This window comes from Pseudomonas sp. PS02302 (assembly GCF_029959585.1).
GTDB lineage: Bacteria > Pseudomonadota > Gammaproteobacteria > Pseudomonadales > Pseudomonadaceae > Chryseomonas > Chryseomonas aestiva.
The window spans coordinates 56,795-100,363 of the sequence record NZ_JASCON010000008.1 but is presented as its reverse complement, the minus strand read 5'-3'; the positions used below and the strand labels follow the sequence as shown (position 1 = coordinate 100,363).

Here is a 43,569-nt window from a genome sequence, read left to right as displayed (position 1 = left end):
GACCAGGCCCGCCTGCTGGCCGACGAGGCGGGCCTGGCCGACCCGGACTCCCGGGAGTCCAGCCAGCCACGCTATGTCGATCCGCGCTTGAGGTCGCGGCGGCCGGATCTCTTCGTCGTCACCGCGATCTGCACCCACCTCGGCTGCATTCCCTCCCTGGCGCCAGGCGCGGCAGCGCGGGACGGGGGCTATCTCTGTCCCTGCCATGGCTCCCACTTCGATCTCGCCGGGCGGGTCTTTCGCGACCAGCCGGCACCGTTGAATCTGGCCGTGCCGCCCCATCATTTTCGCGGCGACAATCTGCTGGTAATCGGCAGCGACGGAGAGGGGGCGACATGAGCAACGACGAGCCCGGCTGGCTGGAGCAACGGCTGCCCCTGGGCGCCTTCTGGCGGCGGCATATCGGCGACTACCGGGTGCCGCGCAATCTCAACGTCTTCTACCTGTTCGGCTCGCTGCTGCTCTTCATCCTGGCGCTGCAGGTGCTGACCGGTCTCTGGCTGCTGTTCGGCTACGAGCCGACGGTGAAAGGCGCCTTCGCCTCGGTCCAGCTGTTCATGCGCGAGGTACCCTTCGGCTGGCTGATCCGCTACCTGCACGCGGTGGGCGCCTCGGCGCTGTTCGTCTGTCTCTACCTGCACATGCTGCGCGGCCTGCTCTATGGCTCCTATCGGGCGCCGCGGGAGCTGGTCTGGAGCTTTGGCGTGCTGCTCTATCTGCTCCTGCTGGCCCAGGCCTTCTTTGGCTATCTGCTGCCCTGGGGTCAGCTCTCCTACTGGGGCGCCCAGGTGTCCCTGAGCGCGGTCGAGGCGCTGCCCCTGGTGGGCCCGACCCTGGCCGATCTGCTGCGCGGCGGAGTGGTGCTGTCCGACGCCAGCCTGCGGCGCTTCCAGGCCCTGCATGTGGTCGGGCTGCCGCTGCTGATCCTCACGCTGGTGAGCCTGCACGTCGTCGCCCTGCGCCAGACCGGCTCGAACAACCCCGAGGGTGACGAGCGCGATGTCCGAGGTGCAGCCGGGGTGCCTTTCCACCCCTATCTGACGCTCAATGACCTCTGTGGTCTGGCAGTCTTCCTGCTGGTGTTTCTCGCCGTGGTACTGCTGGCGCCGGACCTGGGCGGGCTGGTGCTGGAGCCGGCCAACCAGCAGCCGGCTGATCCGCTGGTGACCCCTGCGCACATCGCCCCGCCCTGGTACCTGGCGCCCTTCTATGCACTGCTGCGCGCAGTGCCGAGCAAGGCCGGCGGTCTCGGCCTGGCGGCCCTGGCCATCGCCCTGCTGTTCGTGCTGCCCTGGCTGGATCGCAGCGCGGTCCGCTCGGTCCGCCACAAGGCCCGGCCGGCGCGGCTGGGGCTGTACCTGGTCTGCCTGGCCTTTGTCGCCCTGGGAATACTGGGCGTGGTCGCGCTGACCGATGGGCGCCTGTGGCTGGCGCGTCTGGCCGCGGGTGTCTATTTCATCGGCCTGCTAGGCATGCCCTGGTACAGCCGGCTGGGTCGTCCGCGTGCGCCCGCGGAGTCCCGGTCATGAGTCGCGGGCTGCTGCTCGGCCTGCTTTTGCTGTGCAGTGGTCTGGCCATCGGTGCCGAGGGTGATCCCCGGGCCGGGGCCATCAGCTTCGGCCGCTATTGCCTGGCCTGTCATGGCCAGGAGTACCAGCGCTTCGACCGGGTCGCTGCAGATCTCCACCTGGACCTCGCCAGCTGGGCGCCCGGACGCACCGCCAGCGCGCCCATGCTCGGCCTGCTCAAGCCCGAGGACGCCCGGCGTGCCTTCGGCAGCGTGCCGCCGGATCTCACCCTGATCGCCGCGGTGCGCGGCGAGGCCTGGCTGCGTGCCTTCCTGCAGGAATTCTATGTGGCGCCCGGGCGGCCGCTCGGGGTCGACAACCTCAGGGCGCCCGGCACCCGCATGCCCGACGTCCTGGCCGCCCTGCGCGGCCGCCAGATGCGCGACTGCAGCGAAGGGCGCTGCGTGCTGCGTCTCGAGCCGGGCAGTGGTGCCCAGACGCCCGCGCAGTTCGCTCGCACCGTCGACGATCTGGTCGCCTACCTCGGCTATTCGGCGGCACCGGAACGTAGTCTGGCCTGGCGCCTCGCGCCCTGGGTGCTGGGATATCTGCTGCTGTTCGCCGTCCTGGCCTTCTGGCTCAAACGCGAATTCTGGCGCCGATTGCCCGACAGTGAGCGATGAGACGGAGGCTTGTCTGAAAAGTCGCCGAGCGAAGGTGAGGCAAGGCAAAAATCAGCGAGGAAGCGGACCGGGCTCGCGCTCGAGTTTACAAAGGGTAAATGAGCATTCCGAGCTGATTTTTAACGCAGCATCACCGATGCGCAGGCAGTTTTCAGACAAAGCCTAGGTCTCGGGCGGCAAGGTGCGAGATAATCCCGCCTTTGCAGCTTCGCCCCCAACGGGGGAGGGACCCATGGGCGCCATAACCCGCCTGACCTGTTTCCATGATCCCGAGGATCACTATAGCCACCGGATCCGTCTGATCCTGGCGGAGAAGAACGTCGAGTGCGAGCTGATCGCCGTGCGCCGTGGCGAATGCCCGCGGCAGCTGGCCGAGCACAATCCCTATGGCACCGTGCCGACGCTGATGGATCGCGACCTGGTGCTCTATGGCACCGAGGTGCTCATGGAGTATCTCGAGGAGCGCTATCCGCATCCGCCCCTGTTGCCGGGCTATCCGGTCACCCGCGGCCAGTCGCGGCTGCTGATGCACCGCATCGGGCGCGACTGGTGCACCCTGGTGGACGCCATCCTGCAGGCCGCGCCGGGCGTCGACCTCGCCGCTGCGCGCAAGGAATTGCGCGAGAGCCTGACCGGCGTGGCGCCGATCTTCGCGGAAAAACCCTTTTTCCTGAGCGACGACTTTTCCCTGGTGGACTGTTGCCTGCTCCCCCTCCTGTGGCGACTGCCGCGCCTGGGCATCGAATTGCCCCGGGCCGCCAAGCCGTTGCAGGACTACATGGATCGCATGTTCGCGCGCGACAGTTTCCGATCCAGTCTTTCGGTCACCGAGCGTGAGATGCGCTAGAGGAGAACCCCATGAATTCCAGTCGCCCCTACCTGGTCCGCGCGCTCTACGAGTGGATCGTGGACAACGACTGCACGCCCCACCTGCTGGTCAATGCCGACTACGCCGAGGTGCGCGTGCCGCCGGGCTATGCCAACGACGGCCAGATCGTGCTGAACGCTTCGCCCAGTGCCGTGCGTGACCTGCACATGGACAACGAAGCCGTGAGCTTCAACGGTCGCTTCGGCGGCGTGGCCTACAATCTCTATGTCCCGATCGGCGCCATCCTGGCCATCTATGCCCGCGAGAATGGCCAGGGCATGGTCTTCGACAGCGAGCCCACTCCGCCGGATGACCAGGGTCCCGACAACGGCGGCAGCAAGTCCGAGGCGCCCAAGCCGGCACCGGCGCGGCCGAGTCTGAAAGTGGTCAAGTGAGTCCTGACGGCCTGCCGCGGCGTTTCTCTGCGGCAGGCAAGAAAAAGCCCCTGTCGGCGCTGCCGGCAGGGGCTTTTTCGTAAGCCAGGTGAACTCAACGCTTGAGCGAGGCCGGCAGGTGCGGCTGGATCTGCGTCAGCAGGCCACGGAAGCACTTGGGGTTGCCGGCGACGATGTGGCCCTTCTCGAGGAAGTCGTGGCCGCCATTGAAGTCACCGATCAGGCCGCCGGCTTCCTGGACCAGCAGGGCGCCTGCGGCCATGTCCCATTCCGACAGCCCCATTTCCCAGAAGGCGTCGAAACGACCGGCGGCGACATAGGCCAGGTCCAGCGCGGCGGAGCCGGCGCGGCGAATGCCGGCGGTCTGGCCGATCAGGCTGCGGAACATGCCCAGGTAGTTGTCCAGGTGGTCGACGTCATTGGCACGGAAGGGGAAGCCGGTACCCAGCAGGGCGCCTTCCAGGCTGCGCCGATTGGTGACACGGATGCGCCGGCCGTTCAGGGCGGCGCCGCGGCCACGGCTGGCGGTGAATTCTTCCTGGCGCACCGGATCCAGGACCACCGCGTGCTCCAGGCGGCCCTTGTACTTGCAGGCGATGCTCACCGAGAAGTGCGGGACGCCACGGAGGAAGTTGGTGGTGCCGTCCAGCGGATCGACGATCCAGACGTAGTCGGCGCCTTCGCCTTCGCCCGGCAGGTAGCCGGATTCCTCACCGTGGAAACCATGGGTGGGGTAGGCCTTGCGCAGGGTGGCGAGGATGGTCTGCTCGGCGGCCCGGTCGACTTCGGAGACGAAGTCGTTGGCGCCTTTTTCATCGACGGCGATCACGTCCAGGCGCTCAATCGAACGGAAAATCAGTTCACCGGCGCTGCGGGCCGCGCGCAGTGCGATGTTCAGCATGGGCTGCATGGATAAATCACCTGGGTTGTATAAGGAAAGCCGGCAATGATAGCAGACTTCGCGGCGCTGGAAGGGGTATTCGTGGCCAGCGGGCGCGTGTGGGCGTAGTATACGGCGCCGATTTCCCGCGTCCGCTCGAGGATAGCCACGTGCTGAATAACATCCGCGTCGTTCTGGTCAATACCAGCCATCCCGGCAACATCGGCGGTGCCGCCCGGGCAATGAAGAACATGGGTCTGTCGCGCCTCTATCTGGTCGATCCCGAGGACTTTCCCAGCGGCGAGGCCAATGCCCGCGCCTCCGGGGCCAACGACGTGCTCGAGGCCGCCATCGTCGTGGATACCCTGGAAGAGGCCCTGACCGGCTGCAGCCTGGTGCTGGGCACCAGTGCCCGTGATCGCCGCATTCCCTGGCCGCTGCTGGATCCGCGGGAATGCGCCTCTACCTCCCTGGCTCAGGTGGAGCAGGGCGGCGAGGTGGCCCTGGTATTCGGGCGCGAGTATGCCGGCCTGACCAACGAAGAGTTGCAGCGCTGCCACTACCACGTACACATCCCCTCGGATCCGGCGTTCGGCTCGCTCAACCTCGCCGCAGCGGTCCAGGTACTGGTGTACGAGGTACGCATGGCCTGGCTGGCGGCGCAGAACCAGCCGACCAAGATGAACAAGGTCGAGGCCACCGCCATGCTCAACACCCAGCCGGTGACGGTGGAAGAGCTGGAGCTCTACTATGTGCATCTGGAGCAGACCCTGGTGGAGATCGGCTTCCTCGATCCGGCCAAGCCGCGCCACCTGATGAGTCGCTTGCGGCGCCTCTATGGCCGTGCCGGCATCAGCAAGCTGGAGATGAACATCCTGCGTGGCATCCTGACCGAAACCCAGAAGGCCGCCCGCGGCGAATCCCACCCGCGGACTATCCCGCCGATAGATAATGCCTGAGTGATTTGGTTGGTTTTATAGTTGACCTTTTTTGTCGGGAATCCGATAATCGAGGTCATCCGATGCAACCCGCTCGAGTTCGTCATGAGACTGACCACCAAAGGCCGCTATGCCGTAACCGCCATGCTCGACCTGGCGCTGCACGCCCAGCGGGGCCCGGTGTCGCTGGCCGACATTTCCGAGCGGCAGGGCATTTCGCTGTCCTATCTGGAGCAGCTGTTTGCCCGGCTGCGCCGTGGTGCGCTGGTCAACAGCGTACGCGGCCCCGGCGGCGGCTATCAGCTGGCGCGCGACATGGGCGGTATCCATGTGGCCCAGGTGATCGACGCCGTCAATGAATCCGTGGATGCCACCCGCTGCCAGGGCAGTGGGGGCTGTCACCAGGGTGACACCTGCCTGACCCACCACCTCTGGTGCGACCTGAGCGATCAGATCCACACCTTTTTGAGTGGCATCACCCTGGCCGATCTGGTCGCCCGCAACGAGATCCAGCAGGTGGCCAAGCGTCAGGACACCAAGGCCTGTGCCAGCAAGCAATCGCCCTTAGCGGTCGAAAAAATCGAAGCGTCCACCATCGACTGAGCAGAGACGCCCGTCTGATTAGGAGTAACCGATGAAATTGCCGATCTACCTAGACTATTCCGCCACCACGCCCGTCGATCCGCGCGTCGCTCAGAAGATGAGCGAGTGCCTGCTGGTGGACGGCAACTTTGGCAACCCCGCATCGCGCTCCCACCTGTTCGGCTGGAAGGCCGAGGAAGCCGTGGAAAACGCCCGTCGTCAGGTGGCCGAACTGGTCAACGCCGACCCGCGCGAGATCGTCTGGACCTCCGGTGCCACCGAGTCCGACAACCTCGCCATCAAGGGCGCCGCGCACTTCTATCAGAACAAGGGCAAGCACCTGATCACCTCCAAGATCGAGCACAAGGCGGTGTTGGACACCACCCGCCAGCTCGAGCGCGAAGGCTTCGAGGTCACCTATCTCGAGCCGGGCGAAGATGGCCTGATCACCCCCGAGATGATCGAGGCGGCCCTGCGTGAAGACACCACCCTGGTGTCCATCATGCACGTCAACAACGAGATCGGTACCGTCAACGACATCGCCGCCATCGGCGAGCTGACCCGCTCCCGTGGCGTGCTCTTCCACGTCGACGCGGCCCAGTCCACCGGCAAGGTCGAGATCGATCTGGAAAAGCTCAAGGTCGACATGATGTCCTTCTCGGCGCACAAGACCTACGGCCCCAAGGGCATTGGCGCCCTCTACGTCCGCCGCAAGCCGCGCGTGCGTATCGAGGCCCAGACCCATGGTGGCGGCCATGAGCGTGGCATGAGGTCCGGCACCCTGGCGACCCACCAGATCGTCGGCATGGGCGAAGCCTTCCGCATCGCCAAGGAAGAGATGGTCCAGGAAAATGTCCGCATCAAGGCCCTGAGCGATCGCTTCTACCGGCAGTTCGAAGGCCTGGAAGAGGTTTACCTGAACGGTAGCCTGCTCCATCGCGTGCCGCACAACCTGAACCTGAGCTTCAACTACGTCGAAGGCGAGTCGCTGATCATGGCGCTCAAGGACCTGGCGGTCTCGTCCGGTTCGGCCTGTACCTCGGCGTCCCTGGAGCCGTCCTACGTCCTGCGCGCCCTGGGCCGCAACGACGAACTGGCGCACAGCTCCATTCGCTTCACCTTCGGCCGTTTCACCACCGAAGAAGACGTTGACTACGCCGCGAGCAAGGTCACCGAAGCCGTCAACAAGTTGCGCGAATTGTCTCCGCTGTGGGACATGTTCAAAGAAGGCGTAGACCTGAGTCAGGTCGAGTGGCAAGCCCACTGACCCACCCTGATAAGCGAGGATTGAACCATGGCATACAGTGAAAAGGTCATCGACCACTACGAAAATCCGCGCAACGTCGGCAAGTTCGACGCGGCCGATCCCGATGTCGGCACCGGCATGGTCGGCGCCCCGGCCTGCGGCGACGTGATGCGCCTGCAGATCAAGGTCAACGAGCAGGGCATCATCGAAGACGCCAAGTTCAAGACCTACGGTTGCGGCTCCGCCATCGCGTCCAGCTCCCTGGCCACCGAATGGATGAAGGGCAAGAGCATCGAGGAAGCGGCGTCGATCAAGAACAGCATGATCGCCGAAGAGCTGGCTCTGCCGCCGGTCAAGATCCACTGCTCGGTACTCGCCGAAGACGCCATCAAGGCGGCGGTCAGCGACTACAAGCAGAAGAAAGGCCTGCTCTAAGGAGGAACCATGGCGATCAGCATGACCGAGTCCGCCGCCCGTCACGTGCAGCGTTCCCTCGAGGGGCGCGGCAAGGGAGAGGGCATCCGCCTGGGCGTTCGTACCACTGGGTGCTCGGGACTGGCCTACGTGCTCGAGTTCGTCGATGAATTCGCGAACGAGGACCAGGTGTTCGAGAGCCATGGCGTCAAGGTCATCATCGACCCCAAGAGCCTGGTCTACCTGGACGGCACCGAGCTGGATTTCGTGCGTGAAGGCCTCAACGAGGGCTTCAAGTTCAACAATCCCAACGTGCGTGGCGAGTGTGGCTGCGGCGAAAGCTTCAACATCTGAGGCCGGCCATGGGTAAGCCCTGTCACTTCGCGCTGTTCGAGATCAGGCCCGCCTTCGAGATCGATCAGGCGGGTCTGGCCTCGCGTTACCGCGATCTGGCGCGCACGATCCATCCGGATCGGTTCGCCGATGCGCCGGAGCGCGAGCGTCGCCAGGCGCTGGAGCGCTCGGCCGAGCTCAACGAGGCCTATCACGTGCTGCGCGCCCCGTCGCGCCGCGCGCGCTATCTGCTGGAGCTCGAAGGGCACGAGATGCCGCTCGAAGCGACCATCCAGGACACCGACTTCCTCATGCAGCAATTGCAGTGGCGCGAGGAGTTGGAGGACCTGCAGGACGCGGGCGACAGCGCGGGCATCCCCGCCTTTCGCCAGCGGCTCAAGGATGCGCAGCGCGACATCGAGCAGGCCTTCGCCGCGATCTGGCAGGATCCCGCCCAGCGCGAGCCTGCCGAGCGCCTGGTCCGTCGCATGCAGTTTCTCGACAAGCTGGCCAGCGAGATCCGCCAGCTCGAAGAGCGTCTGGACGATTAATCACAGGTGTCGCTCAGGCACCGACAACCATAAGCCGACTAGCCAATGGCTCTATTGCAGATAGCCGAACCCGGAATGGCGCCCAAGCCGCACCAGCGCAAGCTGGCGGTGGGTATCGATCTGGGCACCACCAATTCCCTCGTGGCCGCCGTCCGCAGTGGCGTGGCCGAGACCCTGCCCGATCTGCAGGGCGAGGTGATCCTGCCGTCCGCCGTGCGCTACACCGCCGCTGGCGTGGAAGTGGGGGCGGGCGCCAAGGCCGCCGCCGCCCAGGATCCCTTCAATACCATTCTTTCCGTCAAGCGCCTCATGGGGCGCGGCATCGCCGACGTCAAGCAACTGGGCGAGCAGCTGCCCTATCGCTTCGTTGCCGGTGAATCGGAAATGCCCTTCATCGATACCGCTGCCGGGCGCAAGAGTCCGGTAGAGGTCTCCGCCGACATCCTGCGGGTGTTGCGTGAGCGGGCCGAGGCCACCCTGGGCGGCGAACTGGTCGGCGCGGTCATCACCGTGCCGGCCTATTTCGACGATGCCCAGCGCCAGGCCACCAAGGACGCCGCCCGCTTCGCCGGCCTGAATGTCCTGCGCCTGCTCAACGAGCCTACCGCGGCCGCCGTGGCCTATGGCCTGGACCGGGGCGAAAAGGGCGTGGTCGCCATCTATGACCTGGGCGGCGGCACCTTCGACATCTCCATCCTGCGCCTGACCCGCGGCGTCTTCGAGGTCATGGCCACCGGTGGCGACAGCGCCCTGGGTGGCGACGACTTCGATCACGCCATTGCCGGCTGGATCATCCAGCAGGCCGGGCTGTCCAGCGATCTGGACCCGGGTACCCAGCGGCGCCTGCTGCAGAGCGCCTGCGCCGCCAAGGAAGCCCTGTCCGCCGCCGAGCGTGTCGAGGTCAGTCACGGCGACTGGACGGGCGTGCTGGAGCGCAGCGCCTTCCAGGGGCTCATCGCGCCGCTGGTCGCGCGCAGCCTCAAGGCCTGCCGCCGGGCCCTGCGCGATGCGGAAGTGGAGCCGGCCGACATCGCGGCCGTGGTCATGGTCGGTGGTTCGACCCGCGTGCCCTATGTCCGTGAAGCCGTGGGCGAGCTGTTCGACTGTACCCCGCTCACCGACATCGATCCGGATCGCGTGGTCGCCATCGGTGCCGCCCTGCAGGCCGATTCCCTGGCCGGCAACCGCGCCGGCGAAGAATTGCTGCTGCTGGACGTCATTCCGCTGTCCCTGGGACTCGAGACCATGGGCGGCCTGATGGAAAAGATCATTCCGCGCAACACCACCATTCCGGTGGCGCGAGGTCAGGATTTCACCACCTATCGCGACGGTCAGACCGCCATGCTGGTGCATGTGCTGCAGGGCGAGCGCGAACTGGTCAAGGACGCCCGCTCCCTGGCCCGCTTCGAGTTGCGTGGTTTCCCGCCCATGGTCGCCGGTGCCGCCAAGATCCGCGTCACCTTCCAGGTCGATGCCGACGGCCTGCTCGGCGTCAGCGCCCGCGAGCTGTCCAGTGGCGTGGAAGCCAGTGTCCAGGTCAAGCCGTCCTATGGCCTGACCGATGGCGAGATCGCCAACATGCTGCAGGATTCCTTCCGCCATGCCGGTGACGACATGCAGGCCCGTGCACTGCGCGAGCAGCAGGTCGAGGCCCGGCGGCTGATCGAGGCGGTCACCGCCGCGCTGGCCGTCGATGGCGAGCGCCTGCTGGACGCCGAGGAGCGTCAGGTGATCGAGCTGGAAATCGGCCGGCTGGCCGAGCTGCTGGACGCCACCGACCTCCAGGCGCTCGAAGAGCAGACCAAGCGTCTTTCTCACGTGACCGATGCCTTCGCCGCCCGGCGGATGAACGCCTCGGTCAAGGCGGCCCTGGCGGGTCGCCGTCTCAACGATATCGAGGAGTAGTTCCATCATGCCGCAGATCACCCTGCTGCCCCACGCCGAGCACTGCCCGGAGGGCGCGGTCTTCGAAGCCAGCGAAGGCGAAACCATCATCGCCGCGGCCATGCGCAACGGCATCGACATCGAGCACGCCTGCGAGATGTCCTGTGCCTGCACCACCTGCCACGTGGTCGTCCAGGAAGGCTTCGATTCCCTCGCGCCCTCCGATGAACTCGAAGACGACATGCTGGACAAGGCCTGGGGTCTGGAGATGCGTTCGCGCCTGTCCTGCCAGGCGGTAGTAGGCAGCGAAGACCTGGTGGTGGAGATTCCGCGCTACACCATCAACCAGGTTTCCGAAGGTCACTGAGGACAGCTGCCATGGCACTGAAATGGACCGATGTGCTGGATATCGCCATCGAACTCAACGACACCCATCCCGACGTGGATCCGCGCTACGTGAATTTCGTCAAGTTGCGCAACTGGGTCGTGGAGCTGCCGGAGTTCGACGACGATCCCCAGCGGGGTGGCGAGAAGGTGCTGGAGGCCATCCAGGCCGCCTGGATCGAAGAGTCCGCCTGACGCATCGCCCGTACCGCGCTACGCTTTTCACCGGGACCCGCGTATAATCCGCGGGTTTCGTTTTTGCTCTATTCCCACATTCGGAGTTCACATGTCTGTTCAACGTACCCTGTCGATCATCAAGCCCGATGCCGTATCCAAGAATGTCGTCGGTGAGATCGTCACCCGCTTCGAGAAGGCTGGCCTGCGCGTCGTCGCTGCCAAGATGGTCCAGCTGTCCGAGCGCGAAGCCGGTGGCTTCTACGCCGAACACAAGGAGCGTCCCTTCTTCAAGGATCTGGTCTCCTTCATGACCTCCGGTCCGGTCGTGGTCCAGGTGCTGGAAGGCGACAACGCCATCGCCAAGAACCGTGAGCTGATGGGCGCCACCGATCCCAAGAAGGCCGACGCCGGTACCATCCGCGCCGACTTCGCCGTCTCCATCGACGAGAACGCCGTCCACGGTTCGGACTCCGAAGCGTCCGCCGCTCGCGAGATCTCCTACTTCTTCGCAGCCACCGAAGTCTGCGAGCGCGTCCGCTAAGGATGAGCGCCGGCCAGGGAAGCGGCCAGCCCGCCTTCCTGGCACCGCCCGCGCCCTGCGCGGGTTTCAAACAGATTTCGTCGAGGTGATCCCATGACCACAGCCACCGATAAGGTCAATCTGCTGGGCCTGACCCAGCCGCAACTCGAGTCGTTCTTCGAGTCCATCGGGGAGAAGCGCTTTCGCGCCGGCCAGGTCATGAAGTGGATCCATCACTTCGGCATCGACGACTTCGACGCCATGAGCAACCTAGGCAAGGCGCTCAAGGAAAAGCTCAAGGCCGCCGCGGAAATCCGTGGCCCCGAGATCGTCAGCGAGGACATCTCCCGCGATGGCACCCGCAAGTGGGTGATCCGCGTCGCCTCCGGCAGCTGCGTCGAGACCGTCTACATCCCGCAGAACGGCCGCGGCACCCTGTGCGTGTCGTCCCAGGCCGGTTGCGCGCTGGACTGCAGCTTCTGCTCCACCGGCAAGCAGGGCTTCAACAGCAACCTCACCGCCGCCGAAGTGATCGGCCAGGTGTGGATCGCCAACAAGTCCTTTGGCAGCGTGCCCGCCAAGATCGACCGCGCCATCACCAACGTGGTGATGATGGGCATGGGCGAGCCCCTGCTGAACTTCGACAACGTCGTCGCCGCCATGCGCATCATGATGGATGACCTCGGCTACGGCATCTCCAAGCGCAAGGTCACCCTGTCCACCTCGGGCGTGGTGCCGATGATCGAGGAGCTGGCCAAGCACATCGACGTCTCCCTGGCGCTGTCGCTGCACGCGCCCAACGACGAGCTGCGCAACGAGCTGGTGCCGATCAACCGCAAGTATCCCCTGGCCATGCTGCTTGATGCCTGCCAGAGATACATCCGGCAACTGGGTGAGAAGCGCGTCCTGACCATCGAGTACACCCTGCTCAAGGACGTCAACGACCTGCCCGAGCACGCCTTGCAGATGATCGAGCTGCTGCGCAACGTGCCCTGCAAGATCAACCTGATTCCCTTCAATCCCTTCCCGCACTCCGGCTACGAGCGACCGAGCAAGAACGCCACCCGCCGTTTCCAGGAGCTGCTGACGCAGGCCGGTTTCAACGTCACGGTGCGCACCACCCGCGGTGACGATATCGACGCCGCCTGCGGCCAGCTGGTGGGGCAGGTCATGGACCGCACCCGCCGCAGCCAGCGCTACATCGCCGTTCGTCAGCTCGACGGTGCCGAAACTGTAACGCCGCTCCAGGGCTGAGGGCGCGACCATGGCGATCACGCGCTTTGCGGCTGTCGCGCTCGCCCTGTTGGTCGGTGGTCTCACCGGCTGCGTGACCGAGGGTGATCGCAATCCCATGGATACCCGCCAGGGGCGGATGCAGGCCCGTGATGCCTACATTCAGCTCGGCCTCGGCTATGTCCAGCAGGGCAATACCGAGCAGGCCAAGGTGCCGCTGAAGAAGGCCCTGGAGCTGGATTCGTCCAGCGCCGACGCCCATGCCGCACTCGGACTGGTGTTCCAGGCCCAGGGCGAAACCGACCTGGCCGATCAGGAATACCGGCTGGCTCTGCGCGAGCGGCCCCACGATGCCCGCATCCTCAACAACTACGGCAGCTTCCTCTATGAGCGGGGGCGCTACAAGGATGCCTACGAACGCTTCACCCAGGCCGCCGAGGACAGCCTCTATCCGGAGCGTGCCCGGGTGTTCGAGAATCTCGGCCTGACCGCCCTGCGACTCAATCAGGTCGACTTGGGCAGGGAAAATCTGGAAAAATCCCTGCGGCTGGATCGCAATCAGCCCAGGGCCCTGTTCGAATTGGCTCAATTGGCCTACCAGACGCGCGATTACGTGCCGTCTCGGAGCTATTACCAGGCCTTCAGCCAGCTAAGCCCCCAGGATGCCCGCAGCCTGCTGCTCGGGATCCGTCTTGCCGAGGTGTTCAATGATCGCAACACCGCCGCGAGTTATGCCCTGCAGCTGAAGCGCCTCTACCCGAACTCACCTGAATATCGTCAACTTCAGTCGGAGCAGAAATGACCGCAGTGCAATCCGAAGCGGTACACGCCGGACGGGGCAATCCCGGTGAGATCTTGCGTCAGAAGCGGCTGGCGCTTGGCTGGAGCCAGGCCCAGGTCGCCCAGAATCTCAACCTCAGCGAGCGCATCATCGAGCAGCTCGAGTCCGGCAACTATCAGCAGATGCCGGGGCACACCTTTGCCCGCGGCTACACCAAGGCCTACGGCAAGCTGCTCGGCCTGGACCAGGTCGAGCTGGTGCGTACCTTCGACGGCTATACCGGCACCGATGCCAAGGGCAGCACCGTGCACAGCCTGGGGCGTCTCGACGAGCCGGTGCGGCTGTCGCGCAATGTCCTCAGATTCGTCAGTTTCATCCTGGTGGTGCTGATCATCGCCATGGGCCTGTTCTGGTGGCAGGAGCGCAGTCGCCAGGCCTCCAGCGCCAGTGCCGTGAGCATGGAGCATGTCGAGGTCGAGGGCGCCGACGGCAAGACCGAGATCCATCCCATCGACGAGCCGGAAGAGCAGCCTCCGGCCACCGCCCAGCAGCCGGCGACCACCGTGCCTTCTCCGGTGGGTACGCCGATGCCGGATGCCAACGCCGTCGCCGCCATGACCGCACCTAGCGCCGCGCCCACCCCGGCCCCGGTCACGGGTTCGACCACGCCTACTCCCACGGCGCCCACCGCTGCGGCTCCTGCCGCGCCGGCCAGCGCGCCTGCCGCGGCTCCCGTCGCCGGTAACGACAGCCTGAACATCCGGTTCACCGCCAGTTGCTGGACACAGGTCAGCGACGGTACCGGCAAGATCCTCTTCAGTGGCGTGAAGAAGGGCGGCGAGAGCCTGGATTACGCCTCGATCAAGGCACCGGTGAACATCCGTCTCGGTTTCGCCCGCGGTGCCCAGATCTCCTACAACGGTCAGGTCGTCGACCTCGCGCCCTACACCAAGGGCGAGACCGCCCGCATCAAACTCGGTCAGGCCGGACAATGACGTCCGGCGACCCCATGGGAAACCAGCATGCATAGCGAATCGCCCATCAAACGTCGGTTGTCCCGCAAGATCTGGGTTGGCTCGGTGCCGGTCGGCGGCGATGCCCCCATCGCCGTGCAGAGCATGACCAACACCGAAACCTGCGACGTCGATGCCACCGTGGCCCAGGTCCAGCGCCTGCAGGACGCCGGTGCCGACATCGTGCGCATCTCGGTGCCCGACATGGATGCCGCCGAAGCCTTCGGTCGCATCAAGCAGCGGGTCAGCCTGCCGCTGGTGGCCGACATCCACTTCGACTACAAGATCGCCCTGCGCGTCGCCGAGCTGGGCGTGGACTGCCTGCGCATCAACCCCGGCAACATCGGTCGCGAAGACCGGGTCAGGGCGGTGGTCGACGCGGCCCGCGAGCGCGGCATCCCGATCCGCATCGGCGTCAACGCCGGTTCGCTGGAAAAGGACCTGCAGAAGAAATACGGCGAGCCCACCCCGGAAGCCCTGGTGGAGTCGGCCATGCGCCACGTCGACCATCTGGAGAAGCTGGACTATCCGGACTTCAAGGTGAGCGTGAAGGCCAGTGACGTCTTCATGGCCGTGGCCGCCTATCGCCAGCTGGCCACCCGCATCGAGCAGCCGCTGCACCTGGGCATCACCGAAGCCGGCGGCCTGCGCTCGGGTACGGTGAAGTCCGCCGTGGGTCTGGGCATGCTGCTGGCCGAAGGCATCGGCGACACCATCCGCATCTCGCTCGCGGCCGATCCGGTCGAGGAGATCAAGGTCGGTTTCGACATCCTGAAATCCCTTCGCCTGCGTTCGCGGGGCATCAACTTCATCGCCTGCCCGAGTTGCTCGCGGCAGAACTTCGATGTGGTCAAGACCATGAACGAGCTGGAAGGGCGCCTGGAGGACCTGCTGGTCCCCCTGGACGTCGCGGTGATTGGCTGCGTGGTCAACGGCCCCGGCGAAGCCAAGGAGGCCCACGTCGGCCTGACCGGGGGTTCGCCGAACAACCTGGTGTACATCGACGGCAAGCCGGCCTCCAAGCTGAACAACGACAATCTGGTGGACGAGCTGGAAGGGCTCATCCGCCGCAAGGCGGCCGAAAAGGCCGAAGCGGATGCCGCACTCATCGCGCGCAGCTGAAAGATCAAGGAATAAGGCCCTTTCGTGAGCAAGTCCCTGCAAGCCATCCGTGGCATGAACGATATCCTGCCGGAGCAGACTCCGGCCTGGCGCTACCTGGAACGTACCTTCGCGACGCTGCTCGATGGCTATGGCTACCACGAGATTCGTCTGCCCATCATGGAGTTCACCGAACTCTTCGCCCGCGGCATTGGCGAGGGCACCGACGTGGTCGACAAGGAGATGTACACCTTCCTCGACCGCAACGAGGAGTCCCTGACCCTGAGGCCGGAAGGCACCGCGGGTTGCGTGCGGGCCGTGCTCGAACACGGCATGACCGGCGGTGGCCAGGTGCAGAAGCTCTGGTACGCCGGACCGATGTTCCGCTACGAGAAGCCGCAGAAGGGCCGCTATCGCCAGTTCCACCAGATCGGCGTGGAGGTCTTCAACCTGCCCGGTCCGGACATCGACGCCGAGCTGATCGTGCTCACTGCGCGCCTCTGGCAGCGCCTGGGCCTGACCGACGCCGTCACCCTGCAACTCAACAGCCTGGGTTCCAGTGCCGATCGCGTGCGCTATCGCGAAGCCCTGGTGGGCTATCTGCAGGACCGCTTCGAGCAGCTCGACGAAGACAGCCAGCGCCGCCTGACCACCAATCCACTGCGCATCCTCGACAGCAAGAACGCCCAGACCCAGGCGCTGCTGCAGGACGCCCCGACCCTGGCGGATTACCTGGACGACGAATCCCGCGCCCACTTCGACGGCCTGAAAGCCCGCCTGGACGCCGCCGGCATCCGCTACCAGATCAATCCCAAGCTGGTGCGTGGCCTGGACTACTATGGCCGTACCGTCTTCGAGTGGGTCACCGACAAGCTGGGTGCCCAGGGCACTGTCTGCGCCGGTGGCCGCTACGACGGCCTGATTACCCAGTTCGGCGGCAAGCCCACCCCGGGGGTCGGCTTCGCCATGGGGGTCGAGCGCCTGGTGCTGCTGCTGGAAACCCTGGAGCGGCTGCCCGGTGATCTGCAGCGCCCCGCCGATCTCTATCTCTGCGCCTTTGGCGAGGCGGCCGAACTGGCCGGCCTCAAGCTGGCCGAGCAGCTGCGCGATGCCCGTCCCGACCTGCGCCTGCTGGTCAACGCCGGCGCCGGCAGTTTCAAGAGCCAGTTCAAGAAGGCCGACAAGAGTGGCGCGCTCTGGGCGATGATCCTGGGCGACGACGAACTGGCCACGCAACAGGTGGCACTCAAGCCGCTGCGTGGCGACGCGCCCCAGGAAAAGGTCGACTTCGCGGCCCTGGCCGCCCGTCTGGACGAGATTTTGCCCCCGGCCGGTTCCGGTCGCGGGAATTGAGGAGAACGGATTTGAGTTCCATCGACGACGACAATCTGGTGGTCGCCAAGGCCTGGTGGCAGCGTAATGGCAAGCCGCTGCTGGCCGGTGGCGTCATCGCCCTGGTGGCGGTACTGGGCTGGCAGGGCTGGCAGCGCTATCAGAACAACCAGGCGCAAGGCGCCTCGGTGCTCTATCAGCAGCTCGTGGAAGCCGCTCTGGCGCCCGGCGGCAAGGTCGACACCGCCCGGGTGACCGATACCTACGGCAAGCTCAAGCAGGATTATTCCGGTACCGCCTACGCCCAGTATGGGAGTCTCTTCGTCGCCAAGGTGGCGGTGGAGAACAATCGCCTGGACGACGCCGCCGCCGAGCTCAAGGCCGTAGTGGACAAGCCCCACGACGCCGAACTCGGCGAGCTGGCGCGTCAGCGTCTGGCCCGGGTGCTGGCGGCCCAGGGCAAGGCCGAAGAAGGCCTCAAGCTGCTGGACGGCGAGGCACCCAAGGCCTATGTCGCCAATCGTGAAGAATTGCGTGGCGATCTGCTGGTGGCGCTGAAGAAGCCGACCGAGGCCCGCGCCGCCTATGAAAAAGCCCGCGCCGCGCTGCCCAACGATGCAGCCGAAGGCGTGCTGCAGATGAAACTCGATGATCTCGCCAAAGGAGACGCCTGATGTTGCGCTGGAAGCCTATCGCGGTACTGGGTCTCGCCCTTGCGGTCGTCGGGTGCAGCAGCACCGGCAAGAAGGAATTGCCGCCGGCCGAGCTGAAGGACATCAAGGCCGAAGTCCGGCTGGATGAAGTCTGGAGTCGCTCGGTGGGCGACGGCCAGGGCAAGGAATACAACCGCCTGGTGCCGGCTGTGGACGGCCAGACGATCTTCGCCGCCGATGCCGATGGCCGGGTCATGGCGATGAATCGCGAGACCGGCCAGGTGCTGTGGAAGAAGGACCTGGACCTGCCGGTGTCCGGTGGGGTAGGGGTCGGCTCCGGCCTGGTGCTGGTCGGCACCCTGCGTGGCCAGGTGATCGCCCTCGACAGTGCCAGTGGCGACGAGAAGTGGCGCGCCCAGGCGTCCAGCGAAGTGCTGTCTGCCCCGGTGGTCAACAACGACGTGGTGGTGGTGCAGTCCCAGGATGACAAGCTGCAGGCCTTCGAGCTGGGCAGTGGTACCCGTCGCTGGATCTACGAAGACACCCAGCCGGTGCTGAGTCTGCGCGGTACCGGTGCGCCCCTGGTCACCAACCAGGTGGTCATGGCCGGTTTCGCCAGCGGCAAGGTGGTCGCCCTGGACGTGCAGCGCGGCCTGCCGCTGTGGGAACAGCAGATCGCCGTGCCCAAGGGCCGTTCCGAACTGGAGCGGATCGTCGACGTGGACGGTGGCCTGTCGCTGTCGGGTGACACCCTCTATGTGGTCAGCTACAACGGCCGCGTGGCCGCGCTCAATCCGGCCAACGGCCAGATTCTCTGGCAGCGGGACGCCTCCAGCTACGACGGCGTCGCCGAAGGCTTCGGCAACGTCTACCTGAGCCTGGACAACGGCACCGTGGAAGCCGTCGAGGAATCCTCGACGTCTTCGCTCTGGACCAATGCCGATCTGGCCCGTCGCCAGCTCACCGGCCCGGTGGTCTGGTCGAGTAACTTGGTGGTGGGCGACTACGCCGGCTACATTCACCTGCTGAGCCAGGTCGACGGCCGTTTCGTCGGTCGCACCAAGGTCGACGGTGACGGCGTCCGGGTACGGCCACTGGTCGTCGGCGACATGCTCTATGTTTACGGCAATGGCGGTAAACTCGTCGCCTATCGTCTGCGCTAGTGGGGTGTTTTAGAAGTGCGCGCAAGAATTGGCGAGTGATTTTTGGGTCTGGGCTAGGCGCCGCGACGAGTCATAGCAGGGCTATGGCGAGGAGTGGCAACGCCGTCCAGGCCGAAAAAGCGCCGCCAAAATTGTGTAGTAACTTCTGAAACCACCGCACTACACCTTTATCCTCAACCGATGGCCGCTACCGTGAAGTTCGGTAGCGGCCATCGTGTTTTCTGCTCTGGGAGAGCCGCATGGTTCCCGTAATTGCCCTGGTGGGGCGGCCGAACGTCGGCAAATCCACGCTTTTCAACCGCCTGACCAAGACCCGGGACGCCATCGTCGCCGACTTTGCCGGCCTGACCCGCGATCGCAAGTACGGCGAAGCCAAGTGGCAGGGGCGCACCTACATCGTGGTCGATACCGGCGGTATCTCCGGTGACGAGGAAGGTATCGACCTGAAGATGGCCGAGCAGTCGCTGCAGGCCATCGAAGAATCCGATGCGGTGCTGTTCCTGGTGGACTCCCGCGAAGGCATGACGGTCGCCGATCAGATGATCGCCGAGCATCTGCGCAAGCGAAACAAGCGCACCTTCCTGGTGGCCAACAAGGTCGATACCGTCGACCCGGATATCGCCCGGGCGGAATTCAGCCCGCTGGCCATTGGCGACGCCTATCCCATCGCGGCGGCCCACGGGCGCGGCGTGAACAACCTGCTGGAAGACGCCCTGGGCGTCTTTCCCAAGGATGAGGTCGAGGTCGAGGAGCTCACCGAGGAGCAGGTGCGGGCGGCCGCGGAAGAGGGCGGTGACGTCTTCCGTCGCGTGCAGGGCATCGACGAGACCACCGGCATCAAGATCGCCGTGATCGGCCGGCCCAACGTCGGCAAGTCGACGCTGGTCAATCGCATGCTCGGCGAAGAGCGGGTGATCGTCTATGACCAGGCCGGCACCACGCGCGACAGCATCTATATTCCCTTCGAGCGCAACGAAGAACGCTACACCCTGATCGACACCGCCGGCGTGCGCCGCCGCGGCAAGGTCTTCGAGGCGGTCGAGAAGTTCTCGGTGGTCAAGACGCTGCAGGCGATCCAGGACGCCAACGTGGTGATCTTCGTCATGGACGCCCGCGAAGGCGTGGTCGAGCACGACCTCAACCTGCTCGGCTTCGTGCTGGAGACCGGTCGTGCCCTGGTGATCGCGCTCAACAAATGGGACGGCATGGAGTCCGGCGAGCGCGACTACGTCAAGACCGAACTGGAACGCCGGCTGCTGTTCGTCGACTTCGCCGACATCCATTTCATCTCGGCGCTGCATGGCACCGGCGTGGGCCACCTGTACAAGTCGGTGCAGCAGTCCTTCGCCTCGGCCACCACCCGCTGGCCGACCAGTCGCCTGACCCAGATCCTCGAGGACGCGGTGCAGGAGCACCAGCCGCCGATGGTCAGTGGTCGGCGCATCAAGTTGCGCTATGCCCACCTGGGCGGTGCCAACCCGCCGCTGATCGTCATCCACGGCAACCAGACCGATGCGGTGCCCAAGTCCTATACCCGCTATCTGGAAAAGACCTATCGCCGGGTGCTCAAGCTGGTGGGTACGCCGATCCGTATCGAGTACCGCGGTGGCGAGAACCCCTTCGAGGGCAAGAAGAACACCCTCACCGAGCGCCAGGTCAACAAGAAGCGCCGGTTGATGAGCCACCACAAGAAGGCCGAGAAGAAGCGCAAGGACAAGCGCCGGTAGACCGGCAGGACGTTGCGCAAGGAAGGGGGCTCAGGGGAGCCCCCTTTTTCTTTGGGAAAAATTCCTTTGCAGCACCTTTTTCAGTGGAAAAGGCTGCGCCGTTTTCCACGCTACGGGGTAGCCTCCCGGCTTGGCGCTGCGGCCTCCTTGGGCACTGGCCGACCCTCTCTCCCTCTGGGAGAGGGTTGGGGTGAGGGCCTGCCCCGTGCCGGCGCTTCAAGGAAAAGGCCATGCGCTGGCGCTCTCCCAAAGGGCGAGGGGATGCCTGAATTGACCGCTGCGCCCAGGCGTTGGCCCGGCAAGACTTGCCCTCTCGCGCAAAAAATCGCAGTCTGCCGATCTCCTTCCAGCCAGACCCGTGCCCGCGCGATGATCCAGAGCAAGCTTCCCGACCTCGCCGTCACCATCTTTACCCGCATGTCCCAGCTCGCCGCCCAGACCGGTGCGCTGAATCTGTCCCAGGGCTTTCCCGATTTCGACGGCCCGGCCGAGCTGCTCGCGGCGGTCGGTCGCCATGTCGCGGCCGGTCACAACCAGTACGCACCCATGACCGGACTGCCGGCGCTGCGCCAGCAGGTGGCGGCCAAGGTCGCCCGCTTCTATGGTCGAGAGGTGGACGCCGAGGCCGAGGTCACCATCGTGCCCGGGGCTACCCAGGGCCTGTTCTGCGCTCTCCAGACCCTGGTGCGGCCAGGCGACGAGGTGATCGTCTTCGATCCCTGCTACGACAGCTACGAACCCTCGGTGCAACTGGCCGGCGGACGCTGTGTGCACGTGCCCCTGGCGCTGCCGGGCTTCGGTATCGACTGGACGGCACTGGAAGCCGCCCTGAGTCCGCGCACCCGCGCCATCGTGCTCAATACTCCGCACAACCCGAGTGGCGCCCTGGTCAGCGCCGCCGAACTGGATCGCCTGGCCGCGCTGATCCGCGGGCGCGATCTCTACCTGGTCAGCGACGAGGTCTATGAGCACCTGGTCTATGACGGCGAGCGCCATGCCAGCGTCATCGCCCATGACGAACTCTATGCCCGCGCCTTCGTGGTCAGCTCCTTCGGCAAGACCTATCACGTCACCGGCTGGAAGACCGGCTACGTGGTGGCGCCGCCGGCGCTGTCGGCCGAGTTGCGCAAGGTGCACCAGTACGTGAGCTTCTGCGCGGTGACGCCGATCCAGGGCGCCCTGGCCGATTTCATGGCCGCCCATCCCGAACACCTCAGCGAGCTGCCGGCCTTCTACCAGGCCAAGCGCGATCTCTTCTGCGATCTGCTGGGTAGCTCGCGCTTCAGCTTCCAGCGCGCCGCCGGCACCTATTTCCAGGTCGTCGACTATTCCGCCATCCGCCCGGATCTGGACGACGTGGCCATGGCCGAGTGGCTGACCCGCGAGCATGGCGTCGCCGCCATTCCACTGTCGGTGTTCTACCAGACGCCGCCTGCGGACCTGCGCCTGGTGCGCTTCTGCTTCGCCAAGCGCGAAGACACCCTGCGTCAGGCAGCGGAGCGGCTATGCGCGATCTGACCCCCACCCAGGACCTGCGCCTGACGCTGCTGCAGAGCGAACTGGCCTGGCACGACCCGGCCGCCAACCGCGCCCATTTCGAGCGTCTGCTGACGGCCGTGGGCGAGACCGATCTGGTCATCCTGCCGGAGATGTTCACCACCGGCTTTTCCATGGATTCGGCGACCCTGGCCGAGCCTGCGGACGGGCCGACAGCGGCCTGGATGCGAGAACAGGCGCGGCGTCTCGGCGCGGTGGTCACTGGCAGTCTGATCGTGCGGGACGCGGACGGCCAGCACCGCAATCGCCTGTTGTGGGCGACGCCTGATGGCGAGTTGCAGCACTATGACAAGCGCCACCTGTTTCGCATGGCCGGCGAGCACGAGCACTATGCTCCGGGCGAGCAGCGCCTGGTGGTGACACTCAAGGGTTGGCGGATCCGCCCGCTGATCTGCTACGACCTGAGATTTCCGGTCTGGAGTCGCGCCCAGGACGATACCGACCTGCTGCTCTATGTCGCCAACTGGCCGGCGCCGCGGCGCGGGCACTGGAACGGCCTGCTGCCGGCGCGGGCCATCGAGAACCTCTGCTATGTCGCCGCGGTGAACCGCCTTGGCAGCGACGGCAATGGCCATCCCTATGCCGGTGACAGCCAGGTACTGGACTTCCAGGGTGAACCCCTGATCGAGGCCGGCGCGGAATCCGGCATCTTCCACACCGCGCTCTCGGCTACCGCCCTTACCGCCTATCGCCAGCGCTTTCCGGCGCAGCGCGATGCCGACACCTTCCGCCTGGACTGATCAGGCCCAGAAGGGCGCTGGCTGGGCGGCGTGCTGGTGGATCAGGGCGACGGCCCGGTCCACGTCCGCCGCGGTGGTGTAGCGACCCAGGCTGAATCTGTAGCTGCGTGCGGCCTGTTCCGGGGTGAGCCCCAGACCCAGCAATACATGGGAGGGCGCCGCCTTGGCCGAACTGCACGCCGAGGTGGTCGAGAAGGCCAGCTGGCGCTGCAATGACGCGGTGTCCAGCGGCGTGGCGAAGGTCACATTCAGGGTATGGGGAATGCGCCGCCGGGCACAGCCATTGAGCTGCATGCCGGGCAAAGTCTGCACCCCAGCCAGGAACCGCTCGCGCAACTGGCCGAGTCGCTCGTTCTCCCGCGCCATGGCCTGGCCGGCTAGGGCGAAGGCGGTACCCATGCCGACGATCTGGTGGGTGGCCAGGGTGCCCGAGCGCAGCCCGCGCTCGTGGCCGCCGCCGTGGATCTGCGCCTGCAGGGCGCCCTCGGCACGCGGACCGACATAGAGGGCCCCGATGCCCTTGGGGCCATAGGTCTTGTGCGCGGAAAAGGACATCAGATCGACCTCCAGGCTGGTCAGGTCGAGGGCGACCTTGCCGGTGGCCTGGGCGGCGTCCACATGGAAAAGGGCGCCACGGGCGCGCACCAGCCGGCCGATGGCGGCGATGTCGGTCAGGGTGCCCAGCTCGTTGTTCACCCCCATCAGCGAGACCAGGCAGGTGTCCGCCCGCCAGGCCTGCTCGACGGCGGCGGGGGTGATCAGACCGGCCGCATCAGGCGTCAGGTAGGTGACGGTGAAGCCCTCGGCTTCCAGTTGGGCCGCGGTATCGAGCACCGCCCGGTGTTCCAGGCAACTGGTGATCAGATGGCCGTGCCCGCGACGCCGGGCCACGCCGAGCAGCGCGAGGTTGTTGGACTCGGTGGCACCGGAGGTCCAGATCAGTTGCTCGGGCCGGGCGCCGACCAGATCGGCCACCTGCTGGCGGGCGGTATCCACGGCGCGCTGGGCGTCGTTGCCGAAGGCATGGCCGCGGGAGGCGGGATTGCCGAAGACGCCCTGGCGCCCCAGGCAACCCAGCATGGCTTCGATGACGACATCGTCGACAGGAGTGGTGGCGGCGTAGTCGAAATACAGGGGATAAGCGTCCATGGCGGCCTCGAGCAATCAGATGGGAATAGGCTAGCGCGTTCGTCTCGAAAGGAATTTGCTTTCTGGTCGTTATGTGGGGGGGCTGATGCGAATAGAATTCCACTGTGAAGTAGTTTTTGGGAAATTCATTTCATGGATCGCTTTGATCGCGCCATTCTCGACATCCTTCAGCAGGACAGCACCCGACCTGTGGCCGATATCGCCGAGCGCATTGGCCTGGGCACCACCGCCTGTTGGCGGCGGATCCAGAAGCTGGAGGAGCAGGGGGTCATCCGCGCCCGGGTGGCGCTGCTCGATCCCCGGCAGCTCAACGTGGGGGTGACGGTGTTCGTCTCGGTACGGACCAACCAGCACGCCATGGACTGGCTGCAGCGCTTCCACGAGGCGGTGGCGGCCATTCCGGAGGTGGTCGAGCTCTATCGCATGGCCGGCGACACGGACTACCTGATGCGCATCGTGGTCCCGGACATCGCCGCCTACGATGGCGTCTACAAGCGCCTGATCCAGGTGCCGGGGCTGCTAGACGTCAGCTCCAGCTTCGCCATGGAGCAGATCAAGTACAGCACGGCCTTGCCGCTGGATTATGTGCGGTAGGAGCTGATGAAGATCGTAGCGTGGAAAACGGCGCCGCCTTTTCCACTCTTGATATCGGCTGCGTGGGATCACCCTCACCCCAGCCCTCTCCCGGAGGGAGAGGGGGTTGTCCGAGCGCGAGGTGGTTTTGGCGGCCAGGTAGATCATCAGCGACTGCGGAGGTGGCTGATGCGTAGCGTGGAAAACGGCGTAGCCTTTTCCACCCTTGATATCGGCTGCGTGGGGTCTCCCTCACCCAACCCTCTCACGGAGGGAGAGGGGGCTGCTCCGTGCGCGAGGTGGTTCTGGCGGCCAGGTAGATCATCAGCGACTGCGGAGGTGGCTGATGCGTAGCGTGGAAAACGGCGCAGCCTTTTCCACAGGGACATTGGCTGCGTGGGATCACCCTCACCCCGGCCCTCTCCCGGAGGGAGAGGGGGTTGTACGAGCGGGCGCTGGGTTTTGGCGGCCAGGTAGATCATAAGCGGCTGCGGAGGTGGCTGATGCGTAGCGTGGAAAACGGCGCAGCCTTTTCCACGCACAATATCAGCTGCGTGGTATCTCCCTCACCCCAGCCCTCTCCCGGAGGGAGAGGGGGCTGCTCCGTGCGCGAGGTGGTTTTGGCGGCCAGGTAGATCATCAGCGGCTGCGGAGGTGGCTGATGCGTAGCGTGGAAAACGGCGTAGCCTTTTCCACTCTTGATATTGGCTGCGTGGGATCACCCTTACCCCGGCCCTCTCCCGGAGGGAGAGGGGGGCGTTCGTGCGGGGGATGGTTTTGGCGGCCAGGTAGATCATCAGTGGCTGCGGAGGTGGCTGATGCCTAGCGTGGAAAACGGCGCAGCCTTTTCCACCCTTGATATCGGCTGCGTGGTATCTCCCTCACCCAACCCTCTCCCGGAGGGAGAGGGGCTGCTCCGTGCGCGTCCGTGGTCGCGACACCTCAGCGATAGGCGCTGACCTGATTCAGCAGGGTGATGTCATCGGCCGGTAGCTGCAGCCGGGTGGCGGCCACCAGGTCGTCGAGTTGGGCCTGGGAGGTGGCGCTGGCGATCGGCGCGGTGATACTGGGACGGGCGATCAGCCAGGCCAGGGCGACCTGGGCCGGGGTGGCGTCGTGCTTTTCGGCGATCTCGTCGAGGCCGGCCAGGATGGCCATGCCGCGTTCGTCCAGGTAGCGCTTGACCATCTCCGCCCGCGAACCCTGGAGATCATCCTTGGTGCGGTACTTGCCGGTCAGGAAGCCGCTGGCCAGGGAGAAGTAGCTGATCACGCCCAGACCGAGTTCCTCGACCACCGGTTCCAGGTCGGTCTCGTAATCCTGGCGTGCATGCAGGTTGTAGTGGGGCTGCAGGCTCTGGTACGCCGGCACGCCCAGGCGTTCGGCGATCCTGGCCGCTTCGCGCAGGCGCTGGCCGCCATAGTTGGAAGCGCCGATCACCCGCACCTTGCCTTGCTCCACCAGCCGCGCGAAGGCGCCCAGGGTTTCCTCCAGCGGCGTGTCCTCGTCGTCGCAATGCGCCTGATAGAGATCGATGCGATCGGTCTGCAGACGCTTGAGCGACGCCTCCACCGCCTGCTGCACATAGCTGGCCTTGAGGCCCTTGCGGCCTTCGCCCATGTCCATGCCCAGCTTGGTGGCCAGGATCACCTGGTCGCGCTTGCCGCTGCGGGCGAACCATTTGCCCAGCAGGGTCTCGGATTCGCCACCGCTGTTGCCGGGTGCCCAGCGCGAATAGACGTCGGCGGTGTCGATGAAGGTCAGGCCCGCCTCGAGCAGGGCGTCCAGCATGCGGAAGGACTGGGCTTCGTCCAGCGTCCAGCCGAAGACGTTGCCACCGAAGCAGAGTGGCGGCACCTGGAGGTCTGAGTGGCCAAGGGTACGTGTGTGCATGGAATCCTCATCCGGTTGGGAGTCATGCAGGTTACGACCGATGGCCGCGGCTCAAGGTTCGAGGCGTGATGACCCCGGCCACTCCCGCAGCGGGAGGGGTTTGCCGAGGGCATAGCCCTGGGCGTAGTCGACGCCGATGGTGCCGAGCAATTCGAAGGTGGCCTGGGATTCGACGAATTCGGCAATGGTCTCGGCGCCCAGATGATGGGCAACCTGGTTGATGGACTCGACGATGGCGCGATCCAGCGGATCCTGATCGAGGGTGCGGATGAAGCTGCCGTCGATCTTCACGTAGTCGACGCGGAAGTGCTTGAGGTAGGCGAAGGAGCTGAGGCCGGCGCCGAAGTCGTCCAGGGCGATGCGGCAGCCGCGTTCGCGCACCTGGCTGATGAGCGCGGAGGCCACCGAGAGCTTGTTGATCACCGCGGTCTCGGTCAGTTCGAAGAGCAGGCGCTGCGGATCCAGCGGCGAGGCGGCGATCAGCTCCAGCAATTCGGGCAGAAAGTCGGGATCGCTCAGGCTGTTGCCCGAGAGGTTGATGCCCACGTGCAGCTCGGGTCGTTCCTGCAGCCAGGGCACCAGCTCGACCAGCACCTGACGCACCACCCAGCGGTCGATGCTGCTCATCAGGCCGAAACGCTCGGCGGCCGGGATGAAGGTGGCCGGCGAGATCAGCTGGCCCTGGACATCGCGCAGGCGCAGCAGCAGCTCGACGTGCTGCGCAGTGCTACCGGTGGCGCGAGTGGGGACGATGGTCTGGGCGTGGAGTTCGAAGCGGTGCTGCTCCAGGGCCTCGCGCAGGCCGCTGGCCATGAGGATCTCGCGGTGCTGGCGCTCCACGTCCTCGCTGCCGGCGCGATAGAGCGCGGCGCGATTGCGCCCGGCGTGCTTGGCGGTGTAGCAGGCCACGTCGGCCTGGCTCATCAGTTCGGCCGGGCTGCGGGTTTCGGCGGTGATGGCGACGATGCCGGCGCTGGCGCCGACGTCGTAGATCCGGTTCTGCCAGTTGAAGCGCACGGCACCGATGCTGGCGATGAGTTTTTCGGCGACGGTCTCGGCCTGTACCAGGTCGCAATCGCGCAGCAGCAGGGCGAATTCGTCGCCGCCGATGCGCGCCACCGCGTCCGAGCCGCGCAGGGAATCGTGCAACAGGGTGCCCAGTTCGCGCAGCAGCAGGTCGCCGGCGGCATGGCCGGCGGAGTCGTTGACCACCTTGAAGCGGTCCAGGTCGATGAAGCACAGCGCATGCTGGATGGTGCCGGCCTGGGCCTGCTGCCAGGCGGCGTCCAGCTCCTGTTCGAACTTCAGGCGGTTGTAGAGCCCGGTCAGGGCGTCGTGGGAGGCGTTGTAGCTCAGCTCGCGCTGCAGGTTGCGGGCATGGGTGACATTCTGGAACACCAGCACCGCGCCGATGATATGGCCATCCACCGTGCGTACCGGCGCCGCGGAGTCCTGCACCTCGTGTCTTTCACCCTGGCGGCTGAGCAGCACCGCGCCTTCGTCCAGCGAGGTGATGGTCTGCTCGCGCAGGCAGCGGGTCACCGGACTGGGCAGGACCTCGTCGCTCTGGCTGTCGTGGATACGGAAGACCTCTTCGTGGGGGCGCCCCTGGGCATCCGCCAGCGACCAGCCGGTCAGCTGTTCGGCGACTGGATTGAGAAAGAGGATGCGGCCGTCCATGTCGGTGGTCAGCACGGCGTCGGCGATGGAGGCCAGGGTGACCTGCAGCCGTTCCTTTTCCTCGTAGAGCGCCGTGGTCAGGCGGTGGTGCTCGGTGACGTCTCTATTGCTGCCGACCAGGCGGCAATGCCCCTCGCTGATCTCGATGGCGATCACCTCGGAGCGGATCCTGCGCACGACACCATCCGGGCGGACGATGCGAAACTCGTGTTCATAGGAGGTGAGGTTGCGGATGGACTCGCGGAAGAGCGCCATGGAGCCATCGCGATCCTCGGGATGCAGGGCTTCGATCCAGGTCGCCAGTTCGTGGTGGCCTTCAATCAAGGGCAGGCCGTAGAGCTGATGGACCTTGGCATCGGCGATGAATTGACGGCTGCGGCTGTCCCACTCCCAGATACCGACGTTGCTCGCACGAATCGCCAGTTGCAGCCGCTCGCGCAGGTGCGCGTTGACTGCATCGGCGCGCCGCTTGGCATCGATATCACGAACCTGCAGCAGATAGCCGGTGAGCAGGTCGCCGTCGTCATGGTCGGGCGACAGCGCCAGTTGCATCCACAACCCCTGGCCATCGCGGTGCAGCAGACGGCGGGTCTGTTCGCCTTCCTCGATCGTCAGGGGTTCTTCGGCATCAGCGCTCAACGCTTCTAGCAACCGGCCGTCGAGACTGTGGCGTGGATAACCGAGCATGGCCTCCAGGGCCAGGTTCACCTGGCTCAGGCGGCCCTCCACCGACAGCAGCGCCATGCCATAGGGCGCGGCGCTCAGGGCATGGCGGAAGCGCGCCTCGTTGCGCGCCAGACGCTGGTTGTGGTGGCGGCTCTGCTGCACGGCGGCGGCCAGCAGCAGCGGTGAAATCTGCATCAGGGCCACCGGAATGTAGGTCAGGGCTTCCTGCATCAGGGAGGCGCCGCGGACACCGAGCAGATAACCGTGGGCCACCAGGTAGGTGAAGATCAGGATGTTCAGACCGCCCACCACCGCGGTACCCGCGGCGCTGAGCCTCAGGGTCATCAGCAGCAGCAGGGTGGAGACGTAGACGAAGGGATAGGGCACGTAGGTCAGCAGGGCGAGCACCAGCGCGGGGCTGATCAGCAGCAGGATGACGAATTCGCGGGCGCCCTGGCGGCTGAACTGCTGCCAGTGCAGCGGGCGGCGGAGAAAAGCCAGGGGCATCACCACCAGCAGGCCGAGGGCGTCGCCGAGGTACCAGTGCAGGGCCACTCGCAACAACTCCGGGTTGCCCTGCTGGGCGGCGATCAGGGTCCCCAGGGCGGTACCGGCCAGGGGCGTCACCAGCACCCCGTAGAACAGCAGGCGTCCCATGGCCGCGACATTGCGTTCGGGATGGAGGATGCGATCGTGCAGCAGCCAGGCGCCGAACAGGATCTCGGCCAGATTGGGTAGGGAATAGAGCGCGCCGATGGCCGGCTGGCCACTGAAGGGCAGCTCGGCCAGGGCGCCGGCCAGCCAGATCGCCAGCAGCTGCAGCGGCCAGCGGCGGGGCGCCGAGCGCAGCAGCCAGGCGATCGCCAGGCCATTGGGCAACCAGAGGGTGGCCACGCTGGTGGACGCCTGGCGGGTAAAGAGGATGCACAGGACCGAACTGATCAGGAACAGCAGTGCCAGCGCGGCGGCGTCACGCAGCAGAGAGGTGTTTCGCGACAAAGTGGAAGTCATTGCCTATCCAGACACGCTGCTCGGCCGGCAGGTGCCGGGCAGACGAGACGATCCCGAAGAAGCGGGGAGTATCTCCGCTGGTTGGCCATAAAAAAAGGGAATACCGGTCGGTATTCCCTTGGGCTTGACCAATGTCAGCGTCAGGCAGCCTTGGCCTGGGCCTGGGTAACCGCGCGGTTCAGGGCGCTGAGCAGCGCGCGGAAGCTGGCGGTGGTGATGTTCTCGTCGATGCCGATGCCGTGCAGCGGGCGCTGGCCTTCCAGGCGGACCTCGATGTAGGAGGCGGCCTTGGCGTTGGCGCCGGCGCCGATGGAATGCTCGTGGTAGTCCATGATCTCCACCGCCTGGGGCAGGCTGGCGACCAGGGCTTCCAGCGGCCCCTTGGCGGTGCCGTGCCAGTGCTCGGTACGACCCTCGACGGCGACCTTGATGTCGACGGTGGAGGTGCCATCTTCCTCGCGCAGCTTGTGGCTGACCAGGGCATAGGGGCTCTTGGCCTGCAGGTATTCCTGTTCGAGCAAGGCATGGATCTGCGCCGCGCTCATCTCCAGGCCCAGGCGATCGGTCTCGCGCTGCACCACCTGGCTGAATTCGATCTGCATGCGACGGGGCAGGCTGATGCCGTATTCCTGTTCCAGCAGGAAGGCGATGCCGCCCTTGCCCGACTGGCTGTTGACGCGGATGACCGCCTCGTAGTCGCGACCGATGTCGGCCGGATCGATGGGCAGGTAGGGCACTTCCCAGAGCGCATCCGGCTTCTGCTGGGCGAAGCCCTTGCGGATGGCGTCCTGGTGAGAGCCGGAAAAGGCGGTGTGGACCAGGTCGCCGACATAGGGGTGACGCGGGTGCACCGGCAGCTGGTTGCACTCCTCGACGGTCTTGCGCACGGCGTCGATATCGGAGAAGTCCAGCTCGGGGTCGACGCCCTGGGTGTAGAGGTTGAGCGCCAGGGTCACCAGGCAGACGTTGCCGGTACGCTCGCCGTTGCCGAACAGGCAGCCCTCGACACGATCGGCGCCGGCCATCACCGCCAGTTCCGAAGCGGCCACGCCGGTGCCGCGATCGTTATGGGTATGGACGCTGATCAGCACGCTGTCGCGGCGGTCGATGTGGCGCCCGAACCACTCGATCTGGTCGGCGTAGTTGTTGGGCGTGGCGCACTCGATGGTGGCGGGCAGGTTGAGGATCAGTTTGTTGGCCGGGGTCGGTGCGAATACCGCGATCACCGCGTTGCACACCTCGACGGCGAAGTCGGTCTCGGTGGAGCTGAACACCTCGGGCGAATACTCGAAGCCCCACTGGGTCTCCGGCCGCTCGGCGGCCAGGCGCACGATGGTCTGGCCGGCGGCCACGGCGATGGCCTTGACGCCGGCCTTGTCCTGGCCGAAGACGATGCGGCGGAAGCTCGGCGCGCAGGCGTTGTAGTAGTGGACGATGGCGCGCTTGGCGCCCTTGAGCGACTCGAAGGTGCGCTCGATGAGGTCGTCACGGGCCTGGGTCAGCACCTGGATGGTGACATCGTCGGGAATATGACCACCCTCGATCAGCTCGCGAACGAAGTCGAAGTCGGTCTGGGAGGCGGACGGGAAGCCCACCTCGATCTCCTTCAGGCCCACGGCGACCAGGCACTTGAAGAAGGCCATCTTCTTCTCGGCGTCCATCGGTTCGATCAGCGACTGGTTGCCGTCGCGCAGGTCGGTGGACAGCCAGATCGGCGCCTTGTCGATGACCTGGTCCGGCCAGGTACGGTCGGGCAGGGCGACGGGCGTGAAGGGACGGTACTTCTGCGAGGGATCTTTGAGCATGGTCATGGGGATTCTTTCCTTGGGCGGGGTCGGGACTTACGAAGCGAACGCGGTCGAGCTTCGCAGTCGTGGACTGACCAGTCGCAGGCAGCGGTGCTGCCGGAGGAGGATGAGGGTATGGGCGTTGTGCATGGCGCTAACGTTAGTCCGCCCAGGGCAGGTCTCGCAATGTTCTTTTTAAAATTGGCAGGAATGTTCACTTAGGGGTTTTTGGTGGGGATTTATTGCTGGTTGAGGCTGAGTATTGGTGATATATAAATGGGAGGGGCGGTGTTTTTTGTGTAACCCGAGATCGCCGGAGCGACCCCTGGCGCCGGGCCGGGGTCAATGCAGGACGATTCCCGGCAACCGAACGAAAGGAAGGCGTCCATGAAGACTCTCGCACTGGTAGGCCTGGCGACCACCCTGGTCGCGGGTCTGGCCTCGACGGCCCAGGCGGCCGACAACCCCCTGGAAGCGGAACGCTGGAAGACGCGACCACTGATCCTGGTCGCGCCGACGGCCAATGATCCCCAGGTCGCGACGCTCCGCGAGGAACTGGCGCAGCCGACCAATCGCGAAGCCTTCGTCGAGCGCGAGATGGTGCTCTATACGGTGGTGGGCGACGCCGGTAGCCGCAACGACGAGCCGTTGCGGCCGGAGCAGACCCGGGCGCTGCTCAAGGCGCTGGACGCCCGTGCCGGCCAGCCGGCCACGCTCTATCTGGTGGGCAAGGATGGCGGGGTCAAGGTACGGGAGCAGCAGGGGTGGTCGCTCAAGGCGCTGTTCGGCACGGTCGACCGGATGCCGATGCGGCGGTAGGGCGGGGCCCTCACCCCAGCCCTCTCCCGGGGGGAGAGGGGGCCTATCGAGGCAGCCGGACGCGTGTAGGGTGGACAACGGGGCAGCCTTGTCCACGCGGCTAAGGCACCGGGCCGTCAGTGGAAAACGCTGACGCGGTTTTCCACGCTACGGGGCTGGAGTTTCCCCTCACCCCAGCTTTTCCCCGAGGCAGGGGAGGCGCAGGACCGTAGGTTGGGTTGAGCGTTTAGCGAAGCCCAACAAGCCCAGCCCTCAGGTATAGACGTAGGGCCCGCCCTGCTCCAGCGCGCGCTGGTAGGCCGGACGGGCATGGATGCGCTTGAGGAAGTCCACCAGCTTGGGGCGCTTGCCATTGTCCAGGCCGGCGCGGCTGGCGGCGGCTTCCAGGGGGAAGCTGAGCTGGATGTCGGCCGCGGTGACGCGGTCGCCGACGAACCAGCCGCTGGCGCCCAGCTGGCTTTCCAGGTAGTCCAGGTGCAGGTCCAGTTGCGGCTGGATGAAGCTGGCCGTGGCCTTGGCGGCGATGCCCTTGGCGATGGGCCTGGCGAAGAAAGGCATGGGCGAGGTGGCGATGCGGTCGAACACCAGCTTGAGCAGCAGCGGCGTCATGGCCGAGCCTTCGGCGTAGTGCAGCCAGTAGGTGTAACGCACGAACTCCGGGCTGTCCTGGGCGGGCAGCAGTTGCGGACCGTAGCGCCGTGCCAGGTAGTCGACAATGGCGCCGGATTCGGCCAGGGTCAGCTCACCGTCGACGATCACCGGCGACTTGCCCAGCGGATGCACCTTGCGCAACTCCGGCGGGGCGAACAGGCCACCCGCCGCTCGCTCGTAGCGCTGCACCCGATACTCGATGCCGAGTTCTTCGAGCAGCCAGAGCACCCGCTGGGAGCGGGAGTTGTTCAGGTGGTGGACGACGATCATGGTCTTTCCTTAGGCCGGGGCGGGCGATCAGGGCGCCGGGGTGCCCGGTTCGCCGAGGGAGGTCATGGCCTCGCGCGGTTCCAGCCGCCCGCGGAAGTCGCGTCCGCTCGGGTGCTGGAACACATGGAGGCCGAATTCCGGGAGGATGGAGAGCAGGTGGTCGAAGATGTCCCCCTGGATACCCTCATATTGCGCCCACACCGTGGTGTTGGTGAAGCAGTAGATCTCCACCGGCAGGCCCTCGCCGGAGAGCGGCATCTGGCGTACCAGCAGGGTCATGCCCTGATGCACCCCGGGGTGGGCGCGCAGGTAGCGTTCGACATAGGCGCGAAAGGTCCCCAGGTTGGTGACCCGGCGGGTGTTGACCGGCTCCTGGCCGCGCTTTTCCAGCTTGCGATTCCAGTCCGCCAGTTCCTGTTCCTTGGCGGTGAGGTAGTCGTCCAGCAGGTTGAAGCGGTGCAGGTGCTCGCGCTCGGCGTCGCTGAGGAAATGCACGCTGTTCTGGTCGATGTTGAGCGCGCGCTTGATCCGTCGGCCACCGGCTTCCTGCATGCCGCGATAGTTGCGGAAGGCGTCGGTGATGAATCTCTTGGTGGGGATGGTGGTGATGGTCTTGTCGAAGTTCTGCACCTTGACCGTGTGCAGGGCGATGTCGATGACGTCGCCGTCGGCGTTGAGCTGGGGCATCTCGATCCAGTCGCCGACGCGGATGATGTCGTTGCTGGAGATCTGCACGCTGGCCACCAGGGAGAGCAGGGTGTCCTGGAAGATCAGCAGCAGCACCGCGGCCATGGCGCCGAGGCCGGAGAGCAGGATCAGCGGCGAGCGGTCGATCAGGGTGGCGATCATCAGGATGACCGCGATGGCGTAGATGACGATCTTGCTGACCTGGACATAGCCCTTGATCGGCTTGAGCCGCGCCGAGGGCCTTCGCGAATAGAGCACGTTGACCACGTTCAGGGCGCTGCCCAGGGCCAGGGCGATGGTCAGCACGATGAAGGCGCTGCAGACGTTCTGCACCACGGTGACCAGGGCCTCGGGCCGCCCGGGCACCAGTTCGATGCCGATCGACAGCACCAGGGCCGGAACGATGTTGGCCAGCCTACCGATGACGCGATGGTGATTGAGTTCGTGATCCTGGCCGAAGGAGGTGCTGCGCAGCAGGCGATAGAAGCCGCGCACCAGGATGCGCTTGACGATCCAGTTGAGGACCCAGGCCGCCAGCAGCAGACCGAGGCAGGCGACCAGGGTGAGCAGTTGTGGGTGTTTTTCGAGATTGTCGATCAGGTTGGTCAGGGCCGTGGGCATAGGGTGTCTCTTGACGGGATACTACGGGCGCCACGTTAGCAAAGCTGCGCCCCGCATGGCGTATTCGGCGCCCGGGGTCGGTCCAAGGTTCAGTCTTTCCAGGAAAATTTCCATGCGCGTCATCCCTGCCTTTTTGACCCTCGTCGCCGTGCTGCTGCTCGCCGGTTGCGCCGGCCGTCCGTTCGGACCGCCAACCCTGGACGATCGTCTGGCCGAGCTGGGCTATCGGCAGGGCGCCGCCATGGACACCATCCTGGGCTTCGACCTCTCCGGCTGGCACTACCTGGATACCCGGCACCTGGCGCTGGGAACCGGTCTCGGCCGCGCCTATCTGGTGGACTTCGCCGTGCCCTGTCGCAACCTGGCCGCTGGCAATCGCCTGGGCTATCGCTCGCGCGCCGCCGGCCTGCGTCCGGGCGACTTCCTGGTGTCCACCGATGCCCGGGGCAGCCGGATGGAGTGCCCCATCGGCGGCCTGTATCGCCTCGATCCCGTGCGCTGAGTGGCGCAGGGCTGGCCAGCTCGCACAGACCGGAGTCCGGCTGTGGCCGGCGATCCGCCTTGCCCGCGAGCGGCCTAGTGCTCCACCGGTTCGCGCTTCTTCCACCAGCCGGCGAACAGGCCGACCGGATAGATCGTCACCATGACGACGAACACCGCCCAGGTGCGCCAGGACCAGGCCGACAGCACGAAGCCCTGGGAAAAGCCCACCAGCAGATAGCAGGCCGCGGTGACCAGCAGGATGCTGCCGAGGGCGCTGCCGAAGCGGGGTCTTGAGGTCATGGTGATTCCAGGTCGAGGCAAGGGAGGGCGTCCCTTTTAAGCCAGTGCCGGACGCCTGGCAATGCCCCCGACTGCAACCAATTGTTTGCTGCCGGTCAGGGCTTGAAGGCGCCGATGAAGATGCTCGGGTCGACCCGCACGTCATTGAGGCTGACGTTCCAGTGCAGGTGCGGACCCGTGGCGCGGCCGGTGCTGCCGACGCGGCCGACCACGCCGCCGCGCGGGACCTCCTGGTCGACCTGGACATCGATGCGCGAGAGGTGGCAGAACATGCTGATCAGCCCCTGGCCGTGATCGACGAACACCGTCTTGCCATTGAAGAAGTAGTCGCCCACCAGCACCACCTTGCCGGCGGCCGGAGCCTTGACCGGGGTGCCGGCGGGCACGGCGAAGTCCAGCCCTGAATGCGGATTGCGCTCCTGGCCATTGAAGAAGCGGCGCAGGCCGAAGGGGCTGGAGAGCGCGCCGTCCACCGGCTTGTCCAGCAGCAGATTGCTGGGCTGGTTCGACGAGAACAGCCGGTAGGCGGCCTGCTGTTCGGCCAGTTCGCGCTCGAAGCGCTTCAGGTCCTCAGGATTGGGCGTGACCTGGCGCTGGTTCTTCAGGGTGATGCGCTGCTCGGCGTAGTGCCGACTGCCGACCGTGAACGCCTGGGGCGCGGCGCCGGCGACCTCCAGCGGCTGGCGGCCAGTGGCCGTGCCCAGGGGGATGCCGACGATGGCTACCCAGCCGTTGCCGTCCTTGACCACCAGCACCGGTTTGCCCTGGTAGCGCACCCGCGGCGCGGCGTCACCCGGAATGGGGACCACGGCGACGCCGCCCGGCACGGGTTTGTCCAGCAGGCGTTGCAGATAGGTGCCGGCGTGGGCGGGAAGGGTCAGCAACAGGCAACAGAGCAGGGCGAACAGGCGGGGCATGGGCGCATCCGGTGGCGAAAACGCCCATGCTGGAGCAGGCGAGGGCCGCGGGGCAAGGTGCCCGCGGCTCCCTTGGTCAGTTGGGGACGATCTTGTAGAGCACGGTTTCCAGCGCCGGCTTCTGCTTGGGATCGAAGAAGCTCATCTCGGGGATGCGCGAATCCGTGACGTAGACGGTGCCATCCGGACCACGGCCGAAGGTGTCCGGCCAGACCAGTTTCTTGTCCTGCACCAGGGTGGTGAGCTGACCGTTCTCGCGGATCTTCACCGCATGGTCTTCCACCGCGCTGACATAGAGGCGCCCTTGCGGGTCCATCAGCAGGCCGTCGGCCGGACCGTTCTCGCCGACCTTTTCCACCTTGGCCGGCAGGCTGGCGAGTTCGTCGCCCTGCAGCGCCGCGGTAGGAATGCGGTAGAGGGTATTGCCCTTGACCGCCTGCCAGTAAAGGTAGTCGCCGGCCGGGGAGAGGGCGATGCCATCAGCGGAGAATTCCACGCCACGGCCATCCGGACGCACCAGCGGCTTGCCGTCGGCCTTGACCTTGACGCCCTTCTCGGCCTGGGTGCTCGGATCGCCATCCAGGGCGCGGCGGGCCTTGCCGCTCTCCAGGTCCAGCACCACCAGAGCGCCGCGGGCACCGGAGTCGGTGATATAGGCATGGCGGCCATCCGGGCTGAATCTGACGTCATTGAGGTAGCTGCCCTGGGGTGCCACGCTCTCGTCCAGGGCGTAGACCTTGCTCACCTGGTTGCTGGCCAGGTCGATCCTGACCAGCTTGGGCGCGCCGGGCACCACCAGCGCCTGGGCCGGAGCGCCCGGGTCGATCACCCAGAGACTGCCACGACCGTCGGCCACCACGGATTGCACGCAGACCCAGTGATTGCCCGGGGTCAGTTCGTCGCGCTTGGCATTGCGCCAGCCGTTCCAGGCCGGGTCCGGATAGGGCACCAGGCTGCCGTCGGGCTTGAGTTCGGCGACCGAGACCTCGCTGTCTTCGGTCCAACGCGGAAAGTTGACGAAGATCCGGCCGTTCTCGCTGACGGTCACGCCCGTGACCTGGTGGTCGAAGCTGGCGACCTTTTCCAGCGTGGCGCCGGATTCGGCGGCCAGGGCGACGGGTGCCAGGGGCAGGGCGGTCAGCAGGGTGGCCAGGGCGAGGCGGGAGAGGGCAGGTCTGGGCATGGCGGATTCCTGATAGATGACCGGAGAAGCCGGTCCTGCAGGTACGACTGCGCCATCCACGTGGAAGATCGCCATGGCCGACCGCCGGCAGGCCTAGGCCTGCGCGGGAACGTCCGGGGAAATCCCGGGGTCCTTCTTCAAACCCCTGGGAGAAGACCATGCCTCGTACTCTTGCCAGCAGCCTGGCGCTACTGACCCTCGGTGCCCTGCTTGCCGGTTGCGACAAGTCACCGGAAACACCCTCGCCCCAGCGCAGCGAGGTGGTACAGAAGAGCGCACCGGGCAGCGATCCGGCCGCCCAGTCACCCGAGCGGACCGTGGAGCAGCCCCGCCAGTAGGGCTCGGAGTCTCAGCTCGCCGGCACGCCCTTTTCCCAGACGTCCCAGTGCTCGACGATCGCCTGCACCAGCGGATTGCCGGTGCGATAGAGATTTTCCAGGGCCGGGACGAAACCGCCCTGCTTGGCGTAGTCGAGCAGATTAGCCACCTCGGAGGCGCCCTTGGCCGGACGGTCGAAGTCGGAGCCGGCGCGGACCACCGCCAGCCGTTGCAGGTCGACCTTGCCCAGGCGGCTGGCGCGTAGCAGCGCTTCGTAGGTGGCGTTGTCTTCCTGCTGGGTGGTGCAGTAGCGGCCCTGGCCGTCGGTGACCAGGCGGGTCCATTCCTCGGCCCGTTCGGCGAGGCGGGTCCCGGAATACCAGGTATCGCCGGCCAGGGTGTCGCAACGGGTCACCACCGGCGGCTGGTTGGCCGGGGCGTAGTCGTAGGTCTGGCGCCAGGCCTTGGATTCCGCGCTCTCGGTCAGCTCGGCCTGGCGGGACAGGGCATAGGCTTTGTCTCTCAGCCGCACATTGAGTTCGAACACCTCGGTCTTGTAGTCCAGCGGCGGTTTCTCGCTTGGACTGCGGGTATTGATGCCCAGGTAACCGGTGGGCCAGTCCTTGGGCACATCACGGGGATCGAGCTCCCACTGGATGCCGAAGTCCACCAGGTAGCGCGCCCAGGCGGTGGTGCCCAGGGTGCCTTCCTTGGGACTGATCCCGGCGATGCCGGCGACCAGGAAATAGGTCTGTTTGAGGTCGAACCTGGGCGACAGGGTCAGCGCCAGGGTCGAGGCGGCGGCGTTGGCATGCCCCATTCCGGTGGTCATCAGGCACACCCGTGCCTCATTGCAGAGCACATCGGGATAGTCGGCGGAGAGACCGTCGACGGCGACCTTATGGGTGAGCTTGAGACGATCGATCCAGGTCTGGGCCTCGGGGGCGAACATCGCCACGATCATGACCTTGGGTTGCAGCGGCGCGGCGGGCGGGGTCGCGGCCTGGACCGCGCCGGCCAGCAGGGCGGTGGTGAGGGGGAGCAGGGACGCGCGTAGGAGGGAATGCATGGAGGGCCTCGGTAGGGGGAAATCCTGACCGAGGGTTCAAGATGCATGCCACCATCGGTCCGGGCTGGACCGATTAGTCCAACAGAGACAGAGTGGTTGGTTCCTGGTGATTGTCCAGTACCCGTACCGTCAGTTCGCCCTCGGCGAGCCGGGCAATGAGCTTCTGCCCATTGGTGACCTCGGCGGCGGCACGCACGGCGTGACCGCGTTCGTCGAGCAGGATGCTGTAGCCGCGACCCAGGGTGGCCAGGGGGCTGACGATCTGCAGGGTCTGGACGGTACCGGCCAGGCGCTGCTGGCGCTCCTTGAGTTGCCGCTGCATGACCCGCGGCAGACGTTCGGCCAGTTGCTCCAGCCGTTGGCGCAGCAGGACCAGCTGGCGCCCGGGATGCTGGCCGGCCAGTCGGATGTCCAGGTGCGCCAGCCGATCGCGACGGCGATTCTGGGCGATGACGTAGGCACGGCGCAGGCGCAGATCCAGGTCGTCCAGCCGTTGGGCCTGCTGGCGCAGCCGCTCGCCGGGGTGACGCAGGCGGCGGCTGCAGGCGTCCAGGCGCAGCCGCTCGCGGGCCAGCCGTTCGCGCATGCGCAAGAGCAGTTGGCGATGCAGGCCGTCCAGGCGCTGGCGCAGGTCGGCGCTGTGGGGCGCGAGCAATTCCGCCGCCGCCGAAGGGGTGGGCGCGCGGACATCGGCGACGAAGTCGGCGATGGAGACATCGGTCTCGTGGCCCACGGCGCTCACCACCGGGGTCTGGCAGGCGGCCAGGGCGCGGGCCACGGGTTCTTCGTTGAAGCACCAGAGGTCTTCCAGGGAGCCGCCGCCGCGCGCCAGGATCAGCGCATCGAAGCCCTGGCGATCGGCCAGTTGCAGGGCGCGGACGATCTGGGCGGTGGCCTCGCGGCCCTGCACCGCGGTGGGGATCAGCGTCAGTTCGACCTGGGGCGCCCGTCGCTTGAACACGCTGACGATGTCGCGGATCACCGCGCCGGTGGGCGAGGAGACGATGCCGATGCGCTGCGGATGGGCGGGCAGTGCGCGCTTGCGTTCGGTGGCGAACAGCCCTTCGGCGGCCAGGCGCTCCTTGAGCGCCTCGAAGGCCAGGCGCAGGGCGCCATCGCCGGCCGGCTCGACGCTGTCGAGGATCAGCTGGTAGTCGCCGCGCCCCTCGAACAGCGAGACCTTGCCGCGCACCTTGACCGCCAGGCCGTCGCGCAGCGCCTGGCGCACCCGACTGGCGTGCTGGCGGAACAGCGCGCAGCGCACCTGGGCCTGGCCGTCCTTCAAGGTGAAATACAGGTGCCCCGACGCCGGCTTGGCCAGGTTGGAGATCTCGCCCTCGACCCAGACCTGGGCGAAGACATCTTCCAGCAGCACCCGGGCGCGGCTGTTGAGCTGGCTGACGCTGAGCACCTCGCGATCGAGACCGAGGCGGGCGAAGGGATCCTTGAACATGGGGCGCTTTCTGTGGCTTTCGTCGGCCTCACCTTAGCAGCTCTGGGCGCGCGGCGAGCAGCCCATTAAGCTGCGCGCCCCTTCCTTCGAGACGCGTGTTCCATGACCCTGCGCCAGACCATCCTCGCTCCCCGCATTTCCAGCCATCCGCGGGTGGAGCGCACCGCCGTGGAGATTCTCGGCTGGCTCGCCGCCAGTGGCGTGGTCAGGGCCGAAGTCTCGCCCTGCCTGCCCAGTCGCGGCCGGCGTGGCCATGCGCCGGGGCCGCGACTGACCGAGGTGCTGCGCCTGGCGCCAGGCATGGACGATCCGCGCGACTTCGCCGACGGCGGCCTGGAAATCGTCACCGAACGCTGCATCTTCACCCCGCTGGCCGGCTTCGAGGGCCGCGCCCGCTGCCCCGGCTGCCGCCGCGAGATTGGCGAGGCGCTGTTCGAGTATCTGGAAGTCTGGATGCCGGCGGAAAGCGACAACTTCGCCTGCCCGGAATGCGCTCACGAAGACGACATCAACGGCTTCGATTTCCCCCAGCCCTGCGCCTTTTCCGACCTGGGCTTCATCTTCAACCACTGGCCGGCGCGGGCCTTCGCCCCGGCCTTCCTGGAGGAATTCCGCCGACGCCTGGGGCAGCCGTTGGCGGTGGTGGAGGTGTAGGGGCGGGCGTTTTTAGCGCGGCCATGGCGGTCCGCGATAGCCCCGTAGCGTGGAAAACCGCGCAGCGTTTTCCACTGGGGCTAGGTGCCTGACGGTGGACAAGGCGGCGCCGTTGTCCACCCTACAAGGCGGAAGGATGAGCTGTTGGGCTTCGCGTTGCTCAGCCCAACCTACGGGAGGGCAGGTTGGGCTGAGAGGGCTCTATCGTCGAAGCCCAACAGGGACTCAGGCCCGGAGCTTGCGCAACCACTCCAACCCGGCCGAGGTGTCGCCTCGCGGACGGTATTCGCAGCCGATCCAGCCGTCGTAGCCGAGGGCGTCGAAGCGCTCGAACAGATAGGGATAGTGCAACTCGCCCAGATCCGGTTCGTGGCGATCGGGTACCCCGGCGATCTGCACGTGGCCGATGCCGGCGAAGTCGCGCTCGAAGGTCTTGCTGACGTCGCCCTCGACGATCTGGCAGTGGTAGCAGTCGAACTGCACCTTGAGATTGTCAGCGCCGATGGCCTGGCGGATGGCCTGGGCGTCGTCCTGGCGATTGAGGAAGTAGCCGGGCATGTCGCGCGGGTTGATCGGCTCGATGAGGATCGTCACCCCGGCCTTGGCCGCCTGCTCGGCGGCATGGGCCAGGTTGCCCAGGTAGGTGTCGCGGGCGCGGGCCCGGTCGACTCCGGCGGGCAGCAGGCCGGCCATCACATGCACCAGGCGATTGCCCAGCACCGCGGCGTAGTCCAGGGCGCGGTCGATGCCGGCGCGGCATTCGGCTTCGCGACCGGGCAGGGCGGCCAGGCCGCGTTCGCCCGCGGCCCAGTCACCGGGCGGGGCGTTGAACAGCACCTGGGTCAGGCCCGCGGCGTCCAGGCGTGTCTTGATCTCGGCGGCGGTGTGCTCGTAGGGAAAAAGGTATTCCACGGCCTGGAAGCCATCCGCCGCGGCGGCGGCGAAGCGGTCGAGGAAGGCATGCTCGGGGTAGAGCATGCTGAGGTTGGCGGCGAAACGGGGCATGGCTTGTCTCCCAGATCAGACGAAGGGCCAGAGCAGCAGGGTGATGGCGAAGCCCAGGCACCCCAGCAGGGTGGTCAGGACGGTCCAGGTACGCAAGCCGTCGGCGACGCTCAGGCCGACCAGCTTGGTGAAAATCCAGTAGCCGGCGTCGTTGATGTGCGACACGGCCAGACCACCGGCGCCCATGGCCAGGCAGAGCAGGGCCATGTGGTTGGCCGAGAGGTCCAGGGTGGCGATCAGCGGGCCGAGGATGCCGGCGGTGGTGACCAGGGCCACGGTGGTGGAACCCTGGACCGCGCGCAGCAGCAGGGTCAGCACGAAGCCCAGCGCCAGCACCGGCAGGCCGGTGGCGCGCAGCAGTTCCGAGACCACCGCGCCGATGCCGGTGTCCACCAGCACCTTGCCGAAGACGCCGCCGGCCCCGGCGATGAGGATGACCATGGCCACGCCGGGCAGCGCCGAGCCGATGACATCCGAGACCTGCTCGCGCGACCAGCCGCGGCGGAAGCCCAGCACATAGGCGCACAGCAGGGTGTCGATCAGCAGCGCTACCAGGGGCGCGCCAATCACGGTGAAGATGTCGCGCAGCAGGTTGCCGGCCGGTAGCCAGCTGGTGGCCAGGGTGCCCAGCAGGATCAGCACGATGGGCAGCAGGATCAGGGTCACCACCAGGCCGAAGCCGGGGGCCGGGGCGGGCGGCAGGCCGGCGGCGAGGCCGGCCGGGGTCTCGTCGACCTTGACCGCGGCAGCGCCGAGGCTGGGCAGACCGGGGGCCATGTCCTGGCCGCGGCCCCATTGCTGCAGGTGGGTGTCGGTGATCTGCGGACCGTAGACGTCGCTGCGGATGTCGTCGGTCATCGGGTAGTGACGACGGGTCATGCGCCCGGCCACCCACCAGCCGATCAGGGCCAGCACGGCGGTGATCGGCAGGCCGAACAGCAGCACCCGACCCAGGTCGGCGCCCAGCTGGCCGGCGGCGGCCACGGCGCCCGGGTGGGGCGGCAGCATGGCGTGCACCGTGAGCATGGTGGCGCACATCGGCAGGGCGAAGACGATCAGCGGCTTGCGCGCGGTGCGGGCGATGCCATAGGCCAGCGGCATCAGCACGATTACGCCGACCTCGAAGAACACCGGGATGCCGACCAGGAAGCCGGCCAGGGTCAGGGCCAGCGGTGTGCGTCTGTTGCCGAAGCGCTCGATCAGCGTCTTGGCCAGGGCCTCGGCGCCGCCGGAGAGTTCGATGATGCGGCCGATCATGGCGCCCAGGGCGATGATGATGGCGATGTGGCCGAGGATCTTGCCCATGCCGCCTTCGATGGTGGCAACCAGCTTGGACGGTTCCACGCCAGCGGCCAGGGCCACCAGGATGCTCACCAGCATCAGCGCCACGAAGGGCTGGAATTTGTACTTGAGAACCAGGAACAGCAGCAGGGCGATGCCCGCCGCGGCGATGAGGACCAGCAGCAACGGACTCATGAGCGGAACTCCGGGCGGGTAGGGCTGACGACGTGGGACATGGCACTTTCCTCGCTATTGTTGTTTTTCCAGGGCAAGCCGATCCCGCGACGGCCGGCGAGGGCCATCGTGGGGGTGTTGCGGTAGCGCGGGCTTCAGGTCACCAGATGGCGCCGAAGGTCTCCGCCAGTTCGGCCAGGGCGGCGGCATCGAGCGGCGCCGGGCGCGGCTCGCTGAGCAGCCACAGCCGCGCGGTTTCTTC

Annotated in this window: 45 protein-coding genes (1 of these 45 running past the window's edge); 30 read left to right on the top strand and 15 right to left on the bottom strand. The window is 66.3% G+C overall.

Annotated features, from left to right (window positions below):
• The 5 genes from petA to QMX82_RS04915 form a co-directional block, all read left to right on the top strand.
• Positions 1-339, top strand: a 339-nt coding sequence (gene petA, locus QMX82_RS04935) for a ubiquinol-cytochrome c reductase iron-sulfur subunit (RefSeq protein WP_282281404.1), incomplete at its 5' end; no start/stop codon positions are given.
• Positions 336-1,529 (top strand): cytochrome b, encoded by a 1,194-nt coding sequence (locus tag QMX82_RS04930; protein ID WP_282281403.1) that lies wholly within the window; start codon positions 336-338, stop codon positions 1,527-1,529. The genes petA and QMX82_RS04930, both read left to right, overlap by 4 nt.
• Complete coding sequence (locus tag QMX82_RS04925) at positions 1,526-2,191, top strand: cytochrome c1 (protein ID WP_208692299.1); 666 nt, start codon at positions 1,526-1,528, stop codon at positions 2,189-2,191. The genes QMX82_RS04930 and QMX82_RS04925 overlap by 4 nt, the downstream gene beginning before the upstream one ends.
• A gap of 232 nt (positions 2,192-2,423) precedes the next feature.
• Complete coding sequence (locus QMX82_RS04920) at positions 2,424-3,038, top strand: glutathione S-transferase N-terminal domain-containing protein (protein WP_208692298.1); 615 nt, start codon at positions 2,424-2,426, stop codon at positions 3,036-3,038.
• An 11-nt stretch (positions 3,039-3,049) separates the two neighbouring features.
• Positions 3,050-3,454 carry a ClpXP protease specificity-enhancing factor gene (locus tag QMX82_RS04915; RefSeq protein WP_208692297.1) on the top strand — a complete coding sequence of 135 codons (405 nt, stop codon included), beginning with the start codon at positions 3,050-3,052 and terminating at the stop codon, positions 3,452-3,454.
• Positions 3,455-3,548: 94 nt separating this feature from the next.
• Here the strand turns inward: QMX82_RS04915 and suhB are convergent, their stop codons facing one another.
• Entirely contained in the window at positions 3,549-4,364 is an 816-nt protein-coding gene (gene suhB / locus QMX82_RS04910; protein WP_208692296.1) for a type III secretion system regulator SuhB, read from the bottom strand.
• A gap of 140 nt (positions 4,365-4,504) precedes the next feature.
• Between suhB and trmJ the strand changes: the two genes are divergently transcribed.
• The 20 genes from trmJ to QMX82_RS04810 all read left to right on the top strand — a co-directional run bounded on the left by trmJ (position 4,505) and on the right by QMX82_RS04810 (position 22,663).
• Positions 4,505-5,293, top strand: coding sequence for a tRNA (cytosine(32)/uridine(32)-2'-O)-methyltransferase TrmJ (trmJ, locus tag QMX82_RS04905; protein WP_208692295.1), 789 nt, complete (start codon positions 4,505-4,507; stop codon positions 5,291-5,293).
• 84 nt (positions 5,294-5,377) lie between these two features.
• Entirely contained in the window at positions 5,378-5,875 is a 498-nt protein-coding gene (gene iscR / locus QMX82_RS04900) for a Fe-S cluster assembly transcriptional regulator IscR (RefSeq protein WP_158892863.1), read from the top strand.
• 31 nt (positions 5,876-5,906) lie between these two features.
• The gene (locus tag QMX82_RS04895) at positions 5,907-7,121 is read left to right on the top strand and encodes an IscS subfamily cysteine desulfurase (RefSeq protein WP_263259550.1); all 1,215 of its coding nucleotides are present in this window, start codon (positions 5,907-5,909) and stop codon (positions 7,119-7,121) included.
• Between the two features lie 27 nt (positions 7,122-7,148).
• Positions 7,149-7,535 (top strand): Fe-S cluster assembly scaffold IscU, encoded by a 387-nt coding sequence (iscU, locus tag QMX82_RS04890; RefSeq protein WP_007162419.1) that lies wholly within the window; start codon positions 7,149-7,151, stop codon positions 7,533-7,535.
• A 9-nt stretch (positions 7,536-7,544) separates the two neighbouring features.
• Positions 7,545-7,868 (top strand): iron-sulfur cluster assembly protein IscA, encoded by a 324-nt coding sequence (gene iscA / locus QMX82_RS04885; RefSeq protein ID WP_208692293.1) that lies wholly within the window; start codon positions 7,545-7,547, stop codon positions 7,866-7,868.
• An 8-nt stretch (positions 7,869-7,876) separates the two neighbouring features.
• Entirely contained in the window at positions 7,877-8,398 is a 522-nt protein-coding gene (hscB, locus tag QMX82_RS04880; RefSeq protein ID WP_158892859.1) for a co-chaperone HscB, read from the top strand.
• Between the two features lie 45 nt (positions 8,399-8,443).
• Positions 8,444-10,303 (top strand): Fe-S protein assembly chaperone HscA, encoded by a 1,860-nt coding sequence (hscA, locus tag QMX82_RS04875; RefSeq protein WP_282281402.1) that lies wholly within the window; start codon positions 8,444-8,446, stop codon positions 10,301-10,303.
• A gap of 7 nt (positions 10,304-10,310) precedes the next feature.
• The gene (gene fdx / locus QMX82_RS04870; RefSeq protein WP_133862768.1) at positions 10,311-10,649 is read left to right on the top strand and encodes an ISC system 2Fe-2S type ferredoxin; all 339 of its coding nucleotides are present in this window, start codon (positions 10,311-10,313) and stop codon (positions 10,647-10,649) included.
• Between the two features lie 11 nt (positions 10,650-10,660).
• Positions 10,661-10,861 (top strand): Fe-S cluster assembly protein IscX, encoded by a 201-nt coding sequence (gene iscX, locus QMX82_RS04865; protein WP_133862767.1) that lies wholly within the window; start codon positions 10,661-10,663, stop codon positions 10,859-10,861.
• A gap of 91 nt (positions 10,862-10,952) precedes the next feature.
• Positions 10,953-11,384, top strand: a complete 432-nt coding sequence (gene ndk, locus QMX82_RS04860) for a nucleoside-diphosphate kinase (RefSeq protein ID WP_158892855.1) — start codon at positions 10,953-10,955, stop codon at positions 11,382-11,384.
• Positions 11,385-11,477: 93 nt separating this feature from the next.
• A complete protein-coding gene (rlmN, locus tag QMX82_RS04855) occupies positions 11,478-12,617 on the top strand; it encodes a 23S rRNA (adenine(2503)-C(2))-methyltransferase RlmN (protein WP_208692291.1) in 1,140 nt (379 codons plus the stop codon).
• 10 nt (positions 12,618-12,627) lie between these two features.
• A complete protein-coding gene (gene pilW / locus QMX82_RS04850) occupies positions 12,628-13,398 on the top strand; it encodes a type IV pilus biogenesis/stability protein PilW (protein WP_208692290.1) in 771 nt (256 codons plus the stop codon).
• The gene (locus tag QMX82_RS04845) at positions 13,395-14,372 is read left to right on the top strand and encodes a RodZ domain-containing protein (protein WP_208692289.1); all 978 of its coding nucleotides are present in this window, start codon (positions 13,395-13,397) and stop codon (positions 14,370-14,372) included. Before pilW ends, QMX82_RS04845 begins: the two co-directional genes overlap by 4 nt.
• Positions 14,373-14,399: 27 nt before the next feature.
• Positions 14,400-15,512 (top strand): flavodoxin-dependent (E)-4-hydroxy-3-methylbut-2-enyl-diphosphate synthase, encoded by a 1,113-nt coding sequence (gene ispG / locus QMX82_RS04840; RefSeq protein ID WP_133862762.1) that lies wholly within the window; start codon positions 14,400-14,402, stop codon positions 15,510-15,512.
• Positions 15,513-15,536: 24 nt separating this feature from the next.
• Positions 15,537-16,844, top strand: coding sequence for a histidine--tRNA ligase (gene hisS / locus QMX82_RS04835; RefSeq protein WP_282281401.1), 1,308 nt, complete (start codon positions 15,537-15,539; stop codon positions 16,842-16,844).
• A gap of 11 nt (positions 16,845-16,855) precedes the next feature.
• Positions 16,856-17,497 carry a tetratricopeptide repeat protein gene (locus tag QMX82_RS04830; protein ID WP_133862760.1) on the top strand — a complete coding sequence of 214 codons (642 nt, stop codon included), beginning with the start codon at positions 16,856-16,858 and terminating at the stop codon, positions 17,495-17,497.
• Positions 17,497-18,639, top strand: coding sequence for an outer membrane protein assembly factor BamB (bamB, locus tag QMX82_RS04825; protein ID WP_208692287.1), 1,143 nt, complete (start codon positions 17,497-17,499; stop codon positions 18,637-18,639). The genes QMX82_RS04830 and bamB overlap by 1 nt, the downstream gene beginning before the upstream one ends.
• 239 nt (positions 18,640-18,878) lie before the next feature.
• The gene (gene der / locus QMX82_RS04820; RefSeq protein WP_158892845.1) at positions 18,879-20,366 is read left to right on the top strand and encodes a ribosome biogenesis GTPase Der; all 1,488 of its coding nucleotides are present in this window, start codon (positions 18,879-18,881) and stop codon (positions 20,364-20,366) included.
• 369 nt (positions 20,367-20,735) lie between these two features.
• Positions 20,736-21,884, top strand: coding sequence for a pyridoxal phosphate-dependent aminotransferase (locus tag QMX82_RS04815; protein ID WP_208692285.1), 1,149 nt, complete (start codon positions 20,736-20,738; stop codon positions 21,882-21,884).
• On the top strand, positions 21,872-22,663 hold the full coding sequence (locus QMX82_RS04810) for an amidohydrolase (RefSeq protein ID WP_282281400.1): 792 nt from the start codon (positions 21,872-21,874) through the stop codon (positions 22,661-22,663). The genes QMX82_RS04815 and QMX82_RS04810 overlap by 13 nt, the downstream gene beginning before the upstream one ends.
• Here QMX82_RS04810 and QMX82_RS04805 read toward each other — a convergent pair whose 3' ends face one another.
• On the bottom strand, positions 22,664-23,812 hold the full coding sequence (locus QMX82_RS04805; RefSeq protein ID WP_208692283.1) for an aminotransferase class V-fold PLP-dependent enzyme: 1,149 nt from the start codon (positions 23,810-23,812) through the stop codon (positions 22,664-22,666).
• A 132-nt stretch (positions 23,813-23,944) separates the two neighbouring features.
• Here QMX82_RS04805 and QMX82_RS04800 point away from each other — a divergent pair, with 132 nt between their 5' ends.
• A complete protein-coding gene (locus QMX82_RS04800; protein ID WP_208692282.1) occupies positions 23,945-24,406 on the top strand; it encodes an Lrp/AsnC family transcriptional regulator in 462 nt (153 codons plus the stop codon).
• Positions 24,407-25,327: 921 nt separating this feature from the next.
• Here QMX82_RS04800 and QMX82_RS04795 read toward each other — a convergent pair.
• The 3 genes from QMX82_RS04795 to leuA all read right to left on the bottom strand — a co-directional run bounded on the left by QMX82_RS04795 (position 25,328) and on the right by leuA (position 31,446).
• Positions 25,328-26,278 carry an aldo/keto reductase gene (locus QMX82_RS04795; protein WP_208692281.1) on the bottom strand — a complete coding sequence of 317 codons (951 nt, stop codon included), beginning with the start codon at positions 26,276-26,278 and terminating at the stop codon, positions 25,328-25,330.
• Between the two features lie 51 nt (positions 26,279-26,329).
• Entirely contained in the window at positions 26,330-29,635 is a 3,306-nt protein-coding gene (locus QMX82_RS04790; RefSeq protein WP_282281399.1) for an EAL domain-containing protein, read from the bottom strand.
• A 140-nt stretch (positions 29,636-29,775) separates the two neighbouring features.
• Positions 29,776-31,446, bottom strand: a complete 1,671-nt coding sequence (gene leuA, locus QMX82_RS04785) for a 2-isopropylmalate synthase (RefSeq protein ID WP_208692279.1) — start codon at positions 31,444-31,446, stop codon at positions 29,776-29,778.
• 363 nt (positions 31,447-31,809) lie between these two features.
• Between leuA and QMX82_RS04780 the strand changes: the two genes are divergently transcribed.
• Positions 31,810-32,241 (top strand): DUF4174 domain-containing protein, encoded by a 432-nt coding sequence (locus QMX82_RS04780; protein ID WP_208692278.1) that lies wholly within the window; start codon positions 31,810-31,812, stop codon positions 32,239-32,241.
• Between the two features lie 252 nt (positions 32,242-32,493).
• Here QMX82_RS04780 and QMX82_RS04775 read toward each other — a convergent pair whose 3' ends face one another.
• Together QMX82_RS04775 and QMX82_RS04770 are read right to left on the bottom strand one after the other, a co-directional pair.
• The gene (locus QMX82_RS04775) at positions 32,494-33,162 is read right to left on the bottom strand and encodes a glutathione S-transferase family protein (RefSeq protein WP_282281398.1); all 669 of its coding nucleotides are present in this window, start codon (positions 33,160-33,162) and stop codon (positions 32,494-32,496) included.
• A gap of 27 nt (positions 33,163-33,189) precedes the next feature.
• Positions 33,190-34,470: a mechanosensitive ion channel family protein gene (locus QMX82_RS04770; protein ID WP_208692276.1), complete on the bottom strand. Its 1,281-nt coding sequence runs from the start codon at positions 34,468-34,470 to the stop codon at positions 33,190-33,192.
• Positions 34,471-34,582: 112 nt separating this feature from the next.
• On the opposite strand from QMX82_RS04770, the gene QMX82_RS04765 reads away from it, so the two are divergent.
• On the top strand, positions 34,583-34,972 hold the full coding sequence (locus QMX82_RS04765) for a DUF6491 family protein (protein WP_282281397.1): 390 nt from the start codon (positions 34,583-34,585) through the stop codon (positions 34,970-34,972).
• A 74-nt stretch (positions 34,973-35,046) separates the two neighbouring features.
• On the opposite strand, the gene QMX82_RS04760 is transcribed toward QMX82_RS04765, so the two are convergent.
• The 3 genes from QMX82_RS04760 to QMX82_RS04750 form a co-directional block, all read right to left on the bottom strand.
• Positions 35,047-35,253, bottom strand: a complete 207-nt coding sequence (locus QMX82_RS04760) for a hypothetical protein (RefSeq protein WP_208692274.1) — start codon at positions 35,251-35,253, stop codon at positions 35,047-35,049.
• Between the two features lie 95 nt (positions 35,254-35,348).
• Positions 35,349-36,170, bottom strand: coding sequence for a peptidoglycan DD-metalloendopeptidase family protein (locus QMX82_RS04755; RefSeq protein WP_282281396.1), 822 nt, complete (start codon positions 36,168-36,170; stop codon positions 35,349-35,351).
• A 76-nt stretch (positions 36,171-36,246) separates the two neighbouring features.
• Entirely contained in the window at positions 36,247-37,353 is a 1,107-nt protein-coding gene (locus QMX82_RS04750) for an L-dopachrome tautomerase-related protein (protein WP_208692272.1), read from the bottom strand.
• Positions 37,354-37,511: 158 nt separating this feature from the next.
• Between QMX82_RS04750 and QMX82_RS04745 the strand changes: the two genes are divergently transcribed.
• Entirely contained in the window at positions 37,512-37,691 is a 180-nt protein-coding gene (locus QMX82_RS04745; protein WP_208692271.1) for a hypothetical protein, read from the top strand.
• Positions 37,692-37,702: 11 nt separating this feature from the next.
• On the opposite strand, the gene QMX82_RS04740 is transcribed toward QMX82_RS04745, so the two are convergent.
• Both QMX82_RS04740 and xseA read right to left on the bottom strand, forming a co-directional pair.
• Complete coding sequence (locus QMX82_RS04740) at positions 37,703-38,740, bottom strand: purine-nucleoside phosphorylase (RefSeq protein WP_282281395.1); 1,038 nt, start codon at positions 38,738-38,740, stop codon at positions 37,703-37,705.
• 73 nt (positions 38,741-38,813) lie between these two features.
• Entirely contained in the window at positions 38,814-40,193 is a 1,380-nt protein-coding gene (gene xseA, locus QMX82_RS04735) for an exodeoxyribonuclease VII large subunit (RefSeq protein ID WP_208692269.1), read from the bottom strand.
• A gap of 102 nt (positions 40,194-40,295) precedes the next feature.
• On the opposite strand from xseA, the gene QMX82_RS04730 reads away from it, so the two are divergent.
• Positions 40,296-40,847, top strand: a complete 552-nt coding sequence (locus tag QMX82_RS04730) for a sugar ABC transporter ATPase (RefSeq protein ID WP_282281394.1) — start codon at positions 40,296-40,298, stop codon at positions 40,845-40,847.
• A gap of 225 nt (positions 40,848-41,072) precedes the next feature.
• Here the strand turns inward: QMX82_RS04730 and otnI are convergent, their stop codons facing one another.
• The 3 genes from otnI to otnC form a co-directional block, all read right to left on the bottom strand.
• Entirely contained in the window at positions 41,073-41,852 is a 780-nt protein-coding gene (gene otnI / locus QMX82_RS04725; RefSeq protein ID WP_158892807.1) for a 2-oxo-tetronate isomerase, read from the bottom strand.
• Positions 41,853-41,867: 15 nt separating this feature from the next.
• Positions 41,868-43,328 carry a GntT/GntP/DsdX family permease gene (locus QMX82_RS04720; protein ID WP_133863186.1) on the bottom strand — a complete coding sequence of 487 codons (1,461 nt, stop codon included), beginning with the start codon at positions 43,326-43,328 and terminating at the stop codon, positions 41,868-41,870.
• 139 nt (positions 43,329-43,467) lie between these two features.
• Positions 43,468-43,569, bottom strand: the 3' end of a protein-coding gene (otnC, locus tag QMX82_RS04715; protein ID WP_282281393.1) for a 3-oxo-tetronate 4-phosphate decarboxylase. 537 nt of this gene lie beyond the right edge of the window; only the last 102 of its 639 coding nucleotides appear in the window; the start codon falls outside the window, past its right edge; the stop codon is at positions 43,468-43,470.

Coding starts and splice junctions, on each gene's coding strand:
- QMX82_RS04930 (WP_282281403.1), top strand. CDS start 336: ATGAGCAACGACGAGCCCGGCTGGCTGGAGCAACGGCTGCCCCTGGGC.
- QMX82_RS04925 (WP_208692299.1), top strand. CDS start 1,526: ATGAGTCGCGGGCTGCTGCTCGGCCTGCTTTTGCTGTGCAGTGGTCTG.
- QMX82_RS04920 (WP_208692298.1), top strand. CDS start 2,424: ATGGGCGCCATAACCCGCCTGACCTGTTTCCATGATCCCGAGGATCAC.
- QMX82_RS04915 (WP_208692297.1), top strand. CDS start 3,050: ATGAATTCCAGTCGCCCCTACCTGGTCCGCGCGCTCTACGAGTGGATC.
- suhB (WP_208692296.1), bottom strand. CDS start 4,364: ATGCAGCCCATGCTGAACATCGCACTGCGCGCGGCCCGCAGCGCCGGT.
- iscR (WP_158892863.1), top strand. CDS start 5,378: ATGAGACTGACCACCAAAGGCCGCTATGCCGTAACCGCCATGCTCGAC.
- QMX82_RS04895 (WP_263259550.1), top strand. CDS start 5,907: ATGAAATTGCCGATCTACCTAGACTATTCCGCCACCACGCCCGTCGAT.
- iscU (WP_007162419.1), top strand. CDS start 7,149: ATGGCATACAGTGAAAAGGTCATCGACCACTACGAAAATCCGCGCAAC.
- iscA (WP_208692293.1), top strand. CDS start 7,545: ATGGCGATCAGCATGACCGAGTCCGCCGCCCGTCACGTGCAGCGTTCC.
- hscB (WP_158892859.1), top strand. CDS start 7,877: ATGGGTAAGCCCTGTCACTTCGCGCTGTTCGAGATCAGGCCCGCCTTC.
- hscA (WP_282281402.1), top strand. CDS start 8,444: ATGGCTCTATTGCAGATAGCCGAACCCGGAATGGCGCCCAAGCCGCAC.
- fdx (WP_133862768.1), top strand. CDS start 10,311: ATGCCGCAGATCACCCTGCTGCCCCACGCCGAGCACTGCCCGGAGGGC.
- iscX (WP_133862767.1), top strand. CDS start 10,661: ATGGCACTGAAATGGACCGATGTGCTGGATATCGCCATCGAACTCAAC.
- ndk (WP_158892855.1), top strand. CDS start 10,953: ATGTCTGTTCAACGTACCCTGTCGATCATCAAGCCCGATGCCGTATCC.
- rlmN (WP_208692291.1), top strand. CDS start 11,478: ATGACCACAGCCACCGATAAGGTCAATCTGCTGGGCCTGACCCAGCCG.
- pilW (WP_208692290.1), top strand. CDS start 12,628: ATGGCGATCACGCGCTTTGCGGCTGTCGCGCTCGCCCTGTTGGTCGGT.
- QMX82_RS04845 (WP_208692289.1), top strand. CDS start 13,395: ATGACCGCAGTGCAATCCGAAGCGGTACACGCCGGACGGGGCAATCCC.
- ispG (WP_133862762.1), top strand. CDS start 14,400: ATGCATAGCGAATCGCCCATCAAACGTCGGTTGTCCCGCAAGATCTGG.
- bamB (WP_208692287.1), top strand. CDS start 17,497: ATGTTGCGCTGGAAGCCTATCGCGGTACTGGGTCTCGCCCTTGCGGTC.
- der (WP_158892845.1), top strand. CDS start 18,879: ATGGTTCCCGTAATTGCCCTGGTGGGGCGGCCGAACGTCGGCAAATCC.
- QMX82_RS04815 (WP_208692285.1), top strand. CDS start 20,736: ATGATCCAGAGCAAGCTTCCCGACCTCGCCGTCACCATCTTTACCCGC.
- QMX82_RS04810 (WP_282281400.1), top strand. CDS start 21,872: ATGCGCGATCTGACCCCCACCCAGGACCTGCGCCTGACGCTGCTGCAG.
- QMX82_RS04805 (WP_208692283.1), bottom strand. CDS start 23,812: ATGGACGCTTATCCCCTGTATTTCGACTACGCCGCCACCACTCCTGTC.
- QMX82_RS04800 (WP_208692282.1), top strand. CDS start 23,945: ATGGATCGCTTTGATCGCGCCATTCTCGACATCCTTCAGCAGGACAGC.
- QMX82_RS04795 (WP_208692281.1), bottom strand. CDS start 26,278: ATGCACACACGTACCCTTGGCCACTCAGACCTCCAGGTGCCGCCACTC.
- QMX82_RS04790 (WP_282281399.1), bottom strand. CDS start 29,635: ATGACTTCCACTTTGTCGCGAAACACCTCTCTGCTGCGTGACGCCGCC.
- leuA (WP_208692279.1), bottom strand. CDS start 31,446: ATGACCATGCTCAAAGATCCCTCGCAGAAGTACCGTCCCTTCACGCCC.
- QMX82_RS04780 (WP_208692278.1), top strand. CDS start 31,810: ATGAAGACTCTCGCACTGGTAGGCCTGGCGACCACCCTGGTCGCGGGT.
- QMX82_RS04775 (WP_282281398.1), bottom strand. CDS start 33,162: ATGATCGTCGTCCACCACCTGAACAACTCCCGCTCCCAGCGGGTGCTC.
- QMX82_RS04770 (WP_208692276.1), bottom strand. CDS start 34,470: ATGCCCACGGCCCTGACCAACCTGATCGACAATCTCGAAAAACACCCA.
- QMX82_RS04765 (WP_282281397.1), top strand. CDS start 34,583: ATGCGCGTCATCCCTGCCTTTTTGACCCTCGTCGCCGTGCTGCTGCTC.
- QMX82_RS04760 (WP_208692274.1), bottom strand. CDS start 35,253: ATGACCTCAAGACCCCGCTTCGGCAGCGCCCTCGGCAGCATCCTGCTG.
- QMX82_RS04755 (WP_282281396.1), bottom strand. CDS start 36,170: ATGCCCCGCCTGTTCGCCCTGCTCTGTTGCCTGTTGCTGACCCTTCCC.
- QMX82_RS04750 (WP_208692272.1), bottom strand. CDS start 37,353: ATGCCCAGACCTGCCCTCTCCCGCCTCGCCCTGGCCACCCTGCTGACC.
- QMX82_RS04745 (WP_208692271.1), top strand. CDS start 37,512: ATGCCTCGTACTCTTGCCAGCAGCCTGGCGCTACTGACCCTCGGTGCC.
- QMX82_RS04740 (WP_282281395.1), bottom strand. CDS start 38,740: ATGCATTCCCTCCTACGCGCGTCCCTGCTCCCCCTCACCACCGCCCTG.
- xseA (WP_208692269.1), bottom strand. CDS start 40,193: ATGTTCAAGGATCCCTTCGCCCGCCTCGGTCTCGATCGCGAGGTGCTC.
- QMX82_RS04730 (WP_282281394.1), top strand. CDS start 40,296: ATGACCCTGCGCCAGACCATCCTCGCTCCCCGCATTTCCAGCCATCCG.
- otnI (WP_158892807.1), bottom strand. CDS start 41,852: ATGCCCCGTTTCGCCGCCAACCTCAGCATGCTCTACCCCGAGCATGCC.
- QMX82_RS04720 (WP_133863186.1), bottom strand. CDS start 43,328: ATGAGTCCGTTGCTGCTGGTCCTCATCGCCGCGGCGGGCATCGCCCTG.